Below are 57,671 nucleotides of genomic sequence, written 5' to 3'. Positions count from 1 at the left end.
GACCAGGTCCCACAGTTCCTCCGGGGACCGGACACCGCCGGGGTAGCGGCAGCTCATGCCGACGATGACGATCGGGTCGTCGGTCGCCGCGACGGGAGCGACGGTGTCCTCGCGGTCGGACTGCCGGGTGGTGCCGAGGAGTTCGGTGAGCAGGTGGCGGGCGAGTTCGTCCGGGGTGGGGTGGTCGAACACGGCGGTGGCGGGCACCGTCAGGCCGGTGGCGCGGGCCAGCTGGTCGCGCAGGTCGACGGCGGCCAGCGAGTCGAAGCCGAGGTCGCGGAAGGGGCGGTCGGGTTCGATGGCGTCGGCTGCCGCGGTGCCCTGGCCGTGTCCGAGGACGAGAGCGCTCTTCTCCCTTACGAGGCGCAGGAGTCGGTCGGCGCGCTCGGTCCCGGGAAGCGCACGGAGCTCGTCGCGCAGACGGGCGGCCGGGTCGTCGCCGGGTTCGGTGTCGGATACGGCGGCCAGCGCGTCGCGGGCCTCGGGCAGGGCGGCGAACAGGGCCGTGGCGGCGCCGCTCGTGGTGTGCGCGGGGGCGAACGTCGTCCAGTCGACGCCGGCCGCGGTGACGGCGGGCAGGCCGAGGCCGACGGCCCGGTCGAGGGCGGCGAGCGCGGTGTTCGGGTCGAGCGCCGGGATCCCGCTGAGCCTCAAGTGTCCGGCGAGGGACGGTTCGACGGTGCCGGCCCAGGCGTTCCAGGCGATGGCCACGGCGGGCAGACCGCGCTCACGGGCGCGCTCGGCCACGGCCTCCAGGGCGGCACCGGCGGCGGCCTCGGCGGTACGCCCCCGGGCGCCCCAGGTGGCGGCGACGGAGCCGAACAGCACGAATGCGTCCAGGTCGCGGTCGGCGACGAGGCCGTCGAGGTTCAGTATTCCGGCGAGGGATTCGTCGAGTGTGGGACCGAGAGGCTCTTCGGCATGGACGACCGCGGTGAGTGCCGCGGCGTCCGGGCTGTCGAGAAGTGCGGTCAGGGCGGTGCGGTCGGCGATGTCGCAGGTGTGGACCGTGAGCGGGGCCGCCGCTTCGGTACCGGCGAGGACACGGTCGCCGGAGTCGGGAGCGGGCGCGCGGCCGACGAGCAGGACACGGTCGGCGCCGCCGAGGGCGGCCCGGCGGGCCACCGCCATGCCCAGGGGGCCGGTGCCGACGACGAGCACGGTGCCGCGCGGCGTCCAGTCGTCGCCGTCGGTGCCGGGACGGGCGCGGACGATACGGCGGGCCAGCAAACCATCGGCGCGCAGCGCCAGTTCGCGTTCCCCGGAGGCCTGGTCGGCGAGGGCGAGCAGGGCGTCGAGCCGCTCGTCGGGGGCGGTGTCCAGGTCGAGCAGTCCGCCCCACCGGTGGGCGCTCTCCAGGGCGGCGACACGTCCGGCGCCCCAGGCCGCCGCGGACGCCACGTCCGGCGCGGGGTCGGTGGGGCCGGTCCTGACGCCCCGGTGGGTGACGCACCACAGCGGTGCCGTGATGCCGGCCTGCTCCAGCCGGCGCAGCAGCCCGTCGGGGCCGTGGGCGCGGACCGCGCCGGGCAGGGCCACCACGCCGACCGGCTCGGCGGCGGCATCAGCATCGGCCGGCGTCTCGAGGTCGGTCCGCCGCAGCCGGTCGGCACCCAGGGCCGCGACCGCCGCATCGGCCCATGCCTCGTCCCCGGCCCCGGTCAGCAGCAGCCGGCAGCCGGCACCGGGCGCCTCGGGCAGCGGAACCGGCACCCACTCGGCCCGGTACAGGAGCTCGTCGGCGGCCGCCCGGGCCCGGCGCCCATGACGCCACTTCGCCAGCGCGGCCGTGGCCTCGGAACCGAGGTCGGTGCCCAGGGCGGCGGCGAGCACGGCGGGGTCGGACGCCTCTACCGCCTGCCAGAACTCGGCCTCCACGGGGTCTCCCTGGGCCACCGGCGCGGTCTGCGGCCAGTAGCGGCGGTGCTGGAAGGCGTAGGTGGGCAGATCGACGAGGCGGGCGCCGGTTCCGTCGAAGAAGCCGGACCAGTCCACCGGGACGCCATCGGTGTGCAGCCGGGCGAGGGCGGTCAGCGCGGCGCTCGCCTCGTCGCCGTCGCGCCGCAGCAGCGGTACCACGGGGATTTCGTCGTCGAGTTGGGAACGTACGGCACCGGACAGCACGGCGTCGGGTCCGGCCTCGACGACGGCGCCGACACCGGCGTCCCGCAGCACGGCGACACAGTCGGCGAACCGCACGGTCTCCCGGACGTGCCGCACCCAGTAGTCGGGGCTGCCCAGTTCACCTTCCGTGGCCGGCCGCCCCGTGAGGTTGGAGACGACGGTGAGCGTCGGCGGGTGGAAGTCGAGACGGTCGAGCGCGGCCCGGAACTCGTCGAGCATCGGCTCCATCAGCGGCGAGTGGAAGGCGTGACTGACCCGCAGTCGGGTGACCCGCGCGGCGTCGAGCCGGTCGAGGACGGCGTTCAGTTCGCTCTCCTCGCCGGACAGCACCACCGCGTCGGGCGCGTTGACGGCGGCGACGGCGACGGCCTCGCCGAGCAGCGGCCGTACGTCCTCCTCGCTCGCGCGTACGGCGGCCATGGCGCCGCCGGGCGGCAGGGCGTCCATCAGCCGGGCGCGGGCTGCGACCAGGGCACAGGCGTCGTCGAGGCTGAGGACGCCCGCGACGTGGGCGGCCGCGATCTCGCCGACCGAGTGGCCGACGACGTACTCGGGCACGGCTCCCCAGGACTCCAGCAGCCGGAACAGCGCGACCTCGACGGCGAACAGCGCGGGCTGCGCCGTGCCGGTGCGGTCGAGGGCCGCCTCGTCGTCGCCCCACATCAACGGGCGCAGCGGACGGCCGAGTTCGAGGTCGAGACGGGCCAGTACGGCGTCGAGGGCGTCGGCGAACACCGGGAAGCGGGCGTGGAGTTCGCGGCCCATGCCGAGGCGCTGGCTGCCCTGTCCGGAGAACAGGACGGCGAGCGGGCCGCGCGTGCCGCGGGCCCGGCCGCGCGCGACCTCGGTGATCCCGTCGGGTCCGGCGAGCAGGACGGCGCGGTGCGGGAGCGCGGCGCGCGCGGTGGCCAGGGTGAGCGCGACGTCGGCGGCGGTCCCGTTCAGGTCCGCGGCACGCAGCCGGCCGAGCTGGGCGTCGAGGGCGGCGGCGGTGCGGGCGGAGACGAGCCAGGGCCACGGGGCCACGAACTCGTTCCCGCCCTCCGCGTCGTCGGCCGGCCGCGCACTGGCCGGTTCCTCGGGCGCCTGCTCCACGATGACGTGCGCGTTGGTGCCGCTCATGCCGAACGCGGAGACACCCGCGCGGCGCGGGCCGTGCGCGTCGGGCCACTCGGTCGCCTCGGAGAGCAGGGTCAGGCCGCCGGGCGTCCAGCCGATGTGCGGGGACGGGTCCTCGGCGTGCAGGGTGCGCGGGAGGACACCGTGGCGCATGGCGAGGAGCATCTTGATGACCCCGGCGACACCGGCGGCGGCCTGGGTGTGGCCGAGGTTGGACTTCACCGTGCCGAGCAGCAGGGGCCGTTCGCGGTCCCGCCCGTACGCGGCGAGCAGGGCCTCGGCCTCGATCGGGTCGCCGAGGGTCGTGCCGGTGCCGTGCGCCTCGACGGCCTGGACATCGGCGGGACGCAGGGCGGCGTCGGCGAGGGCGTGCCGGATGACGCGCTGCTGGGACGGGCCGTTGGGCGCGGTGAGACCGTTGGAGGCGCCGTCCTGGTTGACGGCGGAGCCACGGATCAGGCCGAGCACGCGGTGTCCGTTGCGGCGGGCGTCGGAGAGCCGTTCGAGGACGAGTACGCCTACGCCCTCGGACCAGGAGGTGCCGTCCGCGCCGGCCGAGAACGCCTTGCAGCGGCCGTCGGCGGCCAGTCCGCCCTGGGCGCTGAACTCGACGAAGGCGTCCGGCGCCGACATCACCGACACACCGCCGGCCAGGGCGAGGCCGCAGTCGCCGTCGCGCAGCGCCCGCACGGCCCAGTGCAGGGCGACGAGCGAGGCGGAGCAGGCGGTGTCGACGGTGACGGCCGGCCCTTCGAGGCCGAGGACGTAGGACAGCCGGCCGGAGAGCACGCTGGCCGTGTTGCCGGTGGCGGCGTAGCCCTGGACGTCGGCGGTGCCGCGCCGTAGGACGGTGGCGTAGTCCTGGCCGTTGGTGCCGACGAACACGCCGGTCGGGGTGGCGCGCAGGCCGGTCGGGTCGATGCCGGCGCGTTCCAGGGCCTCCCATGAGGTCTCCAGCAGCAGCCGCTGCTGCGGGTCCATGGCGAGGGCCTCGCGCGGGGAGATGCCGAAGAAGTCGGCGTCGAAGTCGGCGACGCCGTCGAGGAATCCGCCCTCGCGGGTGGCGGAGCCGCCGGCGGCGAGCGCGGCGAGGTCCCAGCCTCGGTCGTCGGGGAAGGGGCCGATGGCGTCACGGCCGTCGGCGAGCAGCCGCCACAGGTCTTCGGGGCCGGTGACGCCGCCGGGGAAGCGGCAGCCCATGCCGACGACGGCGATCGGGTCGTCGGCGACGGCGCGAGCCTGCGGCACCACGGCGTCGGGCGTGGACTCCTCGGTGTCGCCGAGGAGTTCGCCGAGGAGGAAGTCGGCCAGGTGCTGCGGGGTGGGGTGGTCGTAGATCAGGGAGGCGGGCAGGGTGAGGCCCGTGGCGGTGGCGATGCCGTTGCGCAGTTCGAGCGTGGTCAGTGAGTCGAAGCCGAGGTCGCGGAAGGTCCAGTCGGCCTCGACGGTCCGCGGGTCGGCGTGACCGAGGACGGCGGCGATGCGGGTGCGCAGCAGGTCGAGCAGGGTCCGGCCGCGTTCGGCGGGGACCAGCGCGGCCAGTCGGGACCGCAGATCGTCCTCGTCCGCCTGGGCCAGCCGTTCGTCGGCCGGTGCGGGCGCGGCGAGTTCGGTGAGCAGCGGGGCCGAGGCGGGCTGCAGTGCGGCGAGGCGTGACCAGTCGACGTCGGCGACGGTGACGGCTGTCTCGCCGTGTGCGACGGCGTCCAGCAGGGCGTCGACACCGAGTTCGGGGTCGAGCGGGGTGAGTCCGGCGCGGCGCAGCCGACGGTCGATGTCCTCTCCGGCGGCCATGCCCGATCCGGCCCAGGGTCCCCAGGCGATGGAGGTGGCGGGCAGACCGTCGGCGCGGCGGCGGGCGGCGAGCGCGTCGAGGCGGGCGTTGGCGGCCGCGTAGTTGCCCTGTCCGGCGGCGCCGAGCACACCGGCCGTCGAGGAGTACAGCACGAACGCGGTCAGCGGCAGATCGCGGGTGAGCGCGTCGAGGTGCTCCGCGGCGGTGACCTTGGCCCGCAGCACGGCGGTGAAGTCGTCCGGTGTGAGGGCGTCCAGGACGCGGTCCTCGACGACGCCGGCCGTGTGCAGTACGGCGGTCAGCGGCGCGTCGGCGGGCAGGGCGGCGAGGAATGCGGCCAGCTGATCGCGGTCGGCCGCGTCGCAGGCGGCCAGGGTGACCCGGGCGCCGAGGGCGATGAGTTCCTCCCGCAGCTCGGTGGCGCCGGGGGCGTCGGGGCCGCGGCGGCTGAGCAGCAGCAGGTGTCCGGCGCCCTCGCGGGCGAGGCGGCGCGCGGCGTGGGCGCCGAGGGCTCCGGTGCCGCCCGTGATGAGGACGGTGCCGTGCGGGTCGGCGAGACCATGACCCGGCACCGGGGTCTCGCGGCGCGGGGCCCGGACTAGCCTGCGGACGTAGACGCCAGAGTCACGCACGGCGCTCTCGGCGTCGCCGCCCGCGAGGACGGCCCGCAGCCGGCGCGCGGCCGCGGCGTCGACCCGGTCGGGCAGGTCCACCAGGCCGCCGAGGCGTCCGGGGTGTTCGAGCGCGACGACCCGGCCCAGTCCCCACACCCCGGCCTGGGCGGGGTCGCGCACGGGCTCGCCCGCGCCGAGGACGGAGACCGCGCCCCGGGTCACGCACCACAGGGGTGCGTCGAGTCGCGCGTCGCCGAGTGCCTGGCAGGCGGTGGCGGTGAGCGCGGCGGCGTCCTCACCGGCGAGCGCGAGCAGGGACAGTACTCCGGTGAACGGACCGTCGACGCCCCGGAGTTGGGCGGCCGCCCGGGTGCGGTCGGCGGCGAGGGCGACACGTACGACGGGTGTGCCGAGTGCGGCGAGGATGCCGTCGGCCCACTCGGAGTCGGCCATGTCCTCGGGCAGCAGCGCCAGCCAGGTGCCGGTGAGGGTGGCCGTGGCGGGCTGGGCGGGCCGCCAGACCTCGTGGTGGCGCAGGGCGTCGAGACGCGCCCGGTCATGCCGGCTGCGGCGCCAGGCGGCGAGGGCGGGCGTGAGCGAACCGGCGGTGTCCGCGTCGAGGCCGAGTTGTGCGGCGAGGGCGGCGGTGTCCTCGCGTTCGACGGCGGACCAGAAGGCGGCGTCGGCCGGATCGGCGGCGGCTGCCGGTGCGGCGGTGCCGGGTTCGGGCCAGTAGCGCTGCCGTTGGAAGGCGTAGGTGGGCAGGTCGAGTTGGTGGTCGGGGACGCCGACCGCGGTGAGGAAGGCCGCCCAGTCGACGTTCACGCCGTGCACCTGGGCGCCGGCGACGGCGGTGGTGAGCTGTACGGCCTCGGCCCGGTCGCGGCGCAGCAGCGGTACGACGGCCGCGGACTCGCCCGTGGCGGGGTCGTCGTCGAGGACGGCGCGGGCCATGCCGCTGAGGACGGCGTCCGGGCCGATCTCCAGGAACGTCCGCACACCGCGGCCGGTGAGGCTCGTGACGGCGTCGGCGAACCGCACCGTGTCGCGGAGGTGCCGCACCCAGTGGTCGGGGCCGGCGAGTTCCTCGTCGGTGATGACGTCGCCGGTGCGGGTGGAGACGAGCGGGAGCACGGCAGGAGCGGGCCGGATGCCGGCGACGGCTGCGGCGAACTCGTCCAGTACGGCATCCATGCGGGGCGAGTGGAAGGCGTGGCTGACCCGCAGCCGCCGGGTGCGGTGGCCGCGTGCGGCGAGCGCGGCGGCAACGGCCTCGACGGCGTCCTGGTCGCCGGACAGGACCAGCGCGGCTGGGCCGTTGACGGCGGCGACGGCCACCCGCTCGTCGAGCAGCGGCATCACCTCGTCCTCGGTCGCCGTCACGGACACCATCGCGCCGCCCTCGGGCAGCCGTGCCATGAGGCGGGCACGGGCGGCCACCAGGGCGCAGGCGTCGGCCAGTTCGAGCGCACCGGCCGCGTGGGCGGCGGCGATCTCGCCGACGGAGTGCCCGGCGACGTAGTCCGGTGTGAGCCCCCAGGACTCGACGAGGCGGAACAGGGCGACCTCGAAGGCGAAGAGGGCGGGCTGGGTGTATCCGGTGTGGTCCAGCAGCGCGGCCTCGGCGGTGCCCTCGGGCGCGAACATGACGTCCCTCAGCGGTACGTCGAGCCCGGTGTCGAGGTGGGCGAGGGCGGCGTCCAGCGCGTCGGCGAACACCGGGTGGCGGTCGTAGAGTTCACGGCCCATGCCGAGGCGCTGGCCGCCCTGCCCGGTGAAGAGGAACGCGACGCGTCCCCGTCCGGCGCCGGGTGCGGCCGGCTGGACCACGGCGGGGTCGGGCTGTCCGTCGCGCAGGGCGCGCAGGCCACGCAGCAGATCGTCCCGGTCGTGCGCGATCACGGCGGCCCGGCGTTCGAAGGCCGAGCGGTGCAGGGCGAGGGCGGCGGCGAGGCGGTCGACCGGCAGGTCGGTGCGCTGCTCGGCGAAGGCGAGGAGACGGGCGGCCTGGGCGCGCAGGGCGTCGTCGGTGCGGGCGGAGACGAGGACCGGGAGCGGGCCGACGGGTGCCAGGTCCTGAGGCGTTCCGGCCTGCTCCGGGGCCTGTTCCAGGACGGTGTGCACATTGGTCCCGCTGATCCCGAACGAGGACACGGCGGCCCGTCGCGGCCGTCCCGTCCGCGGCCACTCGGTGGCCTCGGTGAGCAGCCGCACCGCGCCCGCCGACCAGTCGACGTGCGAGGAGGGCGTGTCGGCGTGCAGGGTCGGCGGGAGGACGCCGTACCGCAGCGCCGTGACCATCTTGATGACACCGGCGACGCCGGACGCGGCCTGGCTGTGCCCGATGTTGGACTTCACCGAGCCGAGCAGCAGCGGGTGTTCGCGGTCCTGCCCGTATGTGGCGAGCAGGGCCTGTGCCTCGATCGGGTCGCCGAGGGCGGTGCCGGTGCCGTGGCCCTCCACGGCGTCCACGTCACCCGGCTCCAGACGGGCGCCGGCCAGCGCGGCACGGATGACGCGCTGCTGGGCGGGCCCGTTGGGGGCGGTGAGGCCGTTGGAGGCGCCGTCCTGGTTGACGGCGGAGCCGCGGACGACGGCGAGCACCGGGTGCCCGTTGCGGACGGCGTCGGAGAGCCGTTCGACGAGGACCATGCCGACGCCCTCGGCGAGCGCCATGCCGTCGGCTCCGTCGCCGTACGCCTTGCAGCGGCCGTCGGGGGCGAGGGCGCGCTGGCTGCTGAAGCCGATGAAGGTGTTCGGGGTGGCCATGAGGCTGACGCCGCCCGCGAGCGCGAGGTCGCTCTCGCCGCCCCGGAGCGACTGGCAGGCCAGGTGCAGTGCGGTGAGGGAGGAGGAGCAGGCGGTGTCGAGGGTGACGGCCGGGCCCTCCAGGCCGAGCAGGTAGGCGACACGGCCGGACAGGACGCTGGTGAGCGAGCCGGTCACGGCGTGTCCGTCGGCGGTGTCGCCGTGGGCGGCCGGGTAGTCGTGGTAGCTGGCGCCGATGAACGCGCCGGTGCGGCTGCCGCGGATCCGCTCGGGCACGATCCCGGCCCGCTCGAAGGCCTCCCAGGACGTCTCCAGCAGCAGGCGCTGCTGCGGGTCCATGGTGAGGGCCTCACGGGGCGAGATCCCGAAGAACACCGGGTCGAAGTCGGCGGCGCCGCGCAGGAAGCCGCCCTGGACGGCGTAGGTGCGGCCGGGGGTGTCCGGGTCCGGGTCGTAGAGGTCGTCGAGGGGCCAGCCGCGGTCGGCGGGGAAGCCGCTGATGGCGTCGGTGCCGGACATGACGAGGTCCCACAGGGCCTCGGGCGAGTCGACGCCGCCGGGGTAGCGGCAGCTCATGCCGATGACGGCGATCGGTTCGTCGTCGGTGACGGCGACGGGCACGGCGGGGCCGGTCGTTCCGGTGCCGGTGTCGTCGAGGAGGGTCCGCAGGAACGCCGCGAGCGCCGCGGGCGTCGGGTGGTCGAAGACGAGGGTCGCGGGCAGGGTGAGCCCGGTGGCGGAGGCGATCCGGTTGCGCAGGTCGACGGCGGTGATCGAGTCGAACCCGGCGTCGCGGAAGGCGCGCCGCTCGGACAGGTCGTCGGGCCCGCCGAGGCCGAGGACGGCGGCGGCCTGCCCGCGCACGGTGTCCAGCAGCAGCCGGTCCCGTTCGGCGGCCGGCAGCGCGGCGAGCCGGGCGGCGAACTCGCCCTCGGCGTACGCCTGTTGCCGCTCGGCGGTCTCGACGGCCCGCCGGGTCTCGGGCACCTCGTCGAACAGCCGTGTCTCACGGACGGAGGTGAAGACGGGGTAGTAGCGGTCCCAGTCGACGTCGGCTACGGCGAGCACCGCCTCGTCGTCGTCCAGGGCGCGGCACATCCCGGCGAGCGCGAGGTCGGCGTTCATGAACACCAGGCCGGTGCGGCGCACCTGGTCGGGGGCGACCCGGCCGACGCCGAGTTCGTTGGCCCAGATGCCCCAGTGCACGGAGGTCGCCTTCAGGCCGCGGGCCCGGCGCTCGGCGGCGATCGCGCCCAGGTGGGCGTTGCCGGCGACGTACGCGGCGTGCTGGCCGCTGCCCCACAGGCCGGCGACGGAGGAGAACAGCACGAACGCGTCCAGGTCGTCGTCGGCGAGGAGCGCGTCGAGGTTGCGGGCGCCGTCGACCTTGGCGTGCAGGACCCGGGAGACGGCGGCGAGATCGGTGTCGGCGAGGGTGTGCAGCTCGATGACGGCAGCCGCGTGGATCACCGTGCGCGGGGTGTGCCCGTCGGCGCGCAGCCGGTCCAGAAGGGTGCCGAGGGCGACCCGGTCGGTGATGTCGCAGGCGGCGACAGTGACCTCGGTGCCCGATTCGGCTAGTTCGGCGACGAGTTCGGCGGCGCCGGGCGCCTCGGGGCCGCGCCGGCTGACCAGCACGATCCGCTCGGCGCCCTGGGCGGACAGCCAGCGGGCCACGTGCGGGCCGAGGGTGCCGGTGCCGCCGGTGACGAGGACGGTGCCGCGCGGTGTCCAGCCGCCACTCGCCTCCCGGTCGCCGGTGCGGTCGCGGACGACGCGGCGGGCGAACACCCCGGAGGCGCGCAGGGCGAGCTGGTCCTCGGCGGTGTGCGCGCCGCCCGCGAGGAGGGCGGCGAGCCGGCGGGCCGCGCGCTCGTCGAGGGTGTCGGGCAGGTCGACGGTGCCGCCCCAGAAGCGGGGGTGCTCCAGTGCGGTGGTCCAGCCGATGCCCGCCGACTGCGCCTGCACGGGCCGGGTGACCCGGTCGGCGCGCCCGGTGGCGGCGGCGCCACGGGTCAGCAGCCACAGCGGGCAGTCCGCGTCGAGGTCGCCGAGCGCCTGGACGAGGACGACGTTGAGGGCGGTGCCGAGGGCGGCGCCCGGGTGGCCGGGGCAGTCCTGTTCGGCTTCGGCCAGCAGGGAGACGACGCCCGCGGCAGGGGCCGTATCGCCGTCGGCCGTCAGACCCACGTCCTGCAGCAGCGCGGCGACCGCCGCACGGTCGAGGTGGGTGTCGTCGAGCACCAGCCGCACGGGTTCGGCACCGTGCGCGGCGAGCGCGGCCGTGACGTCCGCGCCGTCGTCGCCGTCCGCGGTGACGACGAGCCAGCGTCCGGCGACCGTACCGCTCGGCACGGACAGCGGCACCCACCGCACCTTGTACCGCCAGTCGTCCAGCGTGGACCGCTCGCTGCGGCGCCTGCGCCAGGCGGTGAGGCCGGGCAGTACGGCGGCCAGCGCGTCCTCGGCGACATCGAGGTCGCGGGCGAGCCCCGGCAGGTCGGACTCCGCCACGGCGTTCCAGAAGGCGGCGTCCTCCGTACCGGCCGCGTCCTGGCCCGCGCCGGGAGTCACGGGCGGCACCCACAGCCGCTGGTGCTGGAAGCGATACGTCGGCAGGTCCACCCGGCGCCGCGCACCGCGGCCGTACGCGGCGGTCCAGTCGACGTGCACGCCGCGCACGAACGCCTCCGCGACCGAGGCCAGTACGCGTCGCGCGTCGTCCTCGCCACGTCGCAGCGTGCCGCCGACGTACGCCGCGACGCCCGCCCCGTCGACGGAGCCCTGGACGCCCAGGGTGAGCACGGGGTGGGCGCTGATCTCGATGAACGCCCGGTGCCGGGTGTCGAGGAGGCGCTCCACGGCGGGGCCGAAGCGGACGGTCTGCCGCAGGTTGCGATACCAGTACGCGGCGTCGGTGCCGCCGTCCGCGGCCGGGTCCCCCAGCCACTCCCCGGTCACCGTGGACAGCATCGGAACGCGCGGTTCGCGCGGCTGGACGGGGGCGAGCACGTCGAGGAGTTCGTCGTGCAGGTCGCTCACCTGGGCGGAGTGCGAGGCGTAGTCCACCGGGATCCTGCGGGCCCGCACGCCGTCGGCGGTGAGCCGGCCGTGCAGGTCGTCCAGCGCCTCGGGGTCACCGCAGACCACGACCGCGCCGGGCCCGTTGACGGCGGCGACGGTCAGCCGGTCCGCCCACGGCTCCAGCCGGGCGGTGGCCTCGGCGACGGGCAGCGGCACCGACATCATGCCGCCGCGTCCGGCGAGGGTGCGGCCGATGGCCTGGCTGCGCAGCGCCACGACACGCGCGCCGTCCTTCAGGGACAGCGCGCCCGCGACGACGGCCGCGGCGATCTCGCCCTGGGAGTGGCCGATCACGGCGTCGGCGCGGACGCCGTACGCCTCCCACACGGCGGCCAGGGACACCATCACGGCCCAGGTGACGGGCTGGACGACGTCCACCCGGTCGAGTCCGGGCGCGCCGGGCTCCTGACGGAGTACGGCGGTCAGCGACCAGTCGACGAACGGGTCGAGGGCGAGGGCGCAGGCGGCGACGCGCTCGGCGAACACGGGCGACAGGTCCAGCAGCCGCGCGCCCATGCCGTCCCACTGGGTGCCCTGGCCGGGGAAGACGAACACGGTACGGCCGTCGACGTCGGCCTCGCCGTGCACGACAGGCGCGGCGGGCTCCTGTCCGGCGAACGCGCCCAGCGCGGCGGCGAGTTCGGCGGTGTCGGTGCCGAGGGCGACCGCGCGGTGGTCGAGCAGGGAGCGGGTGGTGACGAGGGCGTGGCCGGTGTCGGCGGGGTCGTCGGCGGGTCGTGCCGTTGCCTGCGCGGCGAGGGCGGCGGCCTGGTCCCGCAGGGCGGTGCGGGCACGGGCGGACAGCACCCAGGGCAGGGCGCCGGCCACCGGGGGCGCGGTGGTCGACTCGGCGGCGGGCGTGGGCTCCTGAGTCGGCGCCTCTTCCAGCACGGCGTGCGCGTTCGTGCCGCTGATGCCGAAGGAGGACACGGCACACCGACGCGGGCGCCCGTCCACCGGCCACGGCCGCTCCTCGTCCAGCAGCCGGAGCACCCCGGAGGACCAGTCGACGTGCCGGGACGGCGTCTCGACGTGCAGGGTGGGCGGCAGCACACCGTGCCGCAGCGCCAGCACCATCTTCATGACCCCGGCCACACCGGCGGCGGACTGGGCGTGCCCGATGTTGGACTTCACCGAGCCGAGCCACACCGGCCGCTCCGGCTCCCGGTCCCTGCCGTACGTCGCGACCAGCGCCTGCGCCTCGATGGGGTCGCCGAGCGCGGTGCCGGTGCCATGTGCCTCGACGGCGTCGATGTCGCCGGGGGTGACGCGGGCGTTGGCGAGGGCCTGCCGGATGACGCGCTGCTGGGAGGGGCCGTTGGGGGCGGTCAGGCCGTTGGAGGCACCGTCCTGGTTGACGGCGGAGCCGCGGATCACGGCGAGCACGGGGTGCCCGTTGCGTACGGCGTCGGAGAGCCGCTCCACGAGCAGCAGCCCGACGCCCTCACCGAGGGTCATGCCGTCGGCGCCGTCCCCGAACGCCTTGCAGCGTCCGTCGGCGGCGAGCGCCCGCTGCCTGCTGAACGCCACGAACGAGTCCGGCGTCGTCATGACCGTCGCACCGCCGGCCAGCGCCAGGGTGCTCTCCCCGCCCCGCAGCGACTGGCAGGCCAGATGCAGGGCGACGAGGGAGGACGAGCAGGCGGTGTCGACGGTCACGGCAGGGCCCTCGAGCCCGAGGACGTACGACAGCCGGCCCGACAGCACGCTCGGGCTGGACCCGGTGACCATATGGCCCTCGGTGCCCTCGCCGGCACCGCGGCCGTAGTCCTGATAGCTGGAGCCGATGAACGCCCCGGTGCGGCTGGCGCGCAGCGTGCCCGGGTCGATGCCGGCCCGCTCGACGGCCTCCCACGCGGTCTCCAGCAGCAGCCGCTGCTGCGGATCCATCACGAGCGCCTCACGCGGGGAGATCCCGAAGAACCCGGGGTCGAACTCACCCGCCCCGTCCAGGAATCCGCCCTGCGTCGAGTACGTCGTCCCGCTGCGATCGGCGTCCGGGTCGTACAGCCCCGACACGTCCCAGCCCCGGTCGGCCGGGAACTCGCCGATGGCGTCCGTACCGGAGGAGATCAGCTCCCAGAAGGCCTCCGGTGAGTCGACGCCACCGGGGAAACGGCAGCTCATGCCGATGATGGCGATCGGTTCGTCGGACACGTCGGCGGCCGTGGCCACGACGTCGGCCCCGTCGCCCTCGGCGAGCACCTCCGCCAGCAGATGCCGGGCCAGCGCGAGCGGCGTCGGGTGGTCGAAGACCATGGTGGCCGGCAGTGGCAGACCGACGGCCACGGTGAGCCGCTTGCGCAGCTCGACGGCCATGAGGGAGTCGAACCCGTGCTCCTGGAAGGCCCGCTCCGGCTTGACGGCGTCCGGCCCGGGATGCCCGAGCACGGCCGCGGCTTGCGTACGGACCACGTCGAGCACGACCGGCAACCGGTCGCCCTCACGCGCCGCCAGCAGCCGCGTGCGCAACTCGGCCGCGGCACCGGCGCGTTCCTGCCGGGCCTGCTGGGCGGCGGCCGCGATCTGCCGGGCACCGGGCAGCGTGGTGAGGGACGCGGTGTGCCGCAGCGCGAACATGCCGTCCAGCAGTTCGGCGTCGGCGAGATCGGCGACGACGGTGTCGGGCCGGCTCTCCCCGACCAGTTCCGCCATGGCCGCGAGCGCGAGCACCGGCTCCAGCGCCCTTCCGGAGGCGTGCCGCCCGAGCCGCCCCTCGGCGGCCATGCCGGCACCGCTCCACGCGCCCCAGGCGAGGGAGGTGGCGGGCAGCCCGGCCGCGACGCGCCGACGGGCGAGCGCGTCCAACGCGGCGTTCGCGGCGGCGTAGTTGGCCTGGCCCGGGTTGCCGACGGCACCGGCGAGGGACGAGAACAGCACGAAGGCGTCCAGTTCCCGGTCCCGGGTCAGCTCGTCGAGGACCTCGGCGGCGACCACCTTTGCCCGGAACACCGGGTCGAACCGGTCCGGCGTCAGACCGTGCAGCACTCCGTCGTCCAGCACACCGGCCGTGTGTACGACGGCGGTGAGCGGCACCTCGTCCGGGACGGCGGCCAGTACATCGGCTACGGCCGCCCGCTCGGCGATGTCACAGGCGGCGACCGTGACACCGACGCCCAGCGCGGTCAGCTCCTCCTCCAGCGCCGCCGCACCGGGCGCGTCCGGTCCACGCCGGCTCACGAGGACGAGCCGCTCGGCACCGTTCTCGGCGAGCCAGCGCGCGACGTGCGCGCCGAGGGCGCCGGTGCCGCCGGTCACGAGGACGGTGCCGGAGGGCCGCCAGGGGGTGGGCCGGTCGTCGGTGGACGGCTCACTGGCGGGGGGCTGCTCATCGGCGGCGGGCTGCTCATTGGCGGGCGCGGCGACGAGCCGTCGCCCGTACGTACCCGACGCCCGTACGGCGACCTGGTCCTCACCGTCGGCGCGCGCCAGCACGCCAAGGAACCGTCCCAGAGCCCGCTCGTCCGGTTGCTCCGGCAGATCGACGAGGCCGCCCCAGCGCTCAGGATGCTCCAGCGCGATGACCCTGCCGAGTCCCCACACTGCGGCGACCCCCGGCTCGGGCAGTCCCCGTTCAGCGTCGTCCGCGGCCGGCACACTCACCGCACCGCACGTCACCGCCCACACCCGGGCGTCGAGCCCGGACTCCTCCAAAGCCTGCACGAGAGTGGCCGTACCGGTCACCGAAACGGGAACTCCGGAATCCCGTACGCCGCTCGCGGCCGCGAGCAACGACACCACACCGGCGACACCGGCAGCGTCGTCGAGTCCGGCCACGGTCTCCCGCAGCCGCCGCGCGACGTCGTCCCGGTCGTCGTCCGACCCGACCTCAAGGAGCATGGTCCGCGCCCCGAGCGCGGCCACGACGGACCGCACCCATGCGCCCTCACCGTGCCCCTCCGGTACGACAGCCAGCCACGGCCCGCCGTCACGCACCCCGACCGCCACGGCGTCCCCGAGTGCCTGCCACGTCTCACGGAACCGCAGCGCGTCCACGGCCGACCGCATCCGCCGACGACCGCGCCACGCGGACAGCGCGGGCACGACATCGTCCAACGCGGCTGCTTCTACGTGGAGTTGAGTCGCGAGACGGTCCACGTCGGCGGCATCCACGGCCTCCCAGAACTCGGCCTCGGCCGGATCGGCGGGACCGCCGGCGGTGGCGGACAGTGCGGCGACCGCTCCGGACTCGGGCCAGTAGTTCTGGCGTTGGAAGGGGTAGGTGGGGGCGTCGGTGAGACGGGCACCGGTGCCGGTGAAGAGGGACGGCCAGTCCACCGGCACGCCGTGGGTGAAGAGGCGGGCCAGGGCGGTGAGGGCGGCTGTCTCTTCGGGCCGGTCCTTGCGCAGGATCGGGGTGACGAGGGTGTTCTCGGACGCCATCTGCTCGATCAGGGCGGTGAGCGTGCCGTCCGGGCCCATCTCCAGGAGACGGGTGACGCCGTGGTTGGTGAGGGTACGGATACCGTCGGCGAAACGGACACTCTCACGGACATGGCGGACCCAGTACGCGGGGTCGCACACGTCCTCGGGGGTAGCGAGGGTGCCGGTGACGTTCGAGACGAGCGGGATACGCGGCGGATGGAAGGTGATCCCGGACAGGGCCTGCGCGAAGTCCGCCAGCATCGGGTCCATCAGCGGCGAGTGGAAGGCATGCGAGACCCGCAGCCTGGTCGTGCGCCGGCCGTCGGGCAGGGCGGCGGCAACCGCGAGAACAGCCTCCTCCACACCGGAGAGCACGAGCGCAGACGGCCCGTTGACCGCCGCGAGGGACACCTCGTCGGTGAGGTGCGGGGCGACCTCGTCCTCCGTGGCCTCGACCGCGAGCATCAGACCGCCCTCGGGCAACGCCTGCATCAACCTCGCGCGCGCCGACACCAGCACAGCCGCGTCCGCCAGCGACAGCACACCCGCGACATGCGCGGCCGCGATCTCACCAACGGAATGGCCCGCAACATACTTCGGGGTGACACCGAGGGACGTCACCAGCCGAAACAGCGCGACCTCGACCGCGAACAGCGCCGGCTGAGTGAACTCCGTACGATTCAAAGACGATTCGTCCTCGCCCCAGATCACGTCACGCAAAGACGGATCCAGCTCGGCCAGAACCTCATCCAAGGCTCGCGCGAACACCGGGAAACGGGCATACAACTCCCGCCCCATGCCAAGACGCTGGGCGCCCTGACCGGAGAACACGAACGCCAACAAGCCCTCGGCCGCTACTCCCCGGGCCGCTTCGCTGACGCCCTCCTCGGACGCCAGCAGCACCGCCCGATGCCCGAACCGCGCACGCCCGACAGCGAGCGTGTAGGCGACGTCCACTGACGCCCCGCCCACCCGTGCGATCTGCGCGTCCAGCGCCTCCTCCGACCGAGCCGACACCACCAACGGCACCACGGGCGGACGCTGAACAGTGCCGGGCTCCGACGTGTCCACAGGCAGTTCGAGAATCACGTGCGCGTTGGTGCCGCTGAGACCGAAGGAGGACACGCCAACGCGACGCGGACGGCCGGCGTCCGGCCAGGGCACCGACTCCCGGACCAGCTCCACCGCACCCGCCGACCAGTCCACATGGGACGACGGAGCGTCCACGTGCAGGGTCGGGGCGACAGTGCCGTGCCGCATGGCGAGGATCGACTTGATCAGACCGGCGGCACCGGCGGCGGCCTGGGTGTGACCGAGGTTGGACTTCACCGACCCCAGCAGCAGCGGCCGTTCACGATCCTGACCGTATGTCGCAAGAAGCGCCTGCGCCTCGATGGGATCGCCGAGGGTCGTCCCCGTGCCGTGCGCCTCCACCACGTCGACATCCCGAGCACTCAGCCCGGAAGCCGCCAACGCCTGCCGGATCACCCGCTGCTGCGACGGACCATTCGGCGCAGTCAGCCCATTCGAGGCACCGTCCTGGTTGACCGCGGAACCCTTGACAACCGCCAGAATCCGGTGACCGTTACGTACCGCGTCCGACTGCCGCTCCAGCAGCAGCACACCCACACCCTCGGCCCAGCCCACCCCATCCGCACCGTCGGCGAACGCCTTGCACCGCCCATCCGGCGCCAACCCACCCTGCCGCGAGAACTCCACAAACGTCGTCGGCGTCGACATCACCGTCACCCCACCGGCCAACGCCAACGAACACTCACCACCACGCAACGCCTGCGCAGCCAGATGCAAAGCAACCAACGACGACGAACACGCCGTATCGATCGAGACGGAGGGTCCTTCCAGGCCGAGGGTGTAGGCGACGCGGCCGGAAACGACGCTCGGGGAGCTGGCGTTGCCGCGGAAGCCCTCGAATTCCGGGCCGGCCAGCAAGTGGGCGTAGTCGCTGTACATGACGCCTGCGAAGACGCCGGTCTGGCTGCCCCGCAGGGCCATCGGATCGATACCGGCCCGCTCGATGGCCTCCCACGCCGACTCCAGCAGCAACCGCTGCTGCGCATCCGTCGCCAACGCCTCACGCGGGCTCATCCCGAAGAACTCGGGGTCGAATTCGCCGACGCCGTTCAGGAAGCCGCCCTCGCGGGCGGACGAGGTGCCCGGGTGCTCCGGATCGGGGTGGTAGAGCCGCTCCAGGTCCCAGCCCCGGTCCTCCGGGAAGCCGGACACCGCGTCCCCGCCCTCGGACACCAGCCGCCACAGATCCTCCGGCGACGACACACCACCGGGGAACCGGCACGCCATACCCACGACCACCACCGGGTCGTCGGCCACCGCCGCCACCGACGTCACTGGGGCCGCCGCACGTGCCCCGAGCACCTCGTCCAGCAGGAACCCGGCGAGTGCGCTCACGGTCGGATAGTCGAACACCAGCGTCGCGGGCAGCCGCAGCCCCGTAGCCGCCTGCAACCCATTGCGCAGCTCGACAGCAAGCAACGAGTCGAAGCCCAGATCCCGGAAGGACCGCGAGTCGTCGAGACCTGCCGGGCTCTCATGGCCCAGGACCAGCGCCACCTGCCCCCGCACGAGGTCCAGCAGCACCTCACGCCGCTCCACCTCGTCCAGACCGGTGAGCCGCTGCACCAGCCCACCCGCAGCGACCACCCGACGACGCGACCGCACCAGCCCGCGCAGCATGGCGGGCACCTCGCCGCGGTCACGGATCGTGCGCAGGTCGAGCGGAACGGGGAGGACGACGGGCTCGTCGCAGGCCATGGCGGCGTCGAAGAGCGTGAGCCCCTGTTCGCGGGTCACGGCGGGGAAGCCGGTGCGGGCGAGGCGTTCGCGTTCGGCAGGCGCGAGGTCGCCTGTCATTCCGGTGCCGTCGAGGTCCCACGGCCCCCACACAAGAGACGTGGCGGACAGGCCGAGGGTGCGCCGGTGCTCGGCGAGGGCGTCAAGGAAGGCGTTGGCGGCGGCGTAGTTGGCCTGTCCGGTACCGCCGAAGGTACCGGCGGCCGAGGAGACGAGGACGAAGGCCCGGACGTCGGGCAGGAGTTCATGCAGGTGCCAGGCCGCGTCGGCCTTGGGGGCGAGTACGGCGTGCAGGCGCTCGGGGGTCAGCCCGCCGACGAGTCCGTCGTCGAGTACGCCCGCCGCGTGGACGACGCCCGAGATCCGCCGCCCGGCCAGGGCATGGGCGAGGGCATCGGCCAGGGCGTCGCGATCGGCGACGTCACAGGCCACCGCGTCGACCCGGTCGGCACCCAACTCTTCCAGTTCGGAGACGAGTTGGGCGGCACCCGGCGCGTCCGCACCGCGCCGCGACAGCAGCACCAACTCGCGCACCCCATGAGATCGCACGAGATGCCGGGCCAGGACCGCACCGAGTCCGCCGGTCCCGCCGGTCACCAGGACCGGGCCTGCATCCGTCCAGGGGTCGGTCGATTCGGCGGGCACGGCGGACCGTACGACCCTGGGCGCCTCCAATCGGCCTTCGCGTACGGCGGTTTCGGGCTCGTCGAGAGCGAGCGCCCGGCGCAGCAGGTCCGAGTCGATCGCGTTCTCGGCGGGCCCGGACAACAGGCTGACCCGCCCGGGGTGTTCGTTCTGCACCGTGCGCAGAAGGCCTCGTACGGCACCGAGGGCCGGTTCCGACATGCCTGCGGTGGTCACGACGAGGCGGGCGTCGGGGTGCCTCTCCTGGTCGAGCCACTCCTGAACGAGCCGCAGGACGCGGGCCGTTGCCGCGTGCAGGGTCGAGAGAGTGTCGTCGTCGGCCGTGACGAGGGCGAGGACGGCGCCGGGGAATGAGTCGGTGAGGGAGGTGAGAGCGTCGTGCGCGGTGGCGCCCGTTGCCTCGGCGAGCCGGGCGGCTTCCTCGCCGGTGCCCACGACGGCCAGCGGGCCACCGTAGGGCTCCGCCCCGCCGACCTGCGTCCATACGATCCGATAGAGGTCGCTGCTCGTCCGGCCCGCCGAGAGACGGTCGTCGGCCGGGCGGACGGCCAGACGGCTCACCGACGCGACCGGGTTGCCGTCCTCGTCGGCGACCGTCACGGCAATGCCGCCGGTGCCGGTGCGCACGAGCCTGGCCCGCACCGTGGAGGCGCCGGTCGCGTGCAGGGACACGCCTTCCCAGGCGAACGGGAGCAGGCTGCCCGCGTCCTCGGTCTCCCCTCCGGTGAAGGCGGCGGCGTGGAGCACGGCGTCCAGGAGAGCCGGGTGCAGTCCGAATCCGCCGGTCGGCACGTGCTCGGGCAGCTCGGCCTCGACGAACACCTCATCACCACGCCGCCATACGGCGCGCAGACCTTGGAACACCGGCCCGTACGCGAAACCGTCGTCCGCCCGCGCCTCGTAGAAGCCGTCGAGATCCACCGGGCGCGCTTCGGCGGGCGGCCACGCCGTCACGTCGAGTGTGTGCTCGGCGCCCTCCTGCGCGGCGAGCGTGCCGGAGGCGTGCTGCGTCCAGGGCGCACCCTCGTCGGCGGTGTCGGGGCGGGAGTGAACGCCGACGGAGCGGCGGCCGTCCTCGTCCGGAGCACCCACGGCGATCTGAATCCGTACGGCCTCACGCCGGCCGAGGATCAGGGGCATGCCGAGGGACAGTTCCTCGACGCGGCCGCATCCGACCTCGTCACCCGCACGCAGCACCAGGTCCAGGAAGGCGGTGGCCGGCAGCAGGACGTTGCCGTGCACTGCGTGGTCGGCGAGCCAGGTCTGCGTACCTGCCGAGAGGCGTCCGGCGAGCACCACCCCGTCGGACTCCACCAACGGCACGACCGCGCCGAGCAGGGGGTGCCCGACGGGTTCCAGACCCAGCGCCACGGCGTCCTGGAGGGATGCGGTGACGGCGGGCCAGTAGTTCTGGCGTTGGAAGGGGTAGGTGGGGGCGTCGGTGAGACGGGCGCCGGTACCCGCGAAGTACGACGGCCAGTCGACGGTGACGCCGTGCGTGAAGAGGCGGGCGAAGGCAGTGAGGGCGGCGGTCTCTTCGGGGCGGTTCTTACGCAGGAGGGGGGCGGCGACGGCGACTTCGGGCGCGGTCTGCTCGATCAGAGCGGCAAGGGTGCCGTCCGGCCCGATTTCCAGGAAACGGGTGACGCCTTGGTCGGTGAGCGTGCGGATGCCGTCGGCGAAGCGGACCGTCTCACGGACGTGACGGACCCAGTAGCCGGGGTCGCGCAACTCCTCATGGGTGGCGAGGGCGCCGGTGAGGTTGGAGACCAGCGGGATACGCGGCTCGTGGAAGTGCAGATCCGAGACGGCCGCGTGGAACTCGTCGAGCATCGGGTCCATGAGCGGCGAGTGGAAGGCGCGCGAGACACGCAGCCTGGTCGTGCGCCGGTCGCCGGGCAGGGCGGCCGCCACCGCGAGAACGGCGTCCTCCACGCCGGAGAGCACTACGGCGGTGGGGCCGTTGACAGCCGCGATGCTCACCTCGTCGGTGAGATACGGGATGACTTCGGCTTCCGTTGCCTCAGCGGCAAGCATCAGCCCGCTCTCGGGCAACGCCTGCATCAAGCGCGCCCGCGCCGACACCAGCGCTGCCGCGTCCGCCGGCGACAGCACACCCGCGACATGCGCGGCGGCGATCTCACCGACGGAGTGTCCGGCCACGAAGTCCGGCCGTACGCCGAGGGACTCGGCCAGGCGGAAGAGGGCGACCTCGATCGCGAAGAGAGCCGGTTGGGTGAACTCCGTACGGTTGAGGGCCTCCTCGTCCTCACCCCAGATCACGTCACGCAAGGCAGGGTCCAGCTCGACCAGCACCTGGTCCAGGGACTGAGCGAACGCCGGGAAACGGTCGTACAGTTCGCGCCCCATGCCGAGACGCTGCGCACCCTGACCGGAGAACACGAACGCCAACGGCCCCTCGGCCGCCACTCCCCTGCCGGCCTCGGTGACGCTCTCCGCGGACGCCAGCAGCACCGCCCTGTGCCGGAACCGCGCACGACCGGCGGCCAGCGTGTAGGCCACGTCCATGGACGGCTCGCCCGCCCGCAGCTGCTCGATCTGCGCGTCCAGCGCCTGCTCCGACCGAGCCGACACCACCAACGGCAGTACGGGCGGACGCTGAACAGTGCCGGGCTCCGACGTGTCCACGGGCACTTCGAGAATCACGTGGGCGTTGGTGCCGCTGAGACCGAAGGAGGAGACGGCGGCCCGGCGCGGGCGGTCGGCGTCCGGCCAGGGCACCGGCTCGCGAACCAACTCCACGGCGCCCGCCGACCAGTCCACGTGCGAGGACGGGGCATCCACGTGCAGGGTGCGCGGGACGGTGCCGTGCCGCATCGCCAGCACGCTCTTGATCACACCGGCGACACCGGCGGCGGCCTGGGTGTGGCCCAGGTTGGATTTCACCGACCCCAGCAGCAGCGGCCGTTCGCGATCCTGACCGTAGGTGGCGAGCAGGGCTTGCGCCTCGATCGGGTCGCCGAGGGTCGTGCCGGTGCCGTGCGCCTCGACCACATCAACGTCCTGGGCGCCGAGCCCGGAAGCCGCCAACGCCTGCCGGATCACCCGCTGCTGCGAGGGACCGTTCGGCGCGGTCAGCCCGTTCGAGGCACCGTCCTGATTGACCGCGGAACCCTTGACGACCGCCAGAATCCGGTGACCGTTACGTATCGCGTCCGACTGCCGCTCCAGCAGCAGCACACCCACACCCTCGGCCCAGCCAACCCCATCCGCACCGTCGGCGAACGCCTTGCAGCGGCCATCAGGCGCCAGCCCACCCTGCCGCGAGAACTCCACAAACGTCGTCGGCGTCGACATCACCGTCACACCACCGGCCAACGCCAACGAACACTCACCACCACGCAACGCCTGCGCAGCCAAATGCAAAGCCACCAACGACGACGAACACGCGGTGTCAATCGTCACCGTCGGGCCCTCAAGGCCCAACGCATAGGCGACACGACCGGACGCGATGCTCGGGGAACTGCCGCTTCCCCGGAAGCCTTCGAACTCATCGCCGGAGAGCAGGACGCCGTAGTCGTTGTACATGAGGCCGGCGAACACACCGGTCTGGCTGCCCCGCAGGGCCGTCGGATCGATACCCGCCCGCTCGATCGCCTCCCACGCCGACTCCAGCAGCAACCGCTGCTGCGCATCCGTCGCCAACGCCTCCCGCGGACTCATCCCGAAGAACTCGGGGTCGAAGCGGCCGACTTCCGCGAGGAAGCCACCGGCACGGGTGGACGAGGTGCCGGTGTGCTCGGGGTCGGGGTGGTAGAGCCGCTCCAGATCCCAGCCACGGTCGGCCGGGAACTCGCCCACCGCGTCCACACCGTCACTGACCAGCCGCCACAGATCCTCCGGCGACGACACACCACCGGGGAACCGGCAGGCCATGCCCACGATCACCACCGGGTCGTCGACCACCGCCGTGACGGGAGCCACCTGGACCGCCGCACGCGCCCCCAGCGCCTCATCCAGCAGGAACTCCGCCAGAACCGCGACCGTCGGATAGTCGAACACCAACGTCGCCGGCAACCGCAGCCCCGTCACCGACTGCAGCCCATTACGCAGCTCGACAGCCAGCAACGAGTCAAAGCCCAGATCCCGGAACGACCGGGACGCGTCAACACCCGAGGCGCTCTCGTGCCCCAGCACCAGCGCCACCTGCCCCCGCACGAGGTCCAGCAGCACCTCACGCCGCTCCACCTCGTCCAGACCGGTGAGCCGCTGCACCAGCCCACCCGCAGCGACCACCCGACGACGCGACCGCACCAACTCGCGGAAGACAGACGGCACTTCGCCAAGGCCCCGCACGGCACGCAGATCGAGCGGAACGGGCAGGACCACCTGCTCCCCACTCCGCAGCGCCGCGTCGAACAGCCCCAGACCCTGGTCGACCGTGATCGCGGGGATGCCGGTGTGAGCCATCCGCCGCGGGTCGGCCGTCATGCCTCCGGCCTGCTGCTCCCAAGGGCCCCACACGAGGGACACCGCCGGCAGACCCATGTCCCGGCGCAGGGTCACCAGGGCGTCGAGGAAGGCGTTGGCCGACGCATAAGCCGCCTGGCCGACGCTGCCGAGCACACCGGCGAGGGAGGAGAAGACGACGAACGGCGTGTCATCGGGGAGGAGTTCGTGCAGGTGCCAGGCGGCGTCCGCCTTCGGGCGCAGTACGGACTCGACACGCTCAGGGGTCAGGGTCCCGAGGAGACCGTCGTCGAGCACACCCGCGGCATGCACCACACCCCGCACCGACCGCCCCGCCAGCACACCCGCCAACGCCTCACGATCACCCACATCACACGCCACCACCTCAACCCGGGCGCCCAACTCACCCAGCTCAGCGACGAGTTCACCCGCGTCCGGCGCATCCACCCCCCGCCGCGACAGCAACACCAACTCCCGCACCCCATGCATCCGCACCAGATGCCGGGTCACCACCGCACCCAAACCACCCGTACCACCCGTCACCACCACGGCACCCGGACCGGCCCACTCCACCCCCACACCACTCGCCCCACCCACACGCACCAGCCGAGGTGCGACGACGACATCGCCGCGGACGGAGACATCGACCTCGTCAGCGGCCAATGAGCGCAGGGCTGCGCCGAGTTGGTCGCCGTCGGCGTTCGTGGCATCCAGCGTCGCGAACCGGCCCGGATACTCGGCCGCAGCCGACCGCACAAGCCCGCGCACAGCGGCGGAGACCACCGCCGGGCCCTGGGTCAGCACCGCCAGCCGCGCACCGCGGAACCGTTCCTCGGCGACCCACGTCTGCACCAGGGCCAGGGCCCGCGCCACGGCGGCATGCGTCTGACCGGCGATGTCCGCCACCGTGTCACCCACAGCGCCGAGGGCAGCCACGACCAGCCCCGGAACCGACCGGTCGGCGTCGGCCAGCCCGTCCAGGTCGGTGTAGCTGCGGACGTCGGCCACGGCGTCCCGCACCACCTCGCCAAACGCCCCACCGCAGCCGATCAGCGCAACCGCCGGAAGCTCCAGCGACGTCTCCGGCACCTCGGCCCAGTCGACCCGGAACAGTGACCCGGCCGCCGTCGCACTCGTCCCACCGAGCTGTTCGCTCGTCACCTGCCGGGCGACCAGCGCGGCCACATGTGCCACCGGGCGGCCCTCGGCGTCGGCGAGGTCGACGGCGACCGCGTCCCGGTCGTCCCGCCGGACCAGCCGGGCCCGCACCTCGGTCGCGCCGGAAGCCAGCAGCGAGACGCCCTCCCAGGCGAAGGGCAGCGCGGGGTCGCCCGTTCCGCCGGCCGCGGCGACGGCGTGCAGCGTGGCATCGAGCAACGCCGGATGAAGTCCGAACCCGCCGGCGTCGGTACCGGTCGGCAGCCCGACCTCGGCGAACAGCTCGGCACCGCGCCGCCAGACACCGCGCAGTCCTTGGAAGAGCGGGCCATAGGTGAGACCGGCGTCGGCCAGGTCGTCGTACAGGTCACCCGTCTCGACGGGTTCCGCCCCGTTCGGCGGCCACTGCGCGGCATCGGACCATTCGATCCGCGACGGCTCGTCGGAGAGGACGCCGGCGGCGTGCTGCGTCCAGGGAGCGTCTCCGGCGGCGGCGTCGGGACGTGCGTACACCGTGACCGCACGGCGGTCGGCGTCATCGGTCTCCGCGACCCGCACCTGAATCTGCACGGCACCTGCGTCCGGGACCACGAGCGGCGTGGACACGGTGAGGTCGTCGAGGGTCCCGAAGCCGACCTCGTCACCGGCTCGCACCGCCAGCTCGACGAAGGCCGTACCCGGGACGACCACCCGCCCGAAGACGACATGATCGGCCAGCCACGGGTGCGTGGCCAACGACAGCCGCCCGGACAACACCACGTCTTCCGAGTCGGCGAGCGACACGGCTGCCCGGAGCAGCGGATGCTCGGCGGCCGCGAGCCCGGCGGCCCGCATGTCCCCGGAACCGGTCACATACCCGCCGACCGGCCAGTAGTTCTGGCGTTGGAAGGGGTAGGTGGGGGCGTCGGTGAGACGGGCACCGGTGCCGGTGAAGAGGGACGGCCAGTCCACCGGCACGCCGTGGGTGAAGAGGCGGGCCAGGGCGGTGAGGGCGGCTGTCTCTTCGGGCCGGTCCTTGCGCAGGATCGGGGTGACGAGGGTGTTCTCGGACGCCGTCTGCTCGATCAGGGCGGTCAGGGTTCCGTCTGGGCCGATCTCCAGGAGACGGGTGACGCCGTGGTCGGTGAGAGTGCGGATGCCGTCGGCGAAACGGACCGTCTCACGGACATGACGGACCCAGTAGACGGGGTCGCACACGTCGCCGGGGGCGGCGAGGGTGCCGGTGACATTCGAGACGAGCGGGATACGCGGCGGATGGAAGGTGATGGTGGACAGGGCCTGGGTGAAGTCCGCCAGCATCGGGTCCATCAGCGGCGAGTGGAAGGCATGCGAGACCCGCAGCCTGGTCGTGCGCCGGCCGTCGGGCAGGGCGGCGGCGACCGCGAGAACAGCCTCCTCCACACCGGAGAGCACGAGCGCAGACGGCCCGTTGACCGCCGCGAGGGACACCTCGTCGGTGAGGTGCGGGGCGACCTCGTCCTCCGTGGCCTCGACCGCGAGCATCAGACCGCCCTCGGGCAACGCCTGCATCAACCTCGCGCGCGCCGACACCAGCACAGCCGCGTCCGCCAGCGACAGCACACCCGCGACATGCGCGGCCGCGATCTCACCAACGGAATGGCCCGCAACATACTTCGGGGCGACGCCCAGGGACGTCACCAGCCGAAACAGCGCGACCTCGACCGCGAACAGCGCCGGCTGAGTGAACTCCGTACGATTCAAAGACGATTCGTCCTCGCCCCAGATCACGTCACGCAAAGACGGATCCAGCTCGGCCAGAACCTCATCCAAGGCTCGCGCGAACACCGGGAAACGGGCATACAACTCCCGCCCCATGCCAAGACGCTGGGCGCCCTGACCGGAGAACACGAACGCCAACAAGCCCTCGGCCGCTACTCCCCGGGCCGCTTCGCTGACGCCCTCCTCGGACGCCAGCAGCACCGCCCGATGCCCGAACCGCGCACGCCCGGCGGCGAGCGTGTAGGCGACGTCCACTGACGCCCCGCTCACCCGTGCGATCTGCGCGTCCAGCGCCTCCTCCGACCGAGCCGACACCACCAACGGCAGTACACCGAACTCGCCCGCCACAGGCGCCTGTTCGACCTCTGACCCCGCCTCCAGGATGACGTGGGCGTTGGTGCCGCTCAGGCCGAAGGAGGAGACGGCGGCCCGGCGCGGGCGGTTGGCGTCCGGCCAGGGCACCGGCTCGCGAACCAGCTCCACCGCACCCGCCGACCAGTCCACGTGCGAGGACGGGGCATCCACGTGCAAGGTGCGCGGGACGGTACCGTGCCGCATCGCCAGCACGCTCTTGATCACACCGGCGACACCGGCAGCGGCCTGGGTGTGGCCGAGGTTGGACTTCACCGAGCCCAGCAGCAGCGGCCGTTCACGATCCTGACCGTAGGTCGCAAGAAGCGCCTGCGCCTCGATCGGGTCACCCAACGTCGTACCCGTACCGTGCGCCTCGACCGCGTCCACATCTGCGGCCGACAGCCCGGAAGCCGCCAACGCCTGCCGGATCACCCGCTGCTGCGACGGACCGTTCGGCGCGGTCAACCCATTCGACGCACCGTCCTGATTGACCGCGGAACCCTTGACAACCGCCAGAATCCGATGACCATTACGCACCGCGTCCGACTGCCGCTCCAGCAGCAGCACACCCACACCCTCGGCCCAGCCAACCCCATCCGCACCATCGGCGAACGCCTTGCACCGCCCATCCGGCGCCAACCCGCCCTGCCGCGAGAACTCCACAAACGTCGTCGGCGTCGACATCACCGTCACACCACCGGCCAACGCCAACGAACACTCACCACCACGCAACGCCTGCGCAGCCAGATGCAAAGCAACCAACGACGACGAACACGCGGTGTCGATCGTCACCGTCGGCCCCTCAAGGCCGAACGTGTACGCAACCCGACCGGACGCGATGCTCATCGCGCTTCCGTTGCCGCGCAGGCCCTCGAACTCGCGGCCGTCGAGGAGGAGTCCGTAGTCGTTGTACATGACACCCGCGAACACACCCGTCTGGCTGCCCCGCAGAGTTGTCGGGTCGATACCGGCCCGCTCGATGGCCTCCCACGCCGACTCCAGCAGCAACCGCTGCTGCGCATCCGTCGCCAACGCCTCCCGCGGGCTCATCCCGAAGAAGTCCGCGTCAAAGCGACCGGCCTCCTGGAGGAAGCCACCGGCACGGGTCGACGAGGTGCCCGGGTGCTCGGGGTCGGGGTGGTAGAGCCGCTCCAGATCCCAGCCACGGTCGGCCGGGAACTCACCCACCGCGTCCCCGCCCTCGGACACCAGCCGCCACAGATCCTCCGGCGACGACACACCACCCGGGAACCGGCACGCCATCCCGACGATCACTACCGGGTCGTCGGCGACGGCCGCCGTCGACACGACCGGGGCCGCGACCCGCGCCCCCAGCACCTCACCCAGCAGGAACTGCGCGAGAACCGCGACCGTCGGATAGTCGAACACCAACGTCGCCGGCAACCGCAGCCCCGTCACCGACTGCAACCCATTGCGCAGCTCGACAGCAAGCAACGAGTCAAAGCCCAGATCCCGGAACGACCGCGACGCATCCACGCCCAAGGCACCCTCGTGCCCCAGCACCAGCGCCACCTGCCCCCGCACCAGATCGAGCAGCACCTCGCGCCGCTCCACCTCGTCGAGCGGCGAGAGCCGGCGGAGCAGGTCGGGTGTGCCGGTGCCGCTGCTCGCCGTGCGGCGGCGCGGTCGTACGAGTCCGCGCAGGAGCGCGGGAATCTCGGTGCGGGCGCGTGCGGCTCGCAGGTCCAGCGGGACGGGAAGCACTGCCTCCGCGTCGCATGCGAGGGCCGCGTCGAAGAGGCTCAGGCCCTCGTCGGCGGAGACCGGGCGGATGAGCGCGGACTCGCCCTGCTCGTCCGTCGGCTGTGCGGCCGCCATGCCCGCGCCGTCGAGCCGCCACGGCCCCCACGCCAGGGAGACCGCGTGCATCCCCTGGGCGCGGCGGTGCGCGGCGAGTGCGTCGAGGTAGGCGTTGGCGGCGGCGTAGGCGGTCTGGCCCACGGGGCCGAAGGTGCCCGCGGCGGAGGAGACCAGGACGAAGGCCTGGACGTCGGGGAGGAGTTCGTGCAGGTGCCAGGCGGCGTCGGCCTTCGGCCGCAGGACCGACTCGACACGCTCGGCGGTCAGCGTCCCGACAAGCCCGTCGTCAAGGACACCCGCCGCATGCACCACACCACCGAACGACCGTCCCGCCAGCACACGGGCCAACGCCACACGGTCGCCCACATCACACGCCAGCGTCTCGACATCGGCGCCCAACTCACCCAGCTCGGCCACGAGTTCATCCGCGCCCGGCGCGTCCGCACCCCGCCGCGACAACAGCACCAACTCCCGCACCCCGTGCACCCGCGCCAGATGCCGGGCCAGGACCGCACCGAGCCCTCCGGTGCCACCGGTCACCAGGACCGGACCGGCCCACTCCACCCCCACGCCTGCCTCACCCGACCGACCGGCACGCGCCAGCCGGGGTACGGCCACGCGGCCGTCCAGGAGGGCGGTCTCCCGTTCGCCGCAGCCGAGGGCCCGGCGCAGCAGGGTTCCGTCCACGGGTTCGTCACCGAGGACCAACAGGCCGATGCCGCCGGGGTGTTCGGACTCGGCGGCGCGCAGGAGGCCGCGTACGGCGGCGGTGGCGGGGCGGTCGTCGCGGAGGGCGACGACCAGGCGGGTGGCTCGGAGGCGCTCGTCGTGCTGCCAGTCGCGGACCAGGTCGAAGGCTCGGGTGGTGAGGGTGTGGAGTTCGGTGACCGGGTCCGTGTCGGCCGGGTCGGCCATGAGGGGGGCGAGGACGACGTCGGGCAGGGGTGCCGTGTCCGCGAGTGTGGTGAGGTCGGTGAGGACGGGTACGGGTGCGCCGTCGAGCGCGTCGCCGATCTCCTGGGCGAGCGGGGCGTCGGCGGGGTCGGCGAGGAGGGCGAGAGGGCCGTCGTACGGGGCGGTTTCGGTGAGCGGGGTCCAGTCGACGCGGTACAGCGTGTCTACGGCGGTACCGGCCGCGTCGAGGGGACGGGTGGTGAGGGCGTCCACGGTCAGGACGGGGGCGCCCATGGGGTCCATGACGTCGATCGCGACGGTGTCCTCGCCCTGCGGGGCGATGCGGGCGCGCACCTTGGTGGCACCGGTCGCGTACAGGCCGACGCCTTCCCAGGCGAACGGCACACCGAGGCGGCCGTCGCCGGCGTGGGCGACGGCGTGGAGCAGGGCGTCCAGCAGGACGGGATGGAGGGCGAAGCCCGCGGTGCGGCTGCCGGCGGGGAGTTCGGCCTCGACGTACAGATCGCCGCCCCGGCGCCACAGGGAGCGCAGGCCGCGGAAGGCGGGACCGTAGGCGAAGCCGTGGTCGGCGAGGGTGTTGTAGGCGCCGTCGAGAGGGACGGCTTCGGCGCCGGCGGGCGGCCACTGGGTGGTGTCGAGGGCCGGGGGCGCGTCGGTTTCCGTGCCGGGGCTGAGGCGGCCGGTGGCGTGTGCGGTCCAGGGGTGGTCGTCGGGGCCGTCGGGGCGGGCGTAGATGGTGACGGGGCGGTGGCCTGAGGCGTCGGGGCCGCCGACGAAGGTCTGTATCTGGACGGCGCCGTGCTCGGGCAGTTCGAGGGGGGCCGGGAGGGCGAGTTCGGCGACGCGGTCGCAGCCGAACTCGTCGCCCGCCCGCAGGGCGAGTTCGACGAAGGCGGCGCCGGGGAGGAGGACACGGCCGTCGATGCGGTGGTCGGCCAGCCAGCGGTGGGTGGCGAAGGAAAGGCGGCCGGAGAGCAGGGCTCCGTCGGAGTCGGCGAGGGACACCGCGGCACCGAGCAGGCCGTGTTCGGCGGGCGCGAGGCCGACGGCGCGGACGTCCCCGGCGCCGCCGACACCGGCGGCCGGCCAGTGCCGGCGGCGCTGGAAGGCGTAGGTGGGGAGGTCGACGGGGTGGGCGGGAGTGTCGGCGAAGTAGCGCTGCCAGTCGACGTGGGCGCCGATGGTGTGCAGGGCGGCGAGGGCCGTGGTGAGGGCGGTGGCTTCGGGGGTGTCCTTGCGCAGGGTGGCGAGCGCGACGCTGTCCTCGGGTGCCGACTCGGGGACCAGGGCGGTGAGGGTGCCGTCCGGGCCGATCTCCAGGAAGCGGGTGACGCCGTGGTCGGTGAGGGTGCGGATACCGTCGGCGAAACGGACCGTCTCGCGGACATGGCGGACCCAATACGCCGGGTCGCACACGTCGTCGGGGGTGGCGAGCGCGGCAGTGACGTTCGAGACGAGCGGGATGCGCGGCGGGTGGAAGGTGATCCCGGACAGGGCCTGCGCGAAGTCCGCCAGCATCGGGTCCATCAGCGACGAGTGGAAGGCGTGCGAGACCCGCAGCGGTGTGGTGCGGTGGCCGTCGGCGGCGAGTCGTACGGCGATGTCGGCCACGGCATCGGCGGGGCCGGAGAGGACCACTGAGGCGGGGCCGTTGACGGCGGCCACGGCGACGTCGGCGGTGAGATACGGGCGTACCTGGTCCTCGGACGCGCGTACGGCGGTCATGGCGCCGCCCTCGGGGAGGCCGGCCATCAGCGAGGCACGGGCGGTGACCAGGGTGCAGGCGTCCGCGAGGGAGAGCACACCGGCGATGTGGGCGGCGGTGATCTCGCCGACGGAGTGCCCGGCCACGAAGTCGGGTCGCACGCCCCAGGATTCGAGGAGACGGAAGAGCGCCACCTCCAGGGCGAAGAGGGCGGGCTGGGCGGTGCCGGTGTGTTTCAGGGCGGATACGTCGGTGCCCCACATCGCGTCGCGCACGCCGGGCGGCAGCTGGGCGAGGGCCTCGTCGAGGGCGGTGCGGAACACCGGGTGGCGGTCGTACAGCTCACGGCCCGCGCCGAGGCGTTGGGCGCCCTGGCCGGAGAAGAGGAACGCGGTGGGGGTGTCGGTCGCGGTGTGCCGCAGCAGGCCGGGGGCGGGGGTGCCGTCGGCGAGCGCGGTGAGGGCGGCCGTGAGGGTGGCGGGGTCGGCGGCGACGAAGGCGGCGCGGTGCTCGAAGGCGGTGCGGGTGGTGGCGAGGGCGCGGGCGAGTGCGTCCAGTCGCGGTGCTTCGCCTGATTGGTCCAGGGCGGTGCGCAGACGGGCCGCCTGGGCTGCCAGGGCCTGCGGGGTGCGGCCGGAAAGGACGAGCGGTACGAGGGCGGGCGTCGGGTCGGCGACAGGTGCGGGGGTGTCGTCGGCGGGAGCCTGCTCGATGACGGCGTGGGCGTTGGTGCCGCTGATGCCGAAGGAGGAGACGGCGGCGCGGCGGGGCTGTCCGGTGTCGGGCCAGGGGGTGTTGTCGGTGACGAGGCGTACGGTGCCGTCCGTCCAGTCGACGTGGGTGTTGGGCTCGTCGACGTGCAGTGTGCGGGGCACGACGCCGTGCCGGATGGCCTGCACCATCTTGATGACACCGGCGACGCCCGCGGCGGCCTGGGTGTGGCTGAGGTTGGACTTCACCGAGCCGAGCAGCAGCGGGCGTTCGGCGGTGCGGGCGCGGCCGTAGGTGGCGAGGAGGGCCTGGGCCTCCACGGGGTCGCCGAGGGTGGTGGCGGTGCCGTGTGCCTCGACGGCGTCGATCTGGTCGGCGGAGAGGCGGGCGTTGATCAGGGCCTGCTCGATGACGCGTTGCTGGGAGGGGCCGTTGGGTGCGGTGAGGCCGTTGGAGGCGCCGTCCTGGTTGACGGCGGAGCCGCGGACCACGGCCAGGACGCGATGGCCGTTGCGGCGGGCGTCGGAGAGGCGTTCAAGGAGCAGTACGCCGACGCCCTCGGACCAGCCGGTGCCGTCGGCGGAGTCGGCGAAGGAGCGGCACAGCCCGTCGGCCGAGAGGCCGCCCTGGCGGCCGAACTCCAGGTGGGTGGAGGGGGTGGACATGACGGTGACGCCGCCGGCGAGGGCGAGGGCGCACTCCCCGGTGCGCAGGGCGTGGGCGGCGAGGTGGAGGGCGACGAGGGAGGAGGAGCAGGCGGTGTCGACGGTGAGGGCCGGGCCGGTCAGGCCCAGGGTGTAGGCGATCCGGCCGGACAGGACGCTGCCGGCGTTCCCGGTCAGGTGCAGGCCGCGGGCGCCGTCCTCCGCTCCGGCGCGGTACTCCTGGGCCATGGCGCCCATGAACACGGCGGTCTCGCTGCCGCGCAGGGCCGTGGGGTCGAGGCGCGCGGACTCGATGGCCTCCCAGGTGGATTCGAGCACGATCCGCTGCTGGGGGTCCATGGCGACCGCTTCGCGCGCGGAGATGCCGAAGAAGTCCGCGTCGAAGTCGGTGGCGTCGTGCAGGAAGCCGCCTCCCGAGGCGGCGGCGGAGACCGCGTCGAGGTCCCAGCCGCGGTCGTCGGGAAAGGGCCCGATGCCGTGTCCGCCGTCGACGAGCAGGTCCCACAGGCCGTCGGGGTCGGTCACGCCGCCGGGGTAGCGGCAGGCCATCCCGATGATGGCGATGGGCTCGTGGGCGGCGGCCTCGAGTTCCTGGACGCGTTGCCGGCTGTGCCGCAGGTCGGCGGTGGCCCGCTTCAGGTAGTCCCTGAGCTTGTCTTCGTTGTTCATCTCAAGTCACCTCGACAGCGGTTACCGATGCGGGATGTCTTCGGCTCGGCCCGGCCGGTGTGGTCACGGACCGGGCGGCTCCCGCCGGGCACGGGCGCGGGCACACGAGTGCACGCAGAGGGCGGCCGCCCCGGGGGATGGGCGGCCGCCCCGTCGGAATGACCTGGGCCGGGACCCGGGTCGGGACGCGGGGCGTCGGCTCAGGTCAAGCGGCTTGTTCTGCGGGTTCTCTGGGACGCGGCACGGCGAAAGTCTCGGTCCGGGAGGACGGGAAAAACCCTAGTAACGACGCTGCGGTGAGCTGCCGTTGGCGCGAGCGGAAAAGCCCCGCCCGCAGGACGGTGGACCAGGTGGTCACCGTTCCGCGAACGGGGCTTGCAATGTTCCGTGGAGCTATGGGCTACGGGCTACGGCTGTCGGCGCCGGCTTCGCTCAGGCCCAGGCGGTGACCGGCACGAAGGAGCTGTCCTGCCGGAACAGCTGAGTCCCGTCCGCCCGTTCCACCCGCAGCTGGTAGTCGTAGTGGCGCAGGTAGTACCCGGGATAGTTGTACGACTCGAAGCGGATCGAACCGCTCGTCGTGCCCGTGCGGGCGATGAACGTGGCGTCCTTGGCGAAGGTCGACGTGCCGTCGTTGGCGTCGAAGCGGCCGCGGAAGTCGTAGTGGCGGAGGTATCGCCCGGACGAGTCGCGCAAGGAGTACCCGTTCGCGTCGGCGAGGCCCGCCACGACCGTGAAGGTCGACGCCTGTTTCTCGGCGGTCGTGCTGGCGGCGCTGACCACGGGGAGGTTGAGCAGGGAGGACTGCGTCTGCCAGTAGCGGGTGGTGTAGTTGGCGGACTGGAAGGAGCGGGTGACGTTCTTCGCCAGGGCCGGGCCGCCCGAGACCGTCTCCTTGACGACCGTGAAGTGGCGGGCCGTGCCCGAGACGGCGGGCAGGGCGGCCGGGGCGGACCAGGTGGCGAAGGTGTCGTGGCTGTCGCTGTAGCAGTACGTGCCGTCGCCGTAGCCGTCGAAGAACAGACGCCAGGCGCCGTTGTCGAGTTGAACGAGCGCGGGGCCCTCGCGGTAGCTTCCCCAGCCGGCCCAGTCGCCGGTGCGGGAGATCGTGTAGGGGCCCGTCAGCGTGGAGGCCGTCGCGTACTCGATGTACTTCGTCGTCTCGTTCTTCGTGAAGGCGTGGTACGTCGAGCCGGTCTTCACGATGAACGTGTCGATGTGGTTCTTGCCGATGCCGGACAGTGCCACCGGTGAACTCCACGCCGTCAGCGCGGAGTTCGTGGCCTTCAGCAGATAGGGCGTGAAGATCCACTCGTCGTCGGTGGTGGAGCAGGACACGATGACGTTCACACTGCCGTCGCTGTCGACGAACCACTCCGGCGCCCAGGCGCGGGAGAGGTTGGTGATCGGGACCGTGTAGTCGTACAGGAACGTCCAGTTGACCCGGTCGGCGCTGCGTGCGAAGCCGATGGTGGTGCTGGTGTCCTGCCAGGTGTGGGTCGTGTAGGTGATGTAGTAGTAGCCGTTGGTGTACTTGAGGATGCTCGCGTCGCGGATGCGGTTGCCGGGCGGCGTATAGGCGGAGGCCTTGACCAGGCGGTAGTCGGTGGCGTCGTCCGACTGGTAGACGTTCACGGTCCCGTCGTTGCTGTTCAGGAACGGCACGATGGTGTACCGGGTGGCGGAGCCGCTGGGCGGCGCGGCCGCCAGTGCCGTGCCGAGCAGTCCGGGGGCCTCGCCCAGGACCAGCGCCGAGGCGGGCAGGACGGCCATCGCGCGCAGCAGGGTGCGGCGGGACGGGGTGTGGGGGCGTCTGGTCACGTGCGGCTCTCCCTACGGTTCAAGGGACAACTCCGAAGCACAGGTTCGGGATTTCGAACATGGTTCGGAAATTCGATCAGAAGGTAGGGGTGTGATCCAGTCGCGTCAATGGTTTGCGCACGAGGGGGAGGGGGCCTGGGGGAAACCTGTGGTGAACCTCGGAGCCGCACCGGCGAAAACGTTCCGCCGTCGACGCGACTGACGTTACCGTTCGGTAGACAACGTCGTCCCGGAGGTGCCCGTATGACACCCGACCGTGCCGTAGGTCTCGCCGAGTCCGCCCGTGCGCTGGCCGACGGGGAGCTGACGTCGCAGGCCCTGGTCGCGGAGGCGCTCGCGCGGATCGAGGCGACGCAGGGGTCCCTCAACGCCTTCCGGGTGGTGCGGGCCGAGGCCGCCCTCGCCGAGGCGGCGGCCGCCGACAAGGAACTCGCCGCCGGAGCGCGCCGGCCGCTGCTGGGCGTTCCGGTCGCGGTGAAGGACGACATGAACGTGGCGGGCGAGCCCACCGCGTTCGGGTGCGGCGGGGAGTTCCCGCCCGTCGCCGAGGACGGCGAGGCGGTACGGCGGCTGCGCGCGGCCGGTGCCGTGATCGTCGGCAAGACCAACACCTGTGAGCTGGGGCAGTGGCCGTTCACCGAGGGGCCCGCGTTCGGTGCGACCCGCAACCCGTGGCATCCGGACCACACGCCGGGCGGCTCGTCCGGCGGTTCGGCGGCCGCCGTGGCCGCCGGTCTGGTGCCCGCGGCGCTCGGCTCGGACGGCGCCGGCTCGGTGCGGATCCCCGCCTCCTGGACCCACCTCATCGGCATCAAACCGCAACGCGGCCGCATCTCCACCTGGCCCCGCGGCGAGTCCTTCAAGGGCATCACCGTCAACGGCACCCTCGCCCGTACGGTGGCCGACGCCGCCCTCCTGCTGGACGCCGCCGCCGGCAACCACGAACTCGACCCGCACCAGCCACCCTCGATCGACGCCGCCCGGGCCGCGGGCCGCGACCCGGGACGGCTGCGCATCGCGCTCTCCCTCAAGCCGCCGTTCACCGCCCTGCCCGCCCGCCTCCAGCCCGAGGTGCGGGCCAGGATCGTCGAACTCGCCGAGAAACTGAGCGCGTTGGGGCACCACGTCGAGGAGGCCGATCCGCCGTACGGCCAGATCGGGCTGACCTTCGTCCCGCGCGCCACGGCCGGTATCGCCGAGTGGGCCGACGAGGTGCCCTTCCCCGCACTGCTCGACCCGCGCACCCGGAGCGCCGCCCGTCTCGGCCGGCTCCTCGGAGGGGCCCCGCTGCGGGCGGCCCGGCGGGCGGAGGCGGTCCTGCACCGTCGTATTGGCAGGTTCTACGAGTCGTACGACGTCGTCCTCGCGCCCACGACGGCCGCTCCCCCGCCCCGGATCGGCGCGCTGCTCGGCCTCGGCGGTTTCGCCACCGACCGCGCGATGATCGCCGCCTGCCCCTACGCCTGGCCGTGGAACGTGCTGGGCTGGCCCGGCGTCAACGTCCCCGCCGGATTCGTGGGCGGGCTGCCGGTCGGCGGCCAGTTGCTCGGGCCCGCGAACAGTGAGCCCCTGCTGATCTCGCTGGCCGCGCAGTTGGAGACCGAGCTGCGCTGGCACGAGCTGTGGCCACCGCAGCAGGGCGAGTCGGTGACCGCCCCGGTCGCCTGAAGCGCCTAGCCCCTACCCTGTGACCATGGACGACGCGTCGATGGTCGGGCTCATGGGGCGGGTCACGGGGACGATCGGGCCCGGACTCGTCGGCGAGGTGATCGTGCGGGTGCGCGGCGGCGCCGAGCACTTCCTCGCCTATCCCGCCACCGGCACGGACCGGCTCGAGCGCGGCACCGTGGTGATGGTGGTGGAGTACCAGCCGCCGCGCACGGTCTACGTCCAGGCGGCGTACGACAGTTGAGCTCGCCTCGTCGCAGGTGAGAGACCAGTGTGTCAAGGTTGCGACAAGGATCCGTCAACGCCTGTACCTGCGCGGCGGCGAGGCGCACACTCCCATTCGTTCGGTGCCGAAAGGGCACCATCCAAAGGGGGCGTATGCCGATGGTTGTCGGCGTCGTGGCGGGGGCGGCGGTAGCGGCCGTCCTGGTTCTGATCGGTCTGTTCAAGATGATGTGGCGGGTCGCCGAACCCAATGAGGCCCTGGTCATCTCCGGCTCCAAGCACCGCACGGAGGGCCTGGAGGAGGGCATGGGCTTTCGCATCGTCACCGGGCGCGGCACGCTGGTGCTGCCCGGTGTGCAGGCGGTGCGCAAACTGTCGCTCGACCTGAACGAGACCGAACTTCATGTGGACTGCGTGACCCACCAGGGCATTCCGCTCAAGGTGCGGGGTGTGGTCATCTTCAAGGTGGGCGACGACTTCGTGTCGATCGCGAACGCGGCCCGACGTTTCCTGGACCAGCAGAAGCTGATGGCCGAGCGCGTGCACAACGTCTTCGCCGGTCATCTGCGGTCCATCGTGGGCGGGTTGACGGTCGAGGACATGATCCGTGACCGGGACAAGCTCACCGGGCAGACGCGTGCGGCGTGCGGTACGGAGATGGAGAAGCTCGGGCTCATCGTCGACTCGTTGCAGATCCATGAGATCGAGGACCCGACCGGCTACATCCAGAACCTGGCCGCCCCGCACGCGGCGGCCGTCCAGCGGGACGCGCGTATCGCGCAGGCCGAGGCGAACCGGCTCGCCACCGAGGCGGAGCAGCAGTCGTACGCGCGGATGGCGGAGGCGACCCGGGACAGCGAGATCCTCCAGGCCGGCTACCAGGCCGAGCGGGACAAGGCGGGGGCCAAGGCCCGGCAGGCCGGCCCGCTCGCCGACGCGGCCGCCCGGCAGGAGGTCGTCGTGCAGGAGACGCGGGTCGCCGAGCTGGAGGCCCATCGGCGCGAGCAGCAGCTTCAGGCCGATGTGCGAAAGCCCGCCGACGCGCAGGCGTACGAGAAGCGGACGCTCGCCGAGGCCGAGCGCGACGCGCGGATCTCGGCCGCCCAGGCCAAGGCGAAGGAGACCGAGCTGGCGGCCGCCGCCGAGGCCACCCGGGTCAAGACGGCCGCGGGCGCCGAGGCGGAGGCGACCAAGGCGCGCGGCACGGCCACGGCGGCCGCGACCCGGGCCACCGGTGAGGCCGAGGCCGCCGCCGCCCAGGCCCGGGGGCTGGCGGACGCCGAGGCGGCCAAGGCCAAGGGACTCGCGCAGGCGGAGGCCATCAAGGCCCGTGCCGCCGCGCTCGCCGAGAACCAGGAGGCCGTCGTCGCCCAGCAACTCGCCGAGAACTGGCCGGAGATCGTCCAGGCCGGCGCGTCCGCGTTCGGCAACGTCGACAACATGGTGGTGCTCAACGGCGCCGACGGCATGGCGGACATGTTCGCCAAGGCGCTCACCATGGGCGGTACGGGGCTGGGTCTGGCCCGTCGGCTGCTCGCGTCGATGAACCAGGACGGGGCGGCGCCGGACGACAACTCCCCGCTCAACGGGCTGGCCCAGAAGGTGCCGATGGACGGGAAGTGAACCTTCCCGGGTGATCGGTGACCCTTCACGCGCAGCTCACGGGGGCAGCCCCTAGGGTGTGCCCCCGTGAGCACGTTTACCGAAGAGAACGTCCCGGGCCGCCACGGCCCCACCGCCACCACCGAGGCCGACCCCCGCGCGGTCGGCAAGGTGCGCACCGAGTACTCCCCCGCGCACGACGGCGACCCCGACCCCGGGGAGATCGTCTGGACCTGGGTCCCCTTCGAGGAGAACGACGGACGGGGCAAGGACCGCCCGGTGCTCGTCGTCGCCCGGGAGGCCGGCGGTACTTTTCTGGCCGTGCAGCTCTCCAGCAAGCGTCATGACGGGGACCGTGAGTGGGTCGCCATCGGCAGCGGGCCGTGGGACCGGTCGGGGCGCGACTCGTGGGTGGACGTGGACCGGATCCTCCGGCTGCACGAGCAGGGCATGCGCCGCGAGGCATGCGCTCTGGACCGCGGCCGGTTCAACCTGGTCAGGCAGCGGCTGCACGAGCGCTACGGCTGGACCTGACCCTCGGGGAACGCCCGTACGAACGCGGCGCGCACCGGACTGTCGGGCGTGCGGTCCAGGATGCCGAACACCACATGCTCGAAGACCCCTGCGAACCGCCCGCCGGGCCCGAGCAGGTTCCGGAACGCGCCCGCGACCTGCGCCGGGTCGTTCTGGAACACCCCGCAGCCCCAGGCGCCCAGCACCAGCCGCCGGTACCCGTGTGCGGCGGCCGTCTCCAGCACCCGCTCGGCGCGGATCCCGAGCGCGCCGGGCAGCTCGGGCGTGCGCTCGGGGGCCGTACGCCGGACGACGCCCGCGTTCGGGGCGGCGGCGGTCAGGAAACCGGCGGGGTACGGCTCGTCGAGCAGGCGGCCGCGGTCGTCGCGGAAGACGGGCACGCCGGGTGAGTGGATGACACGGTCCGTGTAGAACGGGTCGCGGTGGGCGCGGTGGTGGTCGTAGAACTCGCGGGCTTCGATTAGGCAGGTGTACAGCGCCGAGGCGCGGCACAGGGCCTCCTCCTGGGCCTGGGCGCCGTTCAGATAGCCGCCGCCCGGGTTCCGGGCCGAGGCGAAGTTCAGTACGGCCGTCCCGCCGCCGAGGCGACGGGCCGCCTCCAGGCTGCTCTCGCCCGTGACCTCGAAGAACGTCCGCACCTCGGCCGCCGGCTGCACCGGCACGGCCTCGGGTCCGTGCATCCGCGTGCCGTCCCGCGCCGCCTGGATCGCCGCCGCGAGGGACACCTCGCGGCCGTCGGGCGCGCGGTACGTCCCCGCGGCCACGATCTGTTCCGTCTGCTGCGCGATACCGCGCAGGCGTGCGCTCATGGCGCCACCCCCGTATGCGCCATGAACGCGCTCGCCCTCGCCGTTCGAGCGATGGTCGTGCGACCGCTTCGGACGCACTCGATCTCCCCCGTCGTGCTCACACAGGCATCGTGAGCGATGCTGGTCGTGCGGTGCAACAGAATTCCGGGCCCCCAGCCCACCGAGAACGACCGGGAAAGCCCCTGCTAACGCTCCGGGGAGCGGATATTACCGACCCGGAACGTGCCGGTACGCACCCTTGTGCGAAGCGTCGCGAGGGTCTTGGGTGGGACGAGTGTGTCGAGCCGGCCCGCAAGATCCGGGCCGGTGGCACCCTGGACTCTCAGGAGGATCGCGCATGTCCGATTCGGTGAGTGACTGTACGGAGCAACCCCGCTCCGCAGTCACCGAGGCCGAGGTGGAGGCCCTGGTCCGGGGCATCTGCTTCAAGACCGGCCCGCCCCGCACCCTCGGGGTCGAAGTGGAATGGCTCGTCCATGAGCTGCGCAGCCCGCAGCTCCCCGTGACACCCGAACGACTCGAAGCGGCCTACGCCGCTGTGCGGACCGTGCCCCTGAGGTCGGCGCTCACCGTCGAACCCGGCGGTCAGCTGGAGCTGAGCTCCCCTCCCGCCACCTCGCTGATGGAGTGCATCGGTACCGTCTCCGCCGACCTCGACGCCGCGCGCGCGGTTCTGCGTGCCCACGATCTGGATCTGGTCGGCATCGGCAACGACCCCTGGCACGCGCCCCGCCGGTTCCTGCGTCAGCCACGCTATGACGCGATGGAGGCCTGTCTGGACCGTGTCGGCCCGGCCGGCCGCGCCATGATGTGCACCTCGGCCTCCGTGCAGGTGTGCCTGGACGCCGGATTCGAGGAACCCGGCCCGCTCGGGCACGGGCGGCGCTGGTGGCTGGCGCACCATCTGGGCGCCGTTCTCGTCGCCGCCTTCGCCAACTCCCCGCTGGCCGGGCGCGAGCCCACCGGCTGGCTCTCCACCCGGCAGCTGCTGTGGATGGAGATCGGCGCGGACCGCGCGGGCGCTCCGCCGCTGGACGGCGATCCACGGGCCGCCTGGGCGCGGCACGTGGTGGACGCGCCGGTGATGTGCGTACGACAGGACGGCGGCCCCTGGGACGTCCCGGAGGGCCTGACGTTCCGGGAGTGGACCAGATCGGGTGCGCCCAGACCACCGACGCAGGAGGATCTGGACTACCACCTCACCACGCTGTTCCCGCCGGTCAGACCGCGTGGCCATCTGGAACTGCGCATGATCGACGCCCAGCCCGGCGAGGACGGCTGGATCGTGCCGCTCGCCGTGACGACCGCGCTCTTCGACGACCCGGAGGCGGCCGAGACCGCCTACCGCGTCGTGAAGCCGCTGGCCGAGCGCGCGCTGCCGATGCCCGCGCCGCACAACCCGCTGTGGATCGACGCGGCCCGCTCGGGTCTCGCCGATCCCGAGCTGCGGGAGGTCGCGGACACCTGTTTCACGGCGGCGCTGGAGGCCCTGCCCCGGCTGGGCGCGAGCACCGAGGTCACGGACGCCGTGGCGGCGTACCGGGACCGCTATGTCGCACGGGGCCGCTGCCCCGCCGACGATCTGCTGGACGAGCTCTACGGCACGGACCGCACCCTGCATGGGAAGGACATCCGCACATGACCGACCCCGCTTTCGACGCCGACACTCTCCGCGAGCGGGCGCTGACCACCCTGACCACCGCCCGTGCCCGGACGACTCTGTTGACCAGCTGTGTCGAGGACCCCGAGCTGACCGCCCAGCACTCGCCGCTGATGTCCCCGCTGGTGTGGGACCTCGCGCACATCGGCAACCAGGAGGAGCAGTGGCTGCTCAGGGCGGTCGCCGGGCGGGAGGCGATACGGCCCGAGATCGACGGCCTGTACGACGCCTTCGAGCACCCGCGCGCCGCACGGCCCTCGCTGCCGCTGCTGCCGCCGACCGAGGCCCGGAACTACGCGGCCGAGGTGCGTGGCCGGGTGCTGGACATCCTGGACGGCACGGCCTTCCATGGGACACGGCTGACCGAGGCGGGCTTCGCCTTCGGGATGATCGCGCAGCACGAGCAGCAGCACGACGAGACCATGCTGATCACCCATCAGCTCCGCAAGGGTCCGCAGGCCCTGACCGCCCCCGACCCGGACCCGGCGCCCCTGTTCACGGGGCCGTCCGAAGTCCTGGTCCCCGGCGGCCCGTTCACGATGGGCACCTCGACGGAGCCGTGGGCGCTGGACAACGAGCGCCCGGCGCACCGGCGCGAGGTGCCGCCGTACTACATCGACACCAAGCCGGTGACGAACGCCGCCTATCAGGCGTTCATCGCGGACGGCGGCTATGACGACGACCGCTGGTGGACGCCGGAGGGCTGGGCGCACATCCGGCAGCACTCCATCCACGCCCCGCTGTTCTGGCACCGGGACGGCAAGCAGTGGCTCAGGCGGCGCTTCGGCGTCACCGAGGTCGTACCGCCGGACGAGCCGGTGCTGCACGTGTGCTGGTACGAGGCCGACGCCTACGCCCGCTGGGCCGGGCGCAGGCTGCCCACCGAGGCCGAGTGGGAGAAGGCCGCCCGGCACGACCCGGCCCAGGACCGCTCGACGCGCTACCCGTGGGGCGACGCCGATCCCGCGCCGGAGCACGCCAACCTCGGTCAGCGGCATCTGCGCCCGGCGCCCGCCGGGAGCTACCCGGAGGGCGAATCACCGCTCGGTGTACGGCAGTTGATCGGTGATGTGTGGGAGTGGACGGCGAGCGACCTGGCGCCGTACCCGGGCTTCCAGGCCTTCCCGTACAAGGAGTACTCGGAGGTGTTCTTCGGGCCCGAGTACAAGGTGCTGCGCGGCGGTTCGTTCGCCGTGGACCCGGTGGCCTGCCGGGGCACCTTCCGCAACTGGGACTATCCGATACGGCGGCAGATCTTCTCCGGCTTCCGCACGGCCCGCTCCGCGGGGGACGTCTGATGTGCCGTCATTTGGCCTATCTGGGCCCCGAGGAGCCGCTCGGCCGGCTCCTCGTGGCGCCCCCGCACGGCCTGTTCCGCCAGTCCTGGGCACCGCGGCGACAGCGGTACGGGACCGTCAACGCCGATGGTTTCGGGGTCGGTTGGTACGCCGAGGGGGACCCCGTGCCGGCGCGGTACCGCCGGGCGGGGCCGATCTGGGCGGATCCGTCGTTCGCCGATCTGGCCCGCGTCGTACGGAGCACCGCGCTGCTGGCCGCCGTACGGGACGCCACGGTGCCGGGCGCCGACCAGGAGGCCGCGGCGGCGCCGTTCGCCACGGGCCCCTGGCTGTTCAGCCACAACGGCGCCGTCAAGGGCTGGCCCGACTCGCTGGCGCCGCTCGTGCCCGGCCTGCCCGCCGTGGACCTGCTGTCGCTGGAGGCCCGCAACGACTCGGCGTTCGTGTGGGCACTGGTGCTCGCCCGGCTGCGCGGCGGCGACGAGCTGGGGCAGGCGCTGGCCGACACGGTCACGGAGGTCGCCGAGGCGGCCCCCGGCTCCCGGCTCAACCTGCTGCTCACCAACGGCGAGACCATCGCCGCGACCGCCTGGGGCGACACACTCTGGTATCTGACCCGGCCCGCCGGCGGCACCGTCGTGGCCTCCGAGCCCTACGACGACGATCCGCACTGGCAGGAGGTCCCCGACCACACCCTGCTCGCGGCGAGCGGCACCGACGTTCTGCTCACCCCGCTCAAGGAACCGAGCGGCGCCCTGGCATTTTCACCCTCCAAGGAGCCCAGCCCGTGAGTCCGTTCCTTCTGACCCGCACCCTGCCCGAGGACACCACCGATGCGGCACTGCGCGCCGACGTCCTGAAGGGCCTGACCGGCACACCCAAGACGCTGCCGCCGAAGTGGTTCTACGACGCGCAGGGCAGCGAGCTCTTCGAGAAGATCACCGAGCTGCCCGAGTACTACCCGACGCGCGCCGAGCGCGAGATCCTCGTCGACCGGGCCGGCGAGATCGCCGCCGCCACCGGCGCCCGCACCCTGGTCGAACTGGGCTCCGGGTCCTCGGAGAAGACGCGGTACCTGATCGACGCGCTGACCGGGCTGCACACCTACGTCCCCGTGGACGTCAGCGAGAGCGCGCTCACCCAGGCCGGGCAGGCGCTCGTCGAGGAGCGGCCCGACCTCGACGTGCATGCCCTGATCGCCGACTTCACCGGTGGGCTGGCCCTGCCGGACACGCCCGGTCCCCGGCTGGTGGCGTTCCTCGGCGGCACGATCGGCAATCTGCTGCCGGCCGAGCGCGCCGCGTTCCTCGCCTCGGTGCGGGCCCTGCTCTCCCCCGGTGACGCGCTGCTGCTCGGCACGGACCTGGTCAAGGACGAGCGGGTCCTGGTCGACGCGTACGACGACGCGGCCGGGGTGACGGCCGCGTTCAACAAGAACGTGCTGACCGTCATCGACCGGGAGCTCGGTGCCGACTTCGATCCCGGCGCCTTCGAGCATGTGGCGCTGTGGAACGCGGAGAACGAGTGGATCGAGATGCGGCTGCGTGCCCGTACCGCGCAGACGGTGAAGGTGCCCGCGCTGGACCTCGCCGTCGAGTTCGCGGCGGGCGAGGAGATGCGCACGGAGGTGTCGGCGAAGTTCCGTAAGGAAGGGGTCCGCGCGGAACTGTCCGCGGCCGGGCTGGAGCTGGCGCACTGGTGGACGGACGGTCAGGGTCGCTTCGCGCTGTCACTGAGCGTGGCGCGGTGACGGACGGCTCGCGCGATGCCGCGCCTTGGGGCACGGTGGAGTGACGCGTGTGAGAGGAGCACCCACATGTCGAACCACACCTACCGTGTGACGGACATCGTCGGCACCTCGCCCGAGGGCGTGGACCAGGCGATCCGCAACGGCATCACGCGGGCCTCACAGACCCTGCGCAACCTGGACTGGTTCGAGGTGGTCGAGGTGCGTGGCCAACTCGACGACGGTGAGATCGCGCACTGGCAGGTGACCATGAAGGTCGGCTTCCGCCTGGAGGAATCCGACTAGCACGGGTCCCTGGCGTCAGGTCCGCCCCTCCCGCTCCTGCGCCACCTTCAGCGCGGCGGAAGGGGCGGTCCAGCGTGCCCGTACAACAGTGAAACCGGCGCGTTCGGCGTCCTCGCACACCAGCTCGTCGTCGTCCACCAGCACCCGGATCTCGCGGGTGCTGGCGAGGCGGCGCAGGATCTCGAGCTTGGTGCGCCGGGCGGGCCTGCGGTCGTCGTTGCGTCGCATGTACAGGCGGCCTTCGGGCAGCCCGTGCGCCGCGAGCCAGTCGAGTGTGTCGGGCCGGCAGCGCTCGGGGCGCCCGGTGAGATAGCGGACCTCGCACTCCTCGGCGCTCTCCCGCGCCAGTGCGACGCCCTCCTCGATCGGTGGGTCCTGCGGGGCGGCCGCGAAGAAGCCGTCCCAGTCACGCGGCTTGCGCTCCAGGAAGTGCTGCCGGTGCGCCGTGTCGGCGAGGGTGTTGTCCAGGTCGAACACGGCGAGGGGACGGTTGTTGCTGTCGGTCACGCCTCTCACCCTAGACGTGGGTCCTGATTTGAGACAGTCCGACCTGGAGAAATGGTCCGTACTAATTCCCGGAGGGCCATTTCCGCAGGCCCTCACAAGATCGCCGAAATTACGGGAGGCGTGAATGCGCCACCGCGGGACGGCAATTCAGTTCGGCGGTTGATTGCTCAAAGAGAGCGCTGTCATACTCCGGCTTCCGGCTTTCACCGCCCGCCACCCGTCCCCCATCAGGCCCGCACTCACCAGTGTGTTCGGCATGCCGCAGCGAAGAAGGTGCGCCTGTGCCCGAGTTTTCACCATGGCCCGACAACTCTCTCACATACAGTCCGCCGGTCGATCGAACAGTACCGACCAGACGGATATCCGAAGAACCTGAATTCCACTCGCTGCGCCGCGCCCAGCGCAGGTTCGGCGTCCGCGCGACACTCCTGTCGGTCGGCGGATTCCTGCTGTACGTACTGCTGTCGCACACCGCCCCCGGCCTGATGAACCAGCGCCTGACCGGCGACCTCACCCTCGGCCTCGCGCTGGGGCTCGGCCAGTTCGTCGTGATGGGCGTGACGGCCTGGTGGTACGCACGGCACATGCGCACCCGGGTCGACCCGCTGGTCCGCGGCCTGGCCTCGCGACTGCACCACCAGCCGGAGACACCGCACCGCCCACAGGACACGGACTCGTCCCACGCCCGCGCACCGCACGGCGAGGCCGGGCAGACCCTCAACCCCGGCGCCGGGGGGTACCGCACATGGTGACCCTGTCCGAAGGCATCGTCGACCGGTTCAGCCTGCAACTGACCTTCGTGCTGTTCCTGTCCGTGGTCGTGGTCACGCTGTTCATCGCACTGCTGACGGCCCCTCAGCGCGACGAGATCAGCGAGTTCTACCTCGGCAACCGCACCATGTCCCCGCTGCGCAACGGCCTCGCGATGTGCGGCGACTACCTGTCGGCCGCGACGCTGCTCGGCAGCACCGGACTGGTCGCCCTCACCGGCTACGACGGCCTGCTGTACCTCGGCGGCACCGTCATCGCCTGGATGACGGTACTGCTGCTGATCGCCGAACCCCTGCGCCGCGCGGGCAAGTTCACCCTCGGCGACACACTGGCCCTGCGGCTGACCCGGCTGCAACGGCCGACGCGGCTCGCCCTCGCCGTGTGCACGCTGGCCATCACAACCCTCTACCTGGTCGCCCAACTGGTCGGCAGCATCGCCCTGCTGACCCAGTTCACCGGCGAACCCAGCGCCGCGACCCGCACATTGTGCGTGATCGTGATCGGCACCGTCGTCATCGTGTACGCGGCCATCGGCGGCGCGCCGGGCGCCACGGTCATCCAGATCATCAAGGCCGTGATGCTGGTGGCGGGCGTGACGATCACCGCGGTCATGGTGCTGCACCGCTACGACTGGAACCCGGGCGCCCTGCTGTCCGCGGCCGCCGACCACAGCGGCACCGGCACCCGCTTCCTCGAACCCGGGCTGCGCTACGGCGCCAGCACCACCAGCAAGCTCGACTTCTTCAGCCTCGAGCTGGCGATCGTCCTCGGGCTCGCCGCGCTCCCCCATGTGCTGATGCGCCTGCTCGCCCCGCGCAAGGTCGCCGTACTGCGCTCCTCCGTCGTGTGGGCGGTCGGCCTCGTCGGTCTGGTCTGCCTCGCGGCCGGTGTCCTCGGGCTCGGCGCCACCGCCGTGGTCGGCCGGGAGACCATCGCGAACACGGACCACAAGGGCGACGCGGCCGTACTGCTCCTCGCCAACGCCCTGGGCGGCGGTGTCCTCACGGCCCTGCTGTCCTGCCTCGCCTTCGTCACGCTGCTCGCCGTCGCGGCCGGCCTCACCCTCGCCGCCGCCTCGTCGCTCGCCCACGACCTGTACGGCGAGGTGATCCGCAAGGGCCGCGCGAGCGAGACCGAGGAGCTGGTGGTCGCCCGGCTGTCCGCGGTCGTCATCGGCGTCCTCGCGATGCTGCTCGCGCTCGTCTCCTGGGGCGCCAACACCGCGACGCTCGCCTTCCTCGCCTTCGCCATCGCGGCCTCCGCGATCCTGCCGACGATCGTCTACACCCTCTTCTGGCGCCGGTTCACCGGCCAGGGAGCGCTGCTCAGCCTCTGGGGCGGCCTGGTCTGCTCGGTGCTGCTGGTGCTGTTCTCGCCCGTGGTCTCCGCCACGCCGGGCTCGTTCTACCCGGAGTCCGACTTCGCCTGGTTCCCGCTCCAGAACCCGGGCATCGTCTCCATCCCTGCGGGCTTCCTACTCGGCTGGCTCGGCACCGTACTGAGCGACCGACAGCCCCAGGACGACGACGCCTACCAGGAGTTCGAGGTGCGGATGCTGGTGGGCGCCAAGGAGTAGACGCGGTGGCCGAGGAGCAGACCCGGTGGCCGAGGAGCGGACCGCCGCGATTGTTAATGGGATCCATTTTCATATAGCCTCCTCGGTGTTCACTCACCGAGGAGGTCCGACATGGCTGTCCCCAAGCGGAAGATGTCCCGCAGCAACACCCGCCACCGCCGCGCCCAGTGGAAGGCGAGCACTCCGCGGCTCGTGCCCGTCACCATCGACGGCGTCAGCCACCTCGTGCCGCAGCACCTGGTCAGGGCGTACGAGCGCGGGCTGCTGCTCCCCGAGGGCTGACCGGGATGCCGTACGACCGCCGTCTGCCCGTCACCGTCCTGTCCGGCTTCCTCGGGGCGGGCAAGACGACCCTGCTCAACCACGTCCTCGCGAACCGCGAGGGACTGCGCGTGGCGGTCATCGTCAACGACATGAGCGAGGTCAACATCGACGCCGCGCTGGTGCGGGGCGGCGAGGCCGCGCTGTCGAGGACCGAGGAACGCCTGGTCGAGATGACCAACGGCTGCATCTGCTGCACCCTGCGCGACGATCTCCTTCAGGAGGTCGACCGGCTCGCCCGTGAGGGCCGGTTCGACCTTCTCCTCATCGAGTCGTCCGGCATCTCCGAACCCATGCCGGTGGCGGCCACCTTCGCCTTCGCCCGCGACGACGGAGCCACCCTCGGCGACCTCGCCCTTCTGGACACCATGGTCACGGTCGTCGACGCCGCGGGCTTCCTGTCCGAGCTGGACAGCGGCGACGAACTCGCCGAGCGCGGTCTCGACCAGTACGAGGACGACGAGCGCACCGTCAGCGATCTCCTCATCGACCAGGTCGAGTTCGCGGACGTCATCGTGCTGAACAAGCTGGACCTGGTGGACGAGGTGACGGCGGCCCGGCTGCGCGCGGCACTGCGCAGGCTCAACTCCGCCGCGCGGACCGTCGACGCCGTACAGGGACGAGTGGCGCTCCAGGAGGTGCTCGGCACACGGCTGTTCGACCTGGAGCGCGCCCAGCAGGCACCGGGCTGGGTGCGGGAGCTCAACGGCGACCATGTGCCGGAGACCGAGGAGTACGGGATCTCCTCCATGGTGTTCCGCTCCGAACTCCCCTTCCATTCCGAGCGGTTGTGGACCTTCGTCACCGAGGGCCTGGACAGCGGCGCGTACGGGAAGGTGCTGCGCTCCAAGGGGTTCTTCGCCCTCGCCACCCGGCCGCGGGTGACGGGACTGTGGTCGCAGGCCGGTTCCGTCGCCCGCTTCGAGCCCAGCGCCGCCCATGACACCGAGGCGCCGTACGCGCAGGAGCTGGTCTTCATCGGCACGCGGCTGGACGCGGCGGCGCTCCGGGCCGCCCTCATCGACTGCCTGATGACGCAGGGCGAGGACCCGCCGGCCGGCGACCCCTTCCCGGCCTGGGACACATACGGCATCGACGACGCCTGCGACCACGAGCACGCGGCGCCGCTCCAGGTGCCGGTTCCCTGAGTCGCCCGGCGCCCGGCCTGCCTATTCTGGTGAGGGGCCGGTCCTGCTCGCGGAGCGCGGGAAGGGAGCCGCAGGTGGCCGAGCGGACGATCGACAGGGCGGCCGCGGGCACTTTGCGGCGGGCCAGGGACGCCGCTGCCCGTGAGGCCTGGGCCGAGGCGTACCGGCTGCTGGGCCGCCTGGACGCCGCCTGTCTCACCCCCGACGACTGCGCGGCGTTCGCCGACGCCGCCTGGTGGACGAGCCGTGTCGAGGAGTCCGTCGTCCAGCGGACGCGGGCCTACTCCGGGTATGCCGCAGCGGGCGCGGCCCGGCAGGCGGGGCTCATGGCCTGGCTGCTGTTCTACGAGCACCAGCTGGCGGGGCGTGCGGCCGTGGCCGCCGGCTGGCTGCGCCGGGCGCGGCGGCATCTCCACGACGAGCCGGAGTGCGTCGAGCAGTGCTACCTCGCCTGGGTCGACGCGGAGGACGCCCAGCGGCGCGGCGCGTTCGACGAGGCCATGGCCGCGGCCCGGCGCATGGCCTCGATCGCGCGCCGCCGCGGCAGCCCGGATCTGCTCGCCATGAGCGTCCAGGCACAGGCGGGTGTCCTGGTGGCCCAGGGGCACGTCGGTGAGGGGCTCGATCTCCTGGACGAGGCGATGTGCTCGGCCATGGCGGGTGAGCTGAGCTCCTTCTTCACCGGGTGGGTCTACTGCCTGGGCCTCCAGCAGTCCATGGCCTGCGTCGATCTGGAACGCGCCGCCGAATGGACCGACGCCGCCATGCGGTGGTGCGCGGCGATGCCGGCCGAGAACAACTTCCGCGGACTGTGCCGGGTGCACCGGGTGGAGGTGCTGGAGCTGCGCGGCAGCTGGGACGAGGCGCTGACCGAGGCCGGGCGGACCTGCGAGGAACTGCTGCCGTACGAGCGGCGGATGGCCGCCGAGGCGGTCTACCTGGTCGGCCAGATCCAGCGGCGGCGCGGAGAGCTCACGGCGGCCGAGGAGTCGTACGACCGCACTCATGAACTCGGCCGCGACCCGCAGCCCGGCCTGGCCCTGCTGCGGCTGGCCCAGGGGAAGGCCGACGCCTCGGCCACGACACTGCGGCTGGCCGTCGCGAACAGCGCCGGCGCCGACGGTCTTGAGCGGTGCAGACTGCTCACGGCCCAGGTCGAGGTCTGCCTGGCGCTGGGGCGGACGGCCGAGGCGCGCACGGCCGCCGAGGGGCTCCGGTCCCTGGCCCGGGACTGGCAGCGGCGGTGCGGCTCGGAGGCGACCCCGCTGCACGCGAGCGCGGCCGCGTCCTGCGGCGCGGTGGCCTTCGCGGCCCGTGACCTCGACATCGCGCTGACCCGGCTGCGCCGGGCGCTGGCGCTCTGGCTGGAGCTCCAGGTGCCGTACGAGGCGGCCCAGGTACGGATGACGCTGGCCGCCGCCGACCGGGCCACCGGCGACGACGAGGGTGCCCGGATGGAGCTGCGGGCCGCTGAGCAGGCCTTCCGGCAGCTCGGTGCCGTACCCGACGCGCGCCGGGCGGCGGCCCTGCTCGCCGATGTGCGCCGGCGGCGGCCGGGCGAGCTCACCGAGCGGGAGATCCAGGTGCTGCGGCTGGTCGCGGCGGGCCGTACGAACCGGGCCGTCGCGGCGGAGCTGGTGATCAGCGAGCACACCGTCGCCCGGCACCTCAACAACATCTTCGCCAAGCTCGACGTCTCCTCACGGGCCGCCGCGACGGCGTACGCGTACACGCACGGCCTCGCCTGACGCGACTCATGGGCCGTTCCGCCCATACCGGGGTCCACCGAGGATGGGCGATTCAGGCGATGAACGCGCCTCCGCTCCGGCGTAGACCAGAGACGTAAGCCCTCCCACTCGGCAACGAAAGCAGGTGGCGGGCATGACGACCTACACACCGACCCTGGACCACAGACTGCTGGACCGGCTGCGCGGAGCCGTGCGCGGCGACATCGTCGAGCCCGGCGACGACGACTACGACGAGGCACGCCAGGTCTACAACGCCATGCACGACAGGCGGCCGGCGATCATCGTCAGGGCCGTCGACACGGGCGACGTCATGGCGACCGTGGACTTCGCCCGCGAACAGGGCGTGACGCTCGCCGTACGCGGCGGCAGCCACAGCGTCCCCGGCCACGGGACCTGCGACGGCGGGGTCGTCCTCGACCTCGGCCGGATGCGCGGGATCCGCGTCGATCCCGACACCCGTACCGCCTGGGTCGAGGGCGGCTGCACCTGGGCGGACGTCAACCACGCCACCCATGCCTTCGGGCTGGCCACCACCGGCGGGGTCGTCTCCACGACCGGCGTGGGCGGTCTGACGACCGGTGGCGGCATGGGCTACCTGGCCCGGCGCTGCGGCCTGGCCTGCGACAACCTCGTCTCGGTTGACCTGGTGACGGCCGACGGGTCCTTCGTGACCTGTGCGGAGGACCAGCACAGCGACCTGATGTGGGCGGTGCGCGGGGGCGGCGGGAACTTCGGGGTCGTCACGTCCTTCGCCTTCCGGCTGCACCCCATCGCCGACATCCTCGGCGGGCCGACCTTCTTCCCCCTCGACGCCGACGTGATCCGCCGCTACCGGGAGCTGGTCGCCGAGGGGGACGAGAGGCTCGGGGCCGTCCTCCTCGTAGGGCTCGGACCGCCAGTGCCGTTCCTGCCCGAGCGCTGGCACGGGCGGCCGGTGTGCGGTGTGGTCGCCTGCTGGAGCGGACCGCAGGACGAGGACGAGCGGATCCGGGACCGGGTCGCCGCACTCGGGCCGGTGCTGGGCCGGCACCTGGAGCGCATGCCCTACCCGATGATCAACACGCTCTTCGACGACCTGGTGCCCGCCGGCCTATACCACTACTGGAAGGGCTCCTTCACCCAGGGCCTGCCGGACGGGGCCGTCGACGCCTTCATCGAGTACGGCGCCACGACCCCCTCGATCCAGAGCGTGACGATCGCCTTCCCCATCGACGGGGCCTGCCACCGCGTAGGGCCCGAGGAGACCGCCTTCTCCTACCGGGACGCCGACTACTCGATCGCGCTCAGCCCGACGCTCACCACCCGGGAGGACTGCGAGGCCCGCAAGGACTGGGTGCGCGCCTTCCACGGGGCGCTGGAAGCGCACTCCATGGAAGGCGGCTACGTGAACTTCATGGACGGCGACGACCAGGACCGGGTGCAGGCCAACTACCGTGCGAACTACGCCCGTCTCAAGGAGCTGAAGCGGCGCTACGACCCGGGGAACCTGTTCCGCCTGAACCACAACATCGCACCGTGAGGAATCCCTCGGGCTCCCAGGTGTTGAACCGTGTATGAGCTCCGTGATCGCCTCGACCCGCTTCTCCGTCCTGGACCGCTCCCGCACCCGCGAGGGGCACTCGAACGGAGCGGCGCTGCGGGACACCGTACGGCTGGCGCGGGAGATCGAGGCGCTCGGCTATCACCGGTTCTGGGTGTCGGAGCACCACGGCGTACCCGGCGTCGCCGGCTCCGCGCCGACCGTGCTTGCCGCCGCCGTGGCCGGCGCGACCCGCACCATCCGGGTCGGCACCGGCGGGGTGATGCTGCCGAACCATCAACCGCTCGTCGTGGCCGAGCAGTTCGGGGTGCTGGAGTCGCTCTTCCCGGGGCGGATCGACATGGGGTTGGGGCGGTCCGTCGGTTTCACCGACGGGGTGCGCAAGGCACTCGGCCGGGACAAGGGGGTCGCGGAGGACTTCGCGGCGCAGATCCAGGAGCTGCTCGGCTGGTTCCGCGGCACCTCGCCGACCGGGGTGCACGCGCGGCCCGCCGAGGGCCTGACCGTGCCGCCGTTCGTGCTGGCCATGGGCGAGGGCGCGGACATCGCGGCCCGCGCGGGGCTGCCGATGGTCATCGGCGACCTCAGGAACAGGGAGAAGATGCGGCGCGGGATCGATCACTACCGCGACCGCTTCCGCCCCTCCGCCTGGGCGAGCGAGCCGTACGTCGTGATCTCCGGCACCGTCGCGGTGGCCGCCACGCCCGAGGAGGCCCGGCGGCTGCTCGTGCCGGAGGCCTGGTCGATGGCGTACTCGCGCACGCACGGCACCTTCCCGCCGCTGCCGCCCGCCGAGCGCGTCGAGGCGCTCACCATGACCGCGAAGGAGCGCGGCTTCTACGACGGCGGTCTCGCCGGGCACATCGCGGGTACGCAGGAGCAGGTGGCGCACGAGCTGGAGACGGTGCTGAAGGAGACGGGGGCGCAGGAGGTGCTGGTCACGACCAGTACGTACGACCGGGAGGCGCTGGTGGACTCCTACCGCAGGCTCGCCCGGATCGTCGAGGCGTGATCCGGGCGAGCGGTGCGGCGGTGGGTCAGTCCGGGTCGCGCGGGTCGAACGACTTGGTGTCGACCGTCAGCGGCTTCGGGAACGCGCCGGCCACCGAATCCCAGCCCGTGAACTTGAAGTTGGTGCCCTCCCGGCCCCCGTCCGCGGGCGTGGCCTCGCCGTCGTGGGTGACGAGCAGGCCCTTGGGGAAGGACCGGCCCAGCGGGACGTTGACCACGGCGGCACCGTCGGAGTGCTGCACCCCGTCGGTGGCGGCGCTGTCGGTTACGGTGAAGGAGCCGAGGTAGGCGTTGCGACCCTGGCGCTCGTACACGGCGAAGGTGTTGTCGCCCTGGCTGGAGGCGAGCAGATAGCCCTTGCCGTCGGCGGCGTGGTAGATCGCCGCCCCCTCGGCGTCGGCCCTCAGATGCTCACCGCCGAAGCCGGGGTCGTTCGCGGTGTCGATGACGCACTCCTCCTCGGCGTCATACGTCCACGGAGTGCCGTACTCGCGCACCCGGTCGATCAGCGCGGGCCGGCCGAACTCCTCGTCGTCCAGGTCGATCCGCCACAGCCCGACGTCCTCCTGGGCCGCGTACAGGACGTGCTCCTCCTGGTCGACGACCATGCCCTCGACCTGCGCGTGGTCACCGGGGTCGGCGCACGGTGTCCAGCTCCGCCCGTTCGGCAGGGTGAAGGAGCCGGGCAGGTCGAGGGTGTCCTCGGTCCTGTAGCCGACGCGCCCGTTGCGGTCCTCCAGCTGGAGCAGCCGTACGCGGGTCTCCGAGCGGCGTGACACGGCCACGTACGCGTTGTCGTCGTCGCTGAACGCGGTAAGTCCGTAGGCGGTGCGCTGGTCGTCGACCTCGGCCTCGCTCGCGGAGAAGACCGGCGCGGCGTTCGCCGCCGTCACGTCCTTCAGCGGGGGCCTGCCCGCAGCGACGGCGGCCGGGTCGATCGCGTAGGCCCGGACGCGGTCCCGGCCGCGGTCGCTGACCAGGGCCAAGTCGGTCTTCTTGCCGCCCAGTTCGAAGCCGTAGACGACGTCGACGTTGTTGAAGCGGCCCGCCGCGGCATCCTCGCCGGGCGCCGGGGGCGCGGCGATGTGCTGCAGGCGCCTGCCGTCGAGGTCGTAGACGTCGAGGCCGGCCTCCTTGAGGGTGCCGATGACGAGACTGCGGCCCGGGGTGCGGGGGTCGACCCAGACGGCCGGGTCGTCGGCGTCGGCGTTGCCGCCCGCCTCGTCGTCGTACACGGCGGGCGTCTCCGCACGCGCGGAGACGGCGACCGGCTGCGGGGCCGAGGCGCCCGTGACCATCAGCAGCGCGGCGGTGAGAGTGCTCAGAGCGGAAGCGCTCACGAATACTCCTCAGTAGGAAAAGTGACGGGCGAGACGCTATGGGCGACCGGTGTGGGTGAGCCGACGGCACCGTGAACATCAGGTGGTGCGTGCGGGCGCCGAGTCTGGTTCGCATAGAATCGCGGGGTTTGCCCCCCCCCGACCTCGACACAACCCTCCCGGAGCCCTCGCCCCATGCACTCCTCGCACGACCCGTACGTCCGCGTCCGCGGCGCCCGTGAGCACAACCTCAAGGGTGTGGACGTCGACATCCCGCGGGATGTGCTGGCCGTGTTCACGGGGGTGTCCGGGTCGGGGAAGTCCTCGCTCGCCTTCGGCACGATCTACGCCGAGGCCCAGCGCCGCTACTTCGAGTCGGTGGCGCCGTACGCCCGCAGGCTGATCCACCAGGTCGGCGCGCCGAAGGTCGGCGAGATCACCGGGCTCCCGCCGGCCGTGTCCCTGGAGCAGCGCCGCTCGGGACCGACGTCGCGCTCCTCCGTCGGCACGGTCACCAACCTGTCCAACTCCCTGCGGATGCTGTACTCCCGCGCCGGCGACTACCCGCCGGGGGCCGAGCGGCTGGACTCGGACGCGTTCTCGCCGAACACGGCGGCGGGGGCGTGCCCGGAGTGTCATGGGCTCGGCCAAGTGCACCGTACGACCGAGGAGTTGCTGGTCCCCGACCCGGCGCTGTCGATCCGGGACGGCGCCATCGCCGCCTGGCCGGGCGCGTGGCAGGGCAAGAACCTGCGCGACATCCTCGACGCGCTCGGATACGACGTCGAGCGGCCCTGGCGCGATCTGCCGGCCGAGCAGCGGGAGTGGATCCTCTTCACCGACGAGCAGCCGGTGGTCACCGTCCACCCGGTGCGCGACGCCGACCGCATCCAACGGCCGTACCAGGGTACGTACATGAGCGCCCGGCGGTATGTGATGAAGACGTTCTCCGACTCCAAGAGCCCGACCCTGCGGGCCAAGGCGGAGCGGTTCCTGGCCGCCGCGCCCTGCCCGGCGTGCGGTGGCGGCAGGCTGCGGCCCGAGGCGCTTGCCGTGACCTTCGCCGGCCGGACCATCGCGGAACTGGCCGCGCTGCCGCTGACCGAGCTGGCGGGCACGCTGGACGGCGGCGCCTCGGAGACGGCCCGTGTCCTCACCGAGGACCTCCGGTCCCGTATCGCACCCGTCGTCGAGCTCGGCCTCGGCTACCTCAGCCTCGACCGCGCCACCCCCACCCTCTCGACCGGCGAACTGCAGCGCCTGCGGCTCGCGACCCAGCTCCGGTCCGGGCTGTTCGGTGTCGTGTACGTCCTCGACGAGCCGTCCGCGGGGCTGCACCCGGCGGACACCGAGGCGCTGCTGAGGGTGCTGGCGCGGCTGAAGGCGGCCGGGAACACGGTGTTCGTGGTCGAGCACCACCTCGATGTCATGCGCGGCGCCGACTGGCTGGTCGACGTGGGGCCGCGCGCCGGTGAGCACGGCGGGCGGGTGCTGCACAGCGGGCCGGTGGCGGAGCTGGCGGCGGTCGGGGAGTCCGCGACCGCGCGCTTCCTCTTCGACAGCTCGCCCGCCGTCGTACGTCAAGTGCGCACCCCGCAAGGTCAGTTGAAGGTCGGTCCGGTCACCCGGCACAATCTGCGCGGAGTGCTGGCCGAGTTCCCGCTCGGGGTGTTCACGGCCGTCACCGGTGTCTCGGGGTCGGGCAAGTCCACGCTCATCGGCGAGATCACCGAGGAGCTCGCGGGGGTGGGCCGCCTGGTCTCGGTCGACCAGAAGCCGATCGGGCGCACCCCGCGCTCCAATCTCGCCACCTACACCGGCCTCTTCGACGTCGTGCGCAAGGTGTTCGCGGCCACCGACGAGGCGCAGGCCCGTGGTTACGGCGTCGGACGCTTCTCCTTCAACGTGGCGGGCGGGCGCTGCGAGACCTGTCAGGGCGAGGGGTTCGTCAGCGTCGAGCTGTTGTTCCTGCCGAGCACATACGCGCCGTGCCCGGACTGCGGCGGGGCGCGCTACAACCCCGAGACGCTGCAAGTGGCGTACCGGGGACGGAACATCGCACAGGTGCTGGACCTCACGGTCGAGGCGGCGGCGGAGTTCTTCGCGGACACCCCGGCCGTGGCCCGCAGCCTCGGCACCCTGCTCGACGTGGGCCTCGGCTATCTGCGGCTGGGCCAGCCGGCCACCGAGCTGTCCGGCGGTGAGGCCCAGCGCATCAAGCTGGCGAGCGAGTTGCAGCGCGGCCGCCGCGGACACACGCTCTACCTCCTCGACGAGCCGACCACCGGGCTCCATCCGGCCGATGTCGAGGTCCTGATGCGCCAGTTGCACGGGCTGGTCGACGCCGGGCACACCGTTGTCGTGGTCGAGCACGACATGTCCGTCGTCGCGGGCGCGGACTGGGTGATCGACCTGGGACCGGGCGGCGGTGACGCGGGCGGACGGATCGTGGCCGCGGGTCCGCCCGCTCGGGTGGCCAGGGCGAGAGACAGCGCGACCGCGCCCTACCTCGCCCAGGTCATGCCGTGAGCGGCTCACACGACGGCACCACAACCGACGGCCGTTCGT

Annotated in this window: 22 protein-coding genes (1 of these 22 cut by a window edge); 17 read left to right on the top strand and 5 right to left on the bottom strand. The window is 72.9% G+C overall.

Translation table 11 applies throughout. From position 1 onward, the window contains the following. Both ACZ7NC_RS24555 and ACZ7NC_RS24550 read right to left on the bottom strand, forming a co-directional pair. Positions 1 to 33,513, bottom strand: partial view of a type I polyketide synthase gene (locus ACZ7NC_RS24555; protein ID WP_471491242.1) — the 5' portion only. 4,695 nt of this gene lie to the left of the window's left edge; only the first 33,513 of its 38,208 coding nucleotides appear in the window; the start codon lies at positions 33,511 to 33,513; its stop codon lies beyond the left edge, outside the window. 432 nt (positions 33,514 to 33,945) lie between these two features. After that, positions 33,946 to 35,334, bottom strand: coding sequence for a glycoside hydrolase family 43 protein (locus ACZ7NC_RS24550; protein ID WP_471491241.1), 1,389 nt, complete (start codon positions 35,332 to 35,334; stop codon positions 33,946 to 33,948). A 243-nt stretch (positions 35,335 to 35,577) separates the two neighbouring features. Here ACZ7NC_RS24550 and ACZ7NC_RS24545 point away from each other — a divergent pair, with 243 nt between their 5' ends. From ACZ7NC_RS24545 to ACZ7NC_RS24530, 4 genes are all read left to right on the top strand, one after another. Beyond that, entirely contained in the window at positions 35,578 to 37,002 is a 1,425-nt protein-coding gene (locus ACZ7NC_RS24545) for an amidase (protein WP_471491240.1), read from the top strand. A gap of 25 nt (positions 37,003 to 37,027) precedes the next feature. Continuing rightward, positions 37,028 to 37,246 (top strand): hypothetical protein, encoded by a 219-nt coding sequence (locus ACZ7NC_RS24540; protein WP_471491238.1) that lies wholly within the window; start codon positions 37,028 to 37,030, stop codon positions 37,244 to 37,246. 134 nt (positions 37,247 to 37,380) lie between these two features. Continuing rightward, on the top strand, positions 37,381 to 38,850 hold the full coding sequence (locus ACZ7NC_RS24535; protein ID WP_471491237.1) for a flotillin family protein: 1,470 nt from the start codon (positions 37,381 to 37,383) through the stop codon (positions 38,848 to 38,850). 66 nt (positions 38,851 to 38,916) lie between these two features. Next, positions 38,917 to 39,363 (top strand): type II toxin-antitoxin system PemK/MazF family toxin, encoded by a 447-nt coding sequence (locus ACZ7NC_RS24530; protein ID WP_471491236.1) that lies wholly within the window; start codon positions 38,917 to 38,919, stop codon positions 39,361 to 39,363. Here ACZ7NC_RS24530 and ACZ7NC_RS24525 read toward each other — a convergent pair. Then, a complete protein-coding gene (locus tag ACZ7NC_RS24525; protein WP_471491235.1) occupies positions 39,348 to 40,172 on the bottom strand; it encodes a TIGR02452 family protein in 825 nt (274 codons plus the stop codon). The two genes, ACZ7NC_RS24530 and ACZ7NC_RS24525, sit on opposite strands and share 16 nt — an antisense overlap. Positions 40,173 to 40,509: 337 nt before the next feature. Between ACZ7NC_RS24525 and egtA the strand changes: the two genes are divergently transcribed. From egtA to ACZ7NC_RS24500, 5 genes are all read left to right on the top strand, one after another. Next, a complete protein-coding gene (gene egtA, locus ACZ7NC_RS24520; RefSeq protein ID WP_471491233.1) occupies positions 40,510 to 41,814 on the top strand; it encodes an ergothioneine biosynthesis glutamate--cysteine ligase EgtA in 1,305 nt (434 codons plus the stop codon). After that, positions 41,811 to 43,130 carry an ergothioneine biosynthesis protein EgtB gene (gene egtB, locus ACZ7NC_RS24515; protein WP_471491231.1) on the top strand — a complete coding sequence of 440 codons (1,320 nt, stop codon included), beginning with the start codon at positions 41,811 to 41,813 and terminating at the stop codon, positions 43,128 to 43,130. Before egtA ends, egtB begins: the two co-directional genes overlap by 4 nt. Further along, positions 43,130 to 43,921, top strand: coding sequence for an ergothioneine biosynthesis protein EgtC (gene egtC / locus ACZ7NC_RS24510; protein ID WP_471491228.1), 792 nt, complete (start codon positions 43,130 to 43,132; stop codon positions 43,919 to 43,921). Before egtB ends, egtC begins: the two co-directional genes overlap by 1 nt. Beyond that, entirely contained in the window at positions 43,918 to 44,880 is a 963-nt protein-coding gene (gene egtD / locus ACZ7NC_RS24505) for an L-histidine N(alpha)-methyltransferase (protein WP_471491227.1), read from the top strand. Before egtC ends, egtD begins: the two co-directional genes overlap by 4 nt. A gap of 66 nt (positions 44,881 to 44,946) precedes the next feature. Beyond that, entirely contained in the window at positions 44,947 to 45,162 is a 216-nt protein-coding gene (locus ACZ7NC_RS24500; protein ID WP_471491225.1) for a dodecin, read from the top strand. Positions 45,163 to 45,177: 15 nt separating this feature from the next. Here ACZ7NC_RS24500 and ACZ7NC_RS24495 read toward each other — a convergent pair whose 3' ends face one another. Continuing rightward, positions 45,178 to 45,669, bottom strand: coding sequence for a phosphatase domain-containing protein (locus ACZ7NC_RS24495; protein WP_471491224.1), 492 nt, complete (start codon positions 45,667 to 45,669; stop codon positions 45,178 to 45,180). A gap of 281 nt (positions 45,670 to 45,950) precedes the next feature. Between ACZ7NC_RS24495 and ACZ7NC_RS24490 the strand changes: the two genes are divergently transcribed. From ACZ7NC_RS24490 to ACZ7NC_RS24460, 7 genes are all read left to right on the top strand, one after another. After that, positions 45,951 to 46,421: a DUF485 domain-containing protein gene (locus tag ACZ7NC_RS24490; RefSeq protein WP_471491223.1), complete on the top strand. Its 471-nt coding sequence runs from the start codon at positions 45,951 to 45,953 to the stop codon at positions 46,419 to 46,421. Further along, the gene (locus ACZ7NC_RS24485; RefSeq protein WP_471491221.1) at positions 46,415 to 48,016 is read left to right on the top strand and encodes a sodium/solute symporter; all 1,602 of its coding nucleotides are present in this window, start codon (positions 46,415 to 46,417) and stop codon (positions 48,014 to 48,016) included. Before ACZ7NC_RS24490 ends, ACZ7NC_RS24485 begins: the two co-directional genes overlap by 7 nt. Positions 48,017 to 48,127: 111 nt before the next feature. Beyond that, entirely contained in the window at positions 48,128 to 48,298 is a 171-nt protein-coding gene (gene rpmF / locus ACZ7NC_RS24480; protein ID WP_471491220.1) for a 50S ribosomal protein L32, read from the top strand. A gap of 5 nt (positions 48,299 to 48,303) precedes the next feature. Further along, entirely contained in the window at positions 48,304 to 49,485 is a 1,182-nt protein-coding gene (locus ACZ7NC_RS24475; RefSeq protein ID WP_471491219.1) for a GTP-binding protein, read from the top strand. A 74-nt stretch (positions 49,486 to 49,559) separates the two neighbouring features. Then, positions 49,560 to 51,233: a LuxR C-terminal-related transcriptional regulator gene (locus ACZ7NC_RS24470; protein WP_471491217.1), complete on the top strand. Its 1,674-nt coding sequence runs from the start codon at positions 49,560 to 49,562 to the stop codon at positions 51,231 to 51,233. Positions 51,234 to 51,366: 133 nt separating this feature from the next. Further along, complete coding sequence (locus tag ACZ7NC_RS24465) at positions 51,367 to 52,752, top strand: FAD-binding oxidoreductase (RefSeq protein WP_471491215.1); 1,386 nt, start codon at positions 51,367 to 51,369, stop codon at positions 52,750 to 52,752. 34 nt (positions 52,753 to 52,786) lie between these two features. Then, positions 52,787 to 53,785, top strand: a complete 999-nt coding sequence (locus ACZ7NC_RS24460) for an LLM class flavin-dependent oxidoreductase (protein WP_471491213.1) — start codon at positions 52,787 to 52,789, stop codon at positions 53,783 to 53,785. A gap of 25 nt (positions 53,786 to 53,810) precedes the next feature. On the opposite strand, the gene ACZ7NC_RS24455 is transcribed toward ACZ7NC_RS24460, so the two are convergent. Further along, positions 53,811 to 55,124, bottom strand: a complete 1,314-nt coding sequence (locus ACZ7NC_RS24455; protein WP_471491211.1) for a phytase — start codon at positions 55,122 to 55,124, stop codon at positions 53,811 to 53,813. A gap of 174 nt (positions 55,125 to 55,298) precedes the next feature. On the opposite strand from ACZ7NC_RS24455, the gene ACZ7NC_RS24450 reads away from it, so the two are divergent. Continuing rightward, positions 55,299 to 57,632, top strand: coding sequence for an ATP-binding cassette domain-containing protein (locus ACZ7NC_RS24450; protein ID WP_471491210.1), 2,334 nt, complete (start codon positions 55,299 to 55,301; stop codon positions 57,630 to 57,632). Positions 57,633 to 57,671: the final 39 nt, after the last annotated feature.

It is taken from the genome of Streptomyces sp. NPDC111802 (assembly GCF_055634335.1).
The sequence above is the reverse complement of the archived record's forward strand: the minus strand, read 5'-3'. Positions and strand labels throughout refer to the sequence as shown.

What these genes read in the sequence shown, in the direction of transcription:
- ACZ7NC_RS24545 (WP_471491240.1), top strand. Translation starts at nt 35,578, where the DNA reads ATGACACCCGACCGTGCCGTAGGTCTCGCCGAGTCCGCCCGTGCGCTG.
- ACZ7NC_RS24540 (WP_471491238.1), top strand. Translation starts at nt 37,028, where the DNA reads ATGGACGACGCGTCGATGGTCGGGCTCATGGGGCGGGTCACGGGGACG.
- ACZ7NC_RS24535 (WP_471491237.1), top strand. Translation starts at nt 37,381, where the DNA reads ATGCCGATGGTTGTCGGCGTCGTGGCGGGGGCGGCGGTAGCGGCCGTC.
- ACZ7NC_RS24525 (WP_471491235.1), bottom strand. Translation starts at nt 40,172, where the DNA reads ATGAGCGCACGCCTGCGCGGTATCGCGCAGCAGACGGAACAGATCGTG.
- egtA (WP_471491233.1), top strand. Translation starts at nt 40,510, where the DNA reads ATGTCCGATTCGGTGAGTGACTGTACGGAGCAACCCCGCTCCGCAGTC.
- egtB (WP_471491231.1), top strand. Translation starts at nt 41,811, where the DNA reads ATGACCGACCCCGCTTTCGACGCCGACACTCTCCGCGAGCGGGCGCTG.
- egtC (WP_471491228.1), top strand. Translation starts at nt 43,130, where the DNA reads ATGTGCCGTCATTTGGCCTATCTGGGCCCCGAGGAGCCGCTCGGCCGG.
- ACZ7NC_RS24500 (WP_471491225.1), top strand. Translation starts at nt 44,947, where the DNA reads ATGTCGAACCACACCTACCGTGTGACGGACATCGTCGGCACCTCGCCC.
- ACZ7NC_RS24485 (WP_471491221.1), top strand. Translation starts at nt 46,415, where the DNA reads ATGGTGACCCTGTCCGAAGGCATCGTCGACCGGTTCAGCCTGCAACTG.
- rpmF (WP_471491220.1), top strand. Translation starts at nt 48,128, where the DNA reads ATGGCTGTCCCCAAGCGGAAGATGTCCCGCAGCAACACCCGCCACCGC.
- ACZ7NC_RS24475 (WP_471491219.1), top strand. Translation starts at nt 48,304, where the DNA reads ATGCCGTACGACCGCCGTCTGCCCGTCACCGTCCTGTCCGGCTTCCTC.
- ACZ7NC_RS24465 (WP_471491215.1), top strand. Translation starts at nt 51,367, where the DNA reads ATGACGACCTACACACCGACCCTGGACCACAGACTGCTGGACCGGCTG.
- ACZ7NC_RS24460 (WP_471491213.1), top strand. Translation starts at nt 52,787, where the DNA reads ATGAGCTCCGTGATCGCCTCGACCCGCTTCTCCGTCCTGGACCGCTCC.
- ACZ7NC_RS24450 (WP_471491210.1), top strand. Translation starts at nt 55,299, where the DNA reads ATGCACTCCTCGCACGACCCGTACGTCCGCGTCCGCGGCGCCCGTGAG.